Annotated in this window: 53 protein-coding genes, 1 tRNA gene and 1 pseudogene (2 of these 55 cut by a window edge); 15 read left to right on the top strand and 40 right to left on the bottom strand. The window is 60.8% G+C overall.

The genetic code is table 11. The annotated features are described in order from the left end of the window. The 6 genes from rsmB to RAN89_RS00565 form a co-directional block, all read left to right on the top strand. Window positions 1-1209: the 3' portion of a 16S rRNA (cytosine(967)-C(5))-methyltransferase RsmB gene (gene rsmB / locus RAN89_RS00590; protein WP_313867775.1), read on the top strand. Its footprint begins 117 nt before the window's first position; 1209 of the gene's 1326 nt are visible here — the last part of the coding sequence; the start codon falls outside the window, past its left edge; it ends in the stop codon at window positions 1207-1209. Beyond that, entirely contained in the window at window positions 1166-1798 is a 633-nt protein-coding gene (locus tag RAN89_RS00585; RefSeq protein WP_313867774.1) for a DUF4390 domain-containing protein, read from the top strand. The genes rsmB and RAN89_RS00585 overlap by 44 nt, the downstream gene beginning before the upstream one ends. Further along, a complete protein-coding gene (locus RAN89_RS00580) occupies window positions 1795-4086 on the top strand; it encodes a sensor histidine kinase (RefSeq protein WP_313867773.1) in 2292 nt (763 codons plus the stop codon). The genes RAN89_RS00585 and RAN89_RS00580 overlap by 4 nt, the downstream gene beginning before the upstream one ends. Before the next feature lie 37 nt (window positions 4087-4123). After that, window positions 4124-4795, top strand: a complete 672-nt coding sequence (locus RAN89_RS00575; protein WP_313867772.1) for a response regulator — start codon at window positions 4124-4126, stop codon at window positions 4793-4795. A gap of 25 nt (window positions 4796-4820) precedes the next feature. Then, a tRNA-Phe gene (locus tag RAN89_RS00570) sits at window positions 4821-4896 on the top strand. Window positions 4897-5456: 560 nt separating this feature from the next. Further along, entirely contained in the window at window positions 5457-6044 is a 588-nt protein-coding gene (locus RAN89_RS00565) for a hypothetical protein (RefSeq protein WP_313867771.1), read from the top strand. A 6-nt stretch (window positions 6045-6050) separates the two neighbouring features. Here the strand turns inward: RAN89_RS00565 and RAN89_RS00560 are convergent, their stop codons facing one another. Both RAN89_RS00560 and RAN89_RS00555 read right to left on the bottom strand, forming a co-directional pair. Beyond that, window positions 6051-7070, bottom strand: a complete 1020-nt coding sequence (locus RAN89_RS00560; protein ID WP_313867770.1) for a phospholipase A — start codon at window positions 7068-7070, stop codon at window positions 6051-6053. Next, window positions 7067-9196 carry an ATP-dependent helicase gene (locus RAN89_RS00555; RefSeq protein WP_313867769.1) on the bottom strand — a complete coding sequence of 710 codons (2130 nt, stop codon included), beginning with the start codon at window positions 9194-9196 and terminating at the stop codon, window positions 7067-7069. The genes RAN89_RS00560 and RAN89_RS00555 overlap by 4 nt, the downstream gene beginning before the upstream one ends. Window positions 9197-9442: 246 nt before the next feature. Here RAN89_RS00555 and RAN89_RS00550 point away from each other — a divergent pair, with 246 nt between their 5' ends. Together RAN89_RS00550 and RAN89_RS00545 are read left to right on the top strand one after the other, a co-directional pair. Then, complete coding sequence (locus RAN89_RS00550) at window positions 9443-10423, top strand: AEC family transporter (protein WP_313867768.1); 981 nt, start codon at window positions 9443-9445, stop codon at window positions 10421-10423. Window positions 10424-10554: 131 nt separating this feature from the next. Then, window positions 10555-10896, top strand: coding sequence for a hypothetical protein (locus RAN89_RS00545; protein ID WP_313867767.1), 342 nt, complete (start codon window positions 10555-10557; stop codon window positions 10894-10896). Window positions 10897-10958: 62 nt separating this feature from the next. Here RAN89_RS00545 and priA read toward each other — a convergent pair whose 3' ends face one another. From priA to RAN89_RS00525, 4 genes are all read right to left on the bottom strand, one after another. Beyond that, window positions 10959-13097, bottom strand: a complete 2139-nt coding sequence (gene priA, locus RAN89_RS00540; RefSeq protein ID WP_313867766.1) for a replication restart helicase PriA — start codon at window positions 13095-13097, stop codon at window positions 10959-10961. A 373-nt stretch (window positions 13098-13470) separates the two neighbouring features. Next, on the bottom strand, window positions 13471-14628 hold the full coding sequence (hemE, locus tag RAN89_RS00535) for a uroporphyrinogen decarboxylase (RefSeq protein WP_428984494.1): 1158 nt from the start codon (window positions 14626-14628) through the stop codon (window positions 13471-13473). Window positions 14629-14731: 103 nt separating this feature from the next. Next, a complete protein-coding gene (locus tag RAN89_RS00530; protein ID WP_313867764.1) occupies window positions 14732-15148 on the bottom strand; it encodes a CoA-binding protein in 417 nt (138 codons plus the stop codon). 92 nt (window positions 15149-15240) lie between these two features. Next, complete coding sequence (locus tag RAN89_RS00525) at window positions 15241-17508, bottom strand: protein-disulfide reductase DsbD family protein (protein WP_313867763.1); 2268 nt, start codon at window positions 17506-17508, stop codon at window positions 15241-15243. A gap of 223 nt (window positions 17509-17731) precedes the next feature. Here RAN89_RS00525 and RAN89_RS00520 point away from each other — a divergent pair, with 223 nt between their 5' ends. Together RAN89_RS00520 and RAN89_RS00515 are read left to right on the top strand one after the other, a co-directional pair. Further along, on the top strand, window positions 17732-19702 hold the full coding sequence (locus RAN89_RS00520; RefSeq protein WP_313867762.1) for an ATP-binding protein: 1971 nt from the start codon (window positions 17732-17734) through the stop codon (window positions 19700-19702). A 9-nt stretch (window positions 19703-19711) separates the two neighbouring features. After that, window positions 19712-20548: a creatininase family protein gene (locus RAN89_RS00515; protein ID WP_313867761.1), complete on the top strand. Its 837-nt coding sequence runs from the start codon at window positions 19712-19714 to the stop codon at window positions 20546-20548. Here the strand turns inward: RAN89_RS00515 and RAN89_RS00510 are convergent, their stop codons facing one another. From RAN89_RS00510 to RAN89_RS00425, 18 genes are all read right to left on the bottom strand, one after another. Next, window positions 20549-21544: a CapA family protein gene (locus RAN89_RS00510; RefSeq protein WP_313867760.1), complete on the bottom strand. Its 996-nt coding sequence runs from the start codon at window positions 21542-21544 to the stop codon at window positions 20549-20551. Continuing rightward, window positions 21541-21948, bottom strand: a complete 408-nt coding sequence (locus tag RAN89_RS00505; RefSeq protein ID WP_313867759.1) for a hypothetical protein — start codon at window positions 21946-21948, stop codon at window positions 21541-21543. The genes RAN89_RS00510 and RAN89_RS00505 overlap by 4 nt, the downstream gene beginning before the upstream one ends. Before the next feature lie 47 nt (window positions 21949-21995). After that, the gene (locus RAN89_RS00500) at window positions 21996-22349 is read right to left on the bottom strand and encodes a hypothetical protein (protein WP_313867758.1); all 354 of its coding nucleotides are present in this window, start codon (window positions 22347-22349) and stop codon (window positions 21996-21998) included. A 33-nt stretch (window positions 22350-22382) separates the two neighbouring features. Further along, entirely contained in the window at window positions 22383-23843 is a 1461-nt protein-coding gene (locus RAN89_RS00495) for an ammonium transporter (protein ID WP_428984470.1), read from the bottom strand. 94 nt (window positions 23844-23937) lie between these two features. Then, a complete protein-coding gene (locus tag RAN89_RS00490; protein ID WP_313867757.1) occupies window positions 23938-24606 on the bottom strand; it encodes a histidine phosphatase family protein in 669 nt (222 codons plus the stop codon). Window positions 24607-24701: 95 nt separating this feature from the next. Then, the gene (locus tag RAN89_RS00485) at window positions 24702-24911 is read right to left on the bottom strand and encodes a hypothetical protein (RefSeq protein ID WP_313867756.1); all 210 of its coding nucleotides are present in this window, start codon (window positions 24909-24911) and stop codon (window positions 24702-24704) included. 149 nt (window positions 24912-25060) lie between these two features. Then, the gene (groL, locus tag RAN89_RS00480; RefSeq protein WP_313867755.1) at window positions 25061-26683 is read right to left on the bottom strand and encodes a chaperonin GroEL; all 1623 of its coding nucleotides are present in this window, start codon (window positions 26681-26683) and stop codon (window positions 25061-25063) included. Between the two features lie 33 nt (window positions 26684-26716). Then, window positions 26717-27037, bottom strand: a complete 321-nt coding sequence (locus tag RAN89_RS00475) for a co-chaperone GroES (RefSeq protein WP_313867754.1) — start codon at window positions 27035-27037, stop codon at window positions 26717-26719. A 146-nt stretch (window positions 27038-27183) separates the two neighbouring features. Further along, window positions 27184-27825: a diguanylate cyclase gene (locus RAN89_RS00470; RefSeq protein ID WP_313867753.1), complete on the bottom strand. Its 642-nt coding sequence runs from the start codon at window positions 27823-27825 to the stop codon at window positions 27184-27186. A gap of 105 nt (window positions 27826-27930) precedes the next feature. Next, window positions 27931-28569, bottom strand: a complete 639-nt coding sequence (locus tag RAN89_RS00465; RefSeq protein ID WP_313867752.1) for a LysE family translocator — start codon at window positions 28567-28569, stop codon at window positions 27931-27933. A gap of 47 nt (window positions 28570-28616) precedes the next feature. Beyond that, window positions 28617-29588 carry a threonine dehydratase gene (locus RAN89_RS00460; RefSeq protein WP_313867751.1) on the bottom strand — a complete coding sequence of 324 codons (972 nt, stop codon included), beginning with the start codon at window positions 29586-29588 and terminating at the stop codon, window positions 28617-28619. A gap of 25 nt (window positions 29589-29613) precedes the next feature. After that, on the bottom strand, window positions 29614-30276 hold the full coding sequence (locus RAN89_RS00455; protein ID WP_313869313.1) for a LysE family translocator: 663 nt from the start codon (window positions 30274-30276) through the stop codon (window positions 29614-29616). Next, window positions 30276-31211 carry a PhzF family phenazine biosynthesis protein gene (locus RAN89_RS00450; RefSeq protein WP_313867750.1) on the bottom strand — a complete coding sequence of 312 codons (936 nt, stop codon included), beginning with the start codon at window positions 31209-31211 and terminating at the stop codon, window positions 30276-30278. Before RAN89_RS00450 ends, RAN89_RS00455 begins: the two co-directional genes overlap by 1 nt. A 16-nt stretch (window positions 31212-31227) precedes the next feature. Next, the gene (locus tag RAN89_RS00445; RefSeq protein WP_313867749.1) at window positions 31228-32100 is read right to left on the bottom strand and encodes a PhzF family phenazine biosynthesis protein; all 873 of its coding nucleotides are present in this window, start codon (window positions 32098-32100) and stop codon (window positions 31228-31230) included. Window positions 32101-32131: 31 nt separating this feature from the next. Continuing rightward, window positions 32132-32839, bottom strand: coding sequence for a glutathione S-transferase family protein (locus RAN89_RS00440; protein WP_313867748.1), 708 nt, complete (start codon window positions 32837-32839; stop codon window positions 32132-32134). Between the two features lie 2 nt (window positions 32840-32841). Continuing rightward, window positions 32842-34077, bottom strand: coding sequence for an aminotransferase-like domain-containing protein (locus RAN89_RS00435; RefSeq protein WP_313867747.1), 1236 nt, complete (start codon window positions 34075-34077; stop codon window positions 32842-32844). A 27-nt stretch (window positions 34078-34104) separates the two neighbouring features. Next, the gene (locus RAN89_RS00430; protein ID WP_313867746.1) at window positions 34105-34722 is read right to left on the bottom strand and encodes a LysE family translocator; all 618 of its coding nucleotides are present in this window, start codon (window positions 34720-34722) and stop codon (window positions 34105-34107) included. Next, a complete protein-coding gene (locus RAN89_RS00425) occupies window positions 34719-35645 on the bottom strand; it encodes a DMT family transporter (protein WP_313867745.1) in 927 nt (308 codons plus the stop codon). The genes RAN89_RS00430 and RAN89_RS00425 overlap by 4 nt, the downstream gene beginning before the upstream one ends. A gap of 110 nt (window positions 35646-35755) precedes the next feature. On the opposite strand from RAN89_RS00425, the gene RAN89_RS00420 reads away from it, so the two are divergent. Continuing rightward, window positions 35756-37216: an aminotransferase-like domain-containing protein gene (locus tag RAN89_RS00420; RefSeq protein WP_313867744.1), complete on the top strand. Its 1461-nt coding sequence runs from the start codon at window positions 35756-35758 to the stop codon at window positions 37214-37216. 115 nt (window positions 37217-37331) lie between these two features. Then, the gene (locus tag RAN89_RS00415) at window positions 37332-38960 is read left to right on the top strand and encodes a methyl-accepting chemotaxis protein (RefSeq protein WP_313867743.1); all 1629 of its coding nucleotides are present in this window, start codon (window positions 37332-37334) and stop codon (window positions 38958-38960) included. 61 nt (window positions 38961-39021) lie between these two features. Here RAN89_RS00415 and RAN89_RS00410 read toward each other — a convergent pair whose 3' ends face one another. The 12 genes from RAN89_RS00410 to flgB all read right to left on the bottom strand — a co-directional run bounded on the left by RAN89_RS00410 (window position 39022) and on the right by flgB (window position 50972). Then, a complete protein-coding gene (locus tag RAN89_RS00410) occupies window positions 39022-40242 on the bottom strand; it encodes an HDOD domain-containing protein (RefSeq protein WP_313867742.1) in 1221 nt (406 codons plus the stop codon). Window positions 40243-40246: 4 nt separating this feature from the next. Next, window positions 40247-41572, bottom strand: coding sequence for a flagellar hook-associated protein FlgL (gene flgL, locus RAN89_RS00405; RefSeq protein ID WP_313867741.1), 1326 nt, complete (start codon window positions 41570-41572; stop codon window positions 40247-40249). Between the two features lie 19 nt (window positions 41573-41591). Continuing rightward, on the bottom strand, window positions 41592-43577 hold the full coding sequence (flgK, locus tag RAN89_RS00400; RefSeq protein ID WP_313867740.1) for a flagellar hook-associated protein FlgK: 1986 nt from the start codon (window positions 43575-43577) through the stop codon (window positions 41592-41594). A gap of 18 nt (window positions 43578-43595) precedes the next feature. Next, window positions 43596-44549, bottom strand: a complete 954-nt coding sequence (gene flgJ / locus RAN89_RS00395; RefSeq protein WP_313867739.1) for a flagellar assembly peptidoglycan hydrolase FlgJ — start codon at window positions 44547-44549, stop codon at window positions 43596-43598. 1 nt (window position 44550) lies between these two features. Further along, window positions 44551-45696 (bottom strand): flagellar basal body P-ring protein FlgI, encoded by a 1146-nt coding sequence (locus RAN89_RS00390; protein ID WP_313867738.1) that lies wholly within the window; start codon window positions 45694-45696, stop codon window positions 44551-44553. A 66-nt stretch (window positions 45697-45762) separates the two neighbouring features. Continuing rightward, entirely contained in the window at window positions 45763-46410 is a 648-nt protein-coding gene (locus RAN89_RS00385; RefSeq protein ID WP_428983787.1) for a flagellar basal body L-ring protein FlgH, read from the bottom strand. 51 nt (window positions 46411-46461) lie between these two features. Continuing rightward, window positions 46462-47244, bottom strand: a complete 783-nt coding sequence (gene flgG / locus RAN89_RS00380) for a flagellar basal-body rod protein FlgG (RefSeq protein ID WP_087495242.1) — start codon at window positions 47242-47244, stop codon at window positions 46462-46464. A gap of 5 nt (window positions 47245-47249) precedes the next feature. Then, the gene (locus RAN89_RS00375) at window positions 47250-47990 is read right to left on the bottom strand and encodes a flagellar basal body rod protein FlgF (protein WP_313867736.1); all 741 of its coding nucleotides are present in this window, start codon (window positions 47988-47990) and stop codon (window positions 47250-47252) included. A 25-nt stretch (window positions 47991-48015) separates the two neighbouring features. Then, the gene (gene flgE / locus RAN89_RS00370; protein WP_313867735.1) at window positions 48016-49413 is read right to left on the bottom strand and encodes a flagellar hook protein FlgE; all 1398 of its coding nucleotides are present in this window, start codon (window positions 49411-49413) and stop codon (window positions 48016-48018) included. 27 nt (window positions 49414-49440) lie between these two features. After that, the gene (locus tag RAN89_RS00365) at window positions 49441-50082 is read right to left on the bottom strand and encodes a flagellar hook assembly protein FlgD (RefSeq protein ID WP_313867734.1); all 642 of its coding nucleotides are present in this window, start codon (window positions 50080-50082) and stop codon (window positions 49441-49443) included. Window positions 50083-50100: 18 nt separating this feature from the next. Continuing rightward, complete coding sequence (flgC, locus tag RAN89_RS00360; RefSeq protein ID WP_313867733.1) at window positions 50101-50505, bottom strand: flagellar basal body rod protein FlgC; 405 nt, start codon at window positions 50503-50505, stop codon at window positions 50101-50103. 26 nt (window positions 50506-50531) lie between these two features. Next, complete coding sequence (gene flgB, locus RAN89_RS00355) at window positions 50532-50972, bottom strand: flagellar basal body rod protein FlgB (protein ID WP_313867732.1); 441 nt, start codon at window positions 50970-50972, stop codon at window positions 50532-50534. 174 nt (window positions 50973-51146) lie between these two features. Between flgB and flgA the strand changes: the two genes are divergently transcribed. The 3 genes from flgA (at window position 51147) to RAN89_RS00340 (ending at window position 52729) form a co-directional block, all read left to right on the top strand. Then, window positions 51147-51884: a flagellar basal body P-ring formation chaperone FlgA gene (flgA, locus tag RAN89_RS00350; RefSeq protein ID WP_313867731.1), complete on the top strand. Its 738-nt coding sequence runs from the start codon at window positions 51147-51149 to the stop codon at window positions 51882-51884. A gap of 94 nt (window positions 51885-51978) precedes the next feature. Beyond that, complete coding sequence (gene flgM / locus RAN89_RS00345) at window positions 51979-52308, top strand: flagellar biosynthesis anti-sigma factor FlgM (RefSeq protein WP_313867730.1); 330 nt, start codon at window positions 51979-51981, stop codon at window positions 52306-52308. A gap of 43 nt (window positions 52309-52351) precedes the next feature. Further along, window positions 52352-52729 carry a hypothetical protein gene (locus RAN89_RS00340; RefSeq protein ID WP_313867729.1) on the top strand — a complete coding sequence of 126 codons (378 nt, stop codon included), beginning with the start codon at window positions 52352-52354 and terminating at the stop codon, window positions 52727-52729. Between the two features lie 64 nt (window positions 52730-52793). Here the strand turns inward: RAN89_RS00340 and RAN89_RS00335 are convergent, their stop codons facing one another. The 4 genes and pseudogenes from RAN89_RS00335 to flhA all read right to left on the bottom strand — a co-directional run. After that, window positions 52794-53510, bottom strand: a complete 717-nt coding sequence (locus RAN89_RS00335; protein ID WP_313867728.1) for an RNA polymerase sigma factor FliA — start codon at window positions 53508-53510, stop codon at window positions 52794-52796. After that, complete coding sequence (locus RAN89_RS00330) at window positions 53510-54301, bottom strand: hypothetical protein (protein WP_313867727.1); 792 nt, start codon at window positions 54299-54301, stop codon at window positions 53510-53512. The genes RAN89_RS00335 and RAN89_RS00330 overlap by 1 nt, the downstream gene beginning before the upstream one ends. Further along, window positions 54294-55760: a flagellar biosynthesis GTPase FlhF gene (gene flhF / locus RAN89_RS00325; RefSeq protein WP_313867726.1), complete on the bottom strand. Its 1467-nt coding sequence runs from the start codon at window positions 55758-55760 to the stop codon at window positions 54294-54296. Before flhF ends, RAN89_RS00330 begins: the two co-directional genes overlap by 8 nt. Next, window positions 55757-55887: pseudogene (gene flhA / locus RAN89_RS00320) on the bottom strand (flagellar biosynthesis protein FlhA); it runs 1815 nt beyond the window's last position. The gene flhF and the pseudogene flhA overlap by 4 nt, the downstream one beginning before the upstream one ends.

The raw sequence follows: 55887 nt of genomic DNA, 5'->3' as shown, positions 1-55887 counted from the left end.
CAACTCCGAGGTGGTGTACAGGCCTTGTCATTTCATGCGTGGCGGAATATGGGGCGCGCCAAGGCAATTCGGGCACTGCTTGCGAAAAGACCGCCGCCGGCCGATGTGGACGCGCTGCTTTGCTTGGTGTTAGCCCTGTTATGGGATCCGTCCCAAGTACTGTACGACGACTTTACACTTGTGAATCAAGCGGTAGAGAGCGCGAAGAAAACTCCAAATACAAGTGCCCAGGCCAGTTTCATCAATGCATGTTTGCGCCGGTTTCTCCGAGAGCGTGATGCACTGATAGCAGCCACCGAAGACAGACCAGAAGCTCGTTGGAACCATCCCGCATGGTGGATCAAACGTGTCAAGCAGGACCATCCACAACATTGGCAAGCTATTCTTCAAAATGCCAATCGTCATCCGCCGATGACCCTGCGCGTCAATGTGAGAAAGATCCAAGGGGCTGACTATGCTCAAAAGCTGAAAGACGCAGGCGTCGAGGTTGCAAGAACCAGCGGCTCACTGATAGAGCTGAGTCATCCGGTTCCAGTCACGGAATTGCCGGGCTTCGCGGATGGCTGGGTCTCTGTGCAGGATGGAGCTGCTCAATGGGCAGCTAAGCTATTGTTGGCAGGAGTGCCAGCCAATGCGCAAGCGAAAGTGCTGGATGCCTGTGCAGCTCCAGGCGGGAAAACTGCACATTTACTCGAAATAAGTGATGCTGAAGTGCTGGCGTTGGAAATAGACAGCCAACGTACCGAACGCATTTATCAAACGCTGAATCGTCTGGGACTGAGCGCAACGGTAAAAACGGCGGATGCTGCACATCCAGAAACCTGGTGGAACGGGAGCCTCTTTGACTATGTCCTTTTGGATGCACCCTGCACTGCATCGGGCATAGCGCGCCGCCATCCAGACATTCGATGGTTGCGTCGGGAGTCCGACGTATTGCAACTGGCGGCAGAACAACGGAAGCTACTTGTAGCCCTATGGCCCACGCTCAAGCCGGGTGGCAAACTGCTGTACTGCACGTGCTCTATTTTCCGGGCCGAAGGTTCGGAACAGGTGAAATCGTTTCTTGACAGCAACAGAGACGCGGTTCTGCTTCCTTCTCCCGGACATTTGCTGCCACAAAGTCGACTGTACGGGCAAGACGTCGCCGACAATTGGCAGGGAGACCATGACGGCTTTTTCTATGCACTTTTCGAAAAGAAACACTTTTGAAAGACTGCTGCGACGCCTATGTCTGATGCTTTTGATCTGTGCCGGGGTCCCGCTGCACGCGCAAGCGGCTGCGGAGTTGAGTCAATTCGATGTCGAACGCACCAGCGAAGAGCTCACACTGACAGCCCAATTGCAGTTTGAACTATCTCCTCCCGTGGAAGATGCGCTGCTCAAGGGCATTCCCGTGTATTTCAGGGTGGAAGCCGAAGTGCTGAAAGAACGTTGGTATTGGTACGACAAATCGCTTGCTTCGGTCACCCGTCAGTACAAACTGGCATTTCAGCCACTTACCCGCCGTTGGCGCTTGAGTGTGGGTACCGGAAGTGGAAGCAGTGCCGGTCAAGGGCTGGCACTGAGCCAGACTTATGACAGCCTCCCAGTGGCCATTGCGGCAATCAAGCGTATCGTTAAATGGCGCATTGCCGGTCCGGGGGAATTGGACCCTGCGGGCCGCTATCGTTTTGACTTCCGTTTTATGTTGGATGTAAGTCAACTTCCCAGGCCTTTTCAAATAGGCGTGTTGGGTCAGTCGGATTGGGACATCAGCGTTAACAGAACGGTCCCTGTGGGTCCGGAGGCCCCAAAATGAACGCTGATCCGGTGGTCGCTTCCCAGGAAGTGACCCGCATTCAGCACACTTCCCGCTCCATGCGGAGAGCCATCGCCATCGGTTCGGTGACCATGGTGCTCATCGGTCTAATGCTCCTGTTTTTGTTGACGCAGGCGACGAACAACCGGGAGCTGTATGAAAGCAATTACAACGTTTTGTTTGTCATCAACGTTGTGGTTGCCAGTTTGCTTGCCGCTGCAATCGCATGGGTCAGCTACCGCCTGTTCGTTCGTTTGCGTCAAGGGCGATTCGGCAGTCGTCTGCTTCTGAAGCTGGCCACCATTTTTGCACTGGTCGGCGTGATGCCCGGCTTGTTGATTTATGTTGTTTCTTATCAGTTTGTTTCCCGGTCCATAGAGACGTGGTTTGACGTGAAAGTCGAAGGGGCCTTGGAGGCTGGTTTGAGCCTCGGGCGGGTCACCTTGGACACCCTCACGGTCGATCTCGCGGTGAAATCCAAAGCGGCGGCCAACTTGATTTCTGAAAATCCTGAAAGTGCAGCTGGGGTTCTGGCCGAGAGGATGATGGACCAGTTGGGCGCGACAGACATTACCATTTGGAGTGGCGCGGGGAACTTGGTAGCCAGCGTTGGCCAGTCGAAGTTTCAGCTCAGTCCGGACAAGCCTACAACCAGCCAGTTCCGCACAGCACGGCAACAACGCTCACTGGCTTGGGTCGAGGGACTGGATGATGCGGTGACAGGCTCCTTGAGCAGTGCCCGTATCAAGGCGTTGGTACCTATCTCGGGTTCAGGGCTGGGCCTGAATGCAGATACCCGATACATGCTGGTCTCACGTGCCTTGCCCCAGGGCCTAGTAAGCAACGCTCTCGCAGTGGAAGCCGCAAACAGGGAATACCAAGAGCGTGCCCTCGGGCGGGAAGGCCTCAAACGCATGTACATTGGAACACTGACACTCAGTTTGTTTCTGGCAGTGTTTGGTGCGGTATTGTTGGCAGTCGTCTTGGGCAATCAGATTGCACGCCCCCTGCTTTTGCTGACCGAAGGCGTTAGTCAGGTCGCTGCCGGCGATTTGACCCCCAAGCTTGCTCTACAGGGGCGTGACGAGTTGGGCGGACTTACGCGGGCGTTTGCATCCATGACGCAGCAGCTTGCAGACGCACGCCAAGCCGTCGAGGTCAGCATGTCGCAGGTGGATGCTGCGCGTGCGAATTTGCAGACGATTCTGGACAACTTGACATCAGGCGTCATCGTCCTCGACCAAAGCGGACACATCAAAAGCTCCAATCCCGGAGCATCACGCATTCTCAAGCGCGAGTTGGCTCCGCACACGGGTGAACGCTTGGCGACCCTTTCGGGTCTGGAGGCATTCGGCACGGGAGCGCAGCGTCAGTTCGAAGAGCTGGCAGCGGGGCAGGGGGATCGTGGTGCCGATCATTGGCAACAGTCCTTTGAACTCGGTACCGGAAATGCGACCGGATATGGCCCATTTGAGGGCTCAATCACGCTGGTAGCCCGGGGTGCAGAGCTTCCTTCCGAGCTCCGGTTATTGGTGTTTGACGATATCTCTGAAATCGTCTCGGCGCAGCGGGCCCAAGCTTGGGGCGAGGTGGCGCGCAGATTGGCCCACGAAATCAAAAATCCACTCACGCCCATCCAGCTTTCAGCTGAACGGTTGGAGATGAAGTTGTCCGGAAAGTTGGAGAACCCGGAGCAGGCCATCTTGGTCAAGTCGGTCAAGACGATCGTGGACCAAGTGGATGCCATGAAGCGTCTAGTCAATGAGTTTCGTGACTATGCCCGTCTTCCCGCTGCTGAGCTCAAGCCTCTGCAAATCAACGCCTTGATCAAGGATGTCATGCACCTCTATGACCCAGAGGTCGCCAAAGTGCCGATTGAGTTGGAACTAGATGAAGCCTGCCCCTTGGTGATGGGCGACGCGCAACAGATCAGGCAAGTCATTCACAACCTGCTGCAGAACGCGCAAGACGCATGTACCAGCGCATCCACCCCCCGTGAAACGCCACGTACGGTGACACTGAGGACGCAATGGATGGCTGCCAGCAAGCGGGTACGGATGTCGGTGCTCGATGAGGGGGATGGGTTTCCTGAGAGCATTCTCAAACGCGCGTTCGAGCCCTATGTCACGACCAAAGCCCGCGGCACTGGCCTGGGACTTGCTGTTGTCAAAAAAATCTCCGATGAGCACGGTGCGCGCATCGATCTCGGGAACCGCCAGAAAGACGGTGCCGTGTTGGGGGCGCAAGTGTCGTTATCATTGACAGTTGCGCCTGGCGCACCGGTTTGAGGCTGGGTCAGGTTACATAAGGGATAGCGCAAGCGATATGGCGAATATATTGGTAGTGGACGATGAGCACGGTATCCGTGAACTACTGTCGGAAATCCTCAATGATGAAGGACACACGGTAGAGCTGGCGGAAAACGCTGCACAGGCGCGTGCTGCCAGACTGCGCGAAAGGCCGGATCTGGTGCTGCTCGACATATGGATGCCGGATACAGACGGAGTCACGCTGCTCAAGGAGTGGTCCTCAACAGGGGCCCTGACGATGCCTGTCATCATGATGAGCGGGCATGCAACCATCGACACTGCCGTAGAAGCCACCAAAATCGGCGCTTTGGCCTTTCTGGAAAAGCCTGTCACCTTGCAAAAGCTCTTGAAGGCCGTGGAGCAAGGCTTGGCCCGAGGCGCAATACGCAAACCTGCACCGCCCACCCAATTCGGAGTGGTGCAGACTGAGTCGGCTGCACTGGTAACGGCCGTATTGCCCGAGCCCGCCGAAACCGGCCCGCAAGCCCATCAGGATTTCGGACTCGACAAGCCACTGCGTGAGGCACGTGATGAATTTGAGAAGGCATATTTTGAATACCACCTTGCCAAAGAAAATGGCTCCATGACGCGCGTTGCCGAGAAGACGGGCTTGGAGCGCACTCATCTCTACCGCAAGCTGAAACAGCTTGGTGTCGATCTATCTCGAGGCAAAAGAAATAACGGCTAAATTTGATGCTATAATTCGAGGCTCAGGCCCGGTAGCTCAGTCGGTAGAGCAGAGGATTGAAAATCCTTGTGTCGGTGGTTCGATTCCGCCCCAGGCCACCAAATTAAAAGCCCTGTTCGTGAATGCGGACAGGGCTTTTTTCTCAGGCTCGTGGAGCTGCATGGCGGGTGTCATGTTTTCTGACTGGGCTTTATGCCCCTAAAGAGGCTTTCTTTACATTCCCTCCCCTATGTCTAAGCGCCAACATTGCGCCTCACTGTATCCACTATGCATGGCTTCCTCTAGGCATATCTGAATTGGGAATTCGGCGGGTTCGGTACTCGAGCTACCCCAGATTCCTCGCTTCGAAGCGAAGTGCAGACTCGCAGCAATATTCAGATGATTGATCTGATCGCTATGAAGGTGGTAACGCTCGTCCAGAATTAAAAAGGGACTGATCGCCTGCTTTGGTCGTGCATTGATCTTCATCTTGCCAAACGGGGATGCCGCTTCTTCGTTTCCGGTGAACGCTTAAAGATTCTGATTAGTACTTCCAGCCCCTTGCTACGAGGCGCACGAAGTATTAACCTCTTGTTACAGTTCGCAACACGAGCGCTGCTCCTTCATGGAGAAAGTTTCGGGTGTGAGCAGTGCAACACAAGTCATTTCAAGAAGGGATTACATGTTCGGCAGATTTCTAGGCAAAAGCAGTTCGGATGCTTCCAAGCGATTGGACGCTGCGGATTCGCGTGGCCTGGAAGTTGTGGAGGATGATCCCGAAACTTCTTGGAGTTTGTGGGACAGTGCCCTGGCGGAGCAGGACTCTCGGTACAGCGGGATGGCACCGACTACCAGCGCGGCTCCTCTGACTGTGAGCGCCAAGCCTGCACCGCGTAGCCGCACTGAATTGAAATCTGCAGAGGCCTTCCCGGATTTCGATGAAATCGCAACCCAGCCCATGGGGCTGGAAGACAAATCGCCGGCCCAACGAGCAGCGGATGCCTTGGAGACTGTCGAGTTGTTTCACCACCGGATCGCCACCACCATCCGCACCTTGTGGGGCTACAAGGAATGTAGCCTGTACATCAACAAGTTGATCATGAATGGCGGCGACGGCATGGGCCATGCCCGCGTGGGCTTTAACGCGGAAGCGGCACAAGCCATGCTGGTGCTTGCAGACCTGCATGACCAGATGTTCGGACCTGCGGAGCCCGACAAAAACAACCCGTTTTCCGACTCGTTTCACTCATCGTTTGATGGTCATCGGTGATCCGCATTACCAGTCCAGCAAAGTGAGCCCTACGCTGAACACCGTGCGTTTGCGGTTGTAGTCCATCAAAGAGTCCCCGTAGCCGCTGAACAGTTCGGTATGCAGGCGCAGGTTGCTTCGGTCTGAGTTGTCGGGTGCGTTGCCGATCTTGCGGAACCAGGCCAAACGCAGCGAGCCGCTGTCACTTGTTTGTAGTGAGTGGCGTACGGTGAAGACCAGTGAATTCTTGGCATCCACATTCCAGAAAGTGGACAGTTCCGCACGACCCACGCGGTCCACAATATCGGGGTTGTCGTCGCTTGCACTGTCTTCCGGTACGCGCTGCCAAAAAGCCGCTGCGATGGAAACCTGATTTCCCAGCTCTAAACCTGCGCGTCCGATGATGCGGTTCCAACTCCTGGACAGCGGCAGACTCTGGCCGTTGCTTTGGTGATTGATTCCAATGCCTCCGTAACGCAGGCGCCAGCCCGACGGGAGTGCCGACTCCAACGGGAAGATGTAAATCAATTCGGGCTCATGGTCGGTCGCCCGGAACGGGCGGGACAGATCGGCGTTGAACAACTGCCAGTACGACTGCTGGCTGTATGCAAACCAGAGTGAATCCAGACGATTGGGGTCTCCTGCCGTGAGCAAGCCTTGGGCGATTTTGGTGCGGACCGATAAATTGATCCGCGTCTCGCTGGTGGTGTAGGGTTGGAACGTACCCGTGTGGTCGGCGGCAGGCGATGTGGGGGCGGTGTTGACACTGTCTGAGCCAATCACCGCGAGGCTGATGGGCCGGTAGCCGCGCAAGCCGAAAGTGCCGCAATCACTGGCAGGCTCCAACTCCCAGAAGCGGGAAAGTTGGGTAGCCGCCGGATTCTTGCAACTTACCACCTCTACCGGGACCGGCGTGCTGGCTGCAGCATTGGCCTGGGTCACCGGGTAGTTGTTGGCATTCGCTGCAGTGCCTGTTTGTGCGTTGGCGCCCGTCCATATTGCGCAAGCAGCTATGAAAAACGTAGCGTAATGGGGCGGATGGGTCATGATTTAGCAGCAGCATTGGCTGCGGTAACGAGGGCTTTGGCGGCAAATTCTGCGCGAAGTGCCCGCAGTTTCTCGCGGGGGTCTTCTTTGGCGGTGGATTGATCGAGGCCCATCTCCGCAATGAAGCGGCTGGGGAGGGCTGCCACCATCTCGCGTCCTTTTTTGCGGCGGCGGGTCCAGCTCACGGCCAGACTGCGCTGGGCGCGGGTGATGCCCACGTACATCAGGCGGCGCTCCTCCTGCAGGCGCGCGGCAATGTCGTCGTTCGCTGACTCATGCTCTAGGGTGGAGCCACCCAGCGTGTCTGCACCGTCCCCGAGCTTGAAGGGCAGCATGCCCTCGGTCACGCCCACCAACATCACGTGGGGCCACTCCAAGCCCTTGGAGGCGTGGAGCGTGGAGAGGGTCACCACGTTCTGGTCCTTCTCCCGCTCGCTGATGGTGGAGAGCAGGGCGATGGTTTGTGACACTTCCAGCAGGTTTTTAACCTCGCGCGTGTTGGTCACGCCAGCGGCATCGTCAATCTGCCCGCCGCAGCGCTGCGCCATCCACTCGCAAAACTCCATCACGTTGCTCCATTTGGCAGAAGCCACGCCCTCGCTGTCTTCGCCGTCATAGAGGTGCTTTTCGTAGCCTATCTCTTTGAGCCAGTCCATGATGAATGCCATGGCCGCTTCAGCGCCCTCCGTGTGGCGCGCGCGAAACTCCAGGTCGTTGATGTAGCGGCCGAACTCATGCAGGCTACCGAGTGCCTTGGCGCTCAGCACACTGGCCAGTGAAGACGAAAACAGCGACTCAAACAGGCTCAGCTTGTACTGGGTGGCAAATGTGCCCAAGGTGCCCAGCGTGGTGTGGCCAATGCCCCGTTTGGGTGTGGTCACCGCGCGCAAAAAGGCCGGGTCATCGTCGTTGTTGCTCCACAGCCGGAACCAGGCACACAAGTCGCGGATCTCCGCCCGGTCAAAAAAGCTTTGCCCACCGGACACCTTGTACGGAATGCCCGCCTTGCGCAGCGCCTTTTCGAACGGTTTGGCCTGATGGTTGGCACGGTAGAGCACCGCAAAGTCGCGGAATTCTTTGTACTGCTTGCCTTGTGCGTCTGGTACGCCGTTCGCGCGCAGGCTCTGAATGCGGGCGACCACGCGCTCGGCCTCATGCTCTTCGTTGTCCGCATCCACAATGCGCACCGGCTCGCCCTCGCCCAGCTCGCTGAACAGGGTTTTGGGAAACAGCTTGGGGTTGGGGCCGATCACATTGTTCGCGGCCCGCAGGATGGCGCTGGTGGAGCGGTAGTTCTGCTCCAGCTTGATAACCTTGAGGGTGGGAAAGTCGACAGGCAGTTTTTTGAGGTTGTCCAGCGTGGCGCCGCGCCAGCCGTAGATGGACTGGTCATCGTCCCCCACGGCGGTAAAGCGGGCCTTCTCGCCCACCAGGTGTTTGAGCACCTCGTATTGGGTGGCATTCGTGTCCTGGTACTCGTCCACCAGCACATGGCCCAGCAGGGCTTGCCAGCGCTCGCGCACTTGCGGGTAATCACGTAACAGCTTGAGGGGCAGGCTGATCAGGTCATCAAAGTCCACACTTTGGTAGGCCACCAGGCGCTCTTCGTAGCGGGCCATGGCGGTGGCGATGATGCGCTCGTTGTCATCCGCTGCAGCGGCCAGCGCCTGCTCGCTGTTGAGGCCGGCACCCTTCCAGGCGCTGATGGTCCATTGCCACTGCCGCGCCGTGGCTGCGTCAATCGTGCCGCCCGCGTCCTTGATGATGCTGGTCACATCGTCCGCGTCCAGAATGCTGAACTGCGGCTTCAGGCCCAGCACCGCACCGTCTTCGCGCAGCATGCGCACCCCCAGAGCGTGGAAGGTGCACACCACCACATCTTTGGCGGCTTTGCCGATCAGGTGTTTGGCCCGCTCGCGCATTTCGGCTGCTGCCTTGTTGGTAAAGGTGATGGCCGCAATCCGGTTGGCCGGCATGCCCATCTGGATGAGGCGGGCGATTTTGTGCGTGATCACCCGTGTTTTGCCCGATCCTGCGCCGGCCAGCACCAGGCAGGGCCCGTGCAGGTAGTTCACCGCCTCTTGTTGGGCGGGGTTCATGCCGTGGTTGGCTTGGGGGGCGGACATAGGGGGGTGGGGGACCTGACGTGCGGGGAGCGGGCAATCTTAACGGGTTGCTGGTTTGCGGCTGCATTGCTGGTTCGTGCCCACTCCGCGGAGGGTGTGCACTGCGCCGTTCGTGTCCCCCGCCCGCTCCTGCGGGCTCCTCCTTGACCTCACTGTGCAATGCACCCCCTCCCCGGAGTTCCGGGTGTGAGGTGCGCACCAAGTCAACCAAGAATGCACCCCGCGCTTTCCCCGACAATTGCGACCATGCTGCAAATCCTGATCGTCACCTTCCCGTTCTTTGCACTGGTGCTTTGCGGCTATCTGGCTGCTCGGCGGGGCATGTTGCCGTTGGCGGCCATTCCCGGTTTGAATGGGTTTGTGCTTTTTTTCGCGCTGCCTTGCATGCTCTACCGCTTCGGCGCGAGTACGCCCATCGGTGAGTTGCTGGATGTGAGCCTTGCACTGACCTATCTGTTGTGTGCGCTGGTCATGGTGGCCTTCGTGGTGGCGGTGACGCTGCATGGTCGCATCGGCTGGAATGACGCGGCCTTTGGCGCGCTGGTGGGCACATTTCCGAATACCGGGTTCATGGGCGTACCGTTGCTGGTGGCCTTGCTGGGCGCCAAAGCGGCGGGGCCGGCCATCGTCACGATTCTGGTGGACATGGTGATTACCTCTTCGCTTTGCATCGCGCTGTCGCGCCTGGGTGGAAGCTCGGCGCCGGGAGGTGTATCCGCCGCTCAAGCAGCGAAAAGTGCACTCAAAGGTGTTGCGGCCAACCCCATGCCATGGTCCATCCTTCTGGGCGCGGTGTTCTCTGCCTTGCAGCTGGAGCTACCCAAGCCAGTGGCATCCACCGTGGGCCTGCTGGCGGATGCGGCTTCGCCCGTGGCGCTGTTCACCATAGGCGCGGTGCTGGCCCGCTCCCAAATGCTGGCCAGGGACGACAAGGCGCACGAAGTGCATTGGCAGGAATATGTGCCGGTCGCGCTGATCAAGCTGTTTTTGCACCCCTTGCTGGTACTGCTGGTCGGCGTGTCGGCGGTGAGCCTGGGCGTGCACATCGACAAATTTGCACTCACCGTGCTGGTGTTGCTGGCCGCCCTGCCGAGTGCCAGCAATGTGTCGCTGCTGGCCGAGCGCTTTGGTGCGGACAACGGGCGCATCGCCCGCATCATCTTGGTCTCCACCGCAGCCGCATTCTTCACCTTCTCGGGAGCCGTAGCCCTGATGGTGAGAATCTAGTTGCTATTGTTTTAGGAGCTGCTGGCGCATATTCCGTGTGCGCTATCGGCCAATCTGACTTGCAAATGCCTACGCCTTGGAGTTGCCGGTGGCTTTGAGGCACGTTGCACAATCCCTTTATGGACACTTTGATGAACCTTGTTTCCGCTATTTTTCGCTTCGCCCTCAAGCTGGTGCTCATCGCCGCCGCGGCGGTATTTGCGCTGAGTCTGATATTCGTGGCGTTGCTCAGCTTGGTTTGGGTGCTGCTCAAAGCGCTACTCACCGGCCGCAAGCCGGCGTTTGTGACCACCTTCCAGCGTTTCAATCAGGCTAGGCAGCAGTTCAAGCGCGGTGGTTTTGGTGCTGCCAGTCCCTCGGGAGTAGGTGGTTTTGGCTACAGCGCTTCTGCTGCCGATGTGGTGGATGTGCAGGCCCATGAGGTCCGTAACGACCAGGCTTTGCCTTACGGACCTAACACCGACAGGCACTGACCCCGCTATTTATTTTGTAGCGGCTTGCGCATGCTTGATGTGCGCCAAGCCCGCTTTTTGACTCAAATCGCCAACGGATCTACATCAATCGCCCAGCGTATCAGCCCTTTGCATTCGGGCTGGCTGCGGGTAGCGTGCAGCACGCTTTGCCAGGCGGTCAGGAACTGCTGGAGCGTGGTGCGTGAGGGGCACTCGATGAGCATCTGGGCGCGTTCTATATTGGCCACCCGCTGGATGGCCATGGGCACGGCGGGGTAGAGGAAGACTTGCTCCAGCGCCTCGGCCCAGCCGTCCCACGCGGCCATTTCGGTTTGGGCGAAGGTGCGGGCGGCGTTCAAAAAAGCTTGTGCAGCCTCCTGCGTCTTGGCCTCGGCGCGCACCAGGGCTTGGGCGCTGAAGGGCGGCATGTTGGCCTGCTCGCGTTCTTTGAGCTGCTGAGCGGCGAAGGCCGGGTAGTCGTGCTTCTTGAGGGCTGCGTACAGCCCGTGCTCGGGCTGGAAGGTTTGCAGCCACACCTCACTCTGCGCGCCCAGCGTCGCATCGCGCCCCGCGCGACCTGCGGCTTGCATCAGCAAACTGAACAGGCGCTCGGGCGCCCGGAAGTCGCTGCTGAACAAGGCGCCATCGGGGTTCACGGCGGCCACCAGCGTGATGCGGCGGAAGTCGTGGCCCTTGGCAATCATCTGCGTGCCCACCAGCACATCCACGTCGCCCGCATGCACGGCGGCCAGCTGCTCTTCGAGCTGGCCTTTGAGTTTGGTGCTGTCGGCATCAATCCGTGCAATACGCACATGCTCGCCATCGGGGTTCTCGGGTGTGACGGAGCCGTGACGGCGCACATCCACCAGCAGCTCGGCCAGGTGTTCTTCCAGCTGCTCTGTGCCGCGCCCGAAGGGGGCGATGTCCACATTGCCGCAGTCCGGGCAGGCGCGCGGCACGCGCTCGGTAAAGCCGCAGTGGTGGCAGCGCAGGGTGCGGTCGATTTTGTGGAACACGCGGAATGCGCTGCAGTGCGGGCATTCGCTCTTCCAGCCGCAGTCTTCGCAGGTCAGCACCGGGGCGTAGCCGCGCCGGTTCAAAAACACCATGACTTGCTCGCCACGCGCCACCCGCTCTTTGATGGCGGCGATCAGCGGGGTCGAGAAAATGGCGCGCCGGGGCTGGTGGTTCATGTCCACCCGCCGCACCAACGGTAACTTCGATGACTCGCCCACCCGGCTGGGCATGTGCAGGCGCAGGTAGCGCCCGCCTTCCTCGGCCGGCCGGCTGTGGTGCCAGCTTTCCAGCGAAGGCGTGGCCGAGCCGAGAATGACCTTGGCACCCTCCAACTTGCCCCGGTACACCGCGAGGTCGCGCGCCGAGTAGCGTGCGCCTTCGCCGCTTTTGTAGCTGGGGTCGTGTTCCTCGTCCACGACGATGAGCCGCAGTTTGGGCAGAGAAGCAAACACCGCCATGCGGGTACCTAGCACGATGCGGGCCGCACCGCCATGGGCGCTGAGCCAACTTTTGAGGCGCTGCGGGTTGGTCATGCCGCTGTGCAGGCTGACCACGGCCTGTTCGCCGTACAGCGGGGCAAAGCGTGCTTTGAAGCGCTCTTCCAGCTGCGGGGTGAGGTTAATCTCCGGCACCATGACCAGGGCTTGGGCATCCGGGTCGGCGGCCAGCAGCTTGTGCACGCAGTGCAGGTAAACCTCAGTTTTGCCGCTGCCCGTGGCGCCGAAGAGCAGATAAGGTCCGGGGTGCGCGTCAATCTGAGCAATCGCGGTGGCTTGCTCGGGGGTAAGGGCCGGTGCGGCCAGCACGGCGCCGCCGGCACCCGCATCCACTTTTTTGCGTTTGAGGCGGCGCGCCATCTGCTCGGGGTTCAATTCGCGCAGCTGCGGGGGCAGGGCGGCCAGCGCCACCTCGCCGGCCGAGCGCTGGTAGTAGGCCGCCGTAAAGCCCAGCAACTGCTGCCAGGCGCGGCTCAAGGGCGGTATGCCCTCCAGCACGCCGGCAATATCACGTACCTTGGCGGGGTCGAACTCGCCGGTGGCCTCTGCAGTGGCCGCATCCCACACCACCCCCAGGGTCTCGCGGTTGCCCAATGGCACCCTTACCAGAGTACCGGCGGGCAACAGGTGCTCGCTGCGGTAGGTGAGCACTGGCCCGAGCGCCGCGTGCGCCGGCGTGTGCACCAGAACGGGCAGCCAATGGCTCATGGGCGGGGTCCGACGGACATCGGACGTCTCGTGATGCGGAATGTCACTTGGGGCGTCTTGTTGAGGTGAACTTGCGGAATGCGGGCTAAGTGCTTGATTTACAAGTGCTTTACATGCGATTCAGGTTTTCTGTGGATAACTTTGTTGATATGTGCGTTTTGCGGGCTCCAAAGCCTTGTAAATCAAGGGTTTTCTTACGCTGCCCAGAAAAAAAGCAAAACACAGAATCCTTATAAATCAATCACTTACGACCGCTATTTCTTTTGTAGCGCTGCTCCCCCGAACGGGGGATAGGGTTAACCCCGCACCCCCATTTTTGTGCATAACTAAGTGTTGGAAACTTTGTTTTCGCGCAAAAAACGTGGTATGCCGATCAGGCACGCAGCTTTTTGGAGTGGCTGTGCACCGCAGCCACCAGTGCCGCCACATGGTCCGGCGGGGTGTACTGGCTGATGCCGTGACCCAGATTGAAGATGTGGGTGGGGCCGGTGCCACTGCCCTGAAAAGGCGTGCCAAAGCTGTCCAATACCTTGGCCACTTCGGTTTCGATAGCAGCCGGTGGCGCGAACAAGACGTTGGGGTCGATGTTGCCCTGCAATGCCTTGCCTGGGCCGTTCTCACTGCCTCCCACCAAAGCACGGGCTTTAGCAAGGTTGACCGTCCAGTCCAGACCCAGCACTTCGCAGTCCAGCGCCTGCATGTCTTGCAACCACAAGCCGCCGCCTTTGGTGAACACAATGCGTGGCACCACCTTGCCATCGGTGCCAAAACGCTTGAGCTGCTTCAGCACGCGTGCGGTGTAGGCCAGGCTGAATTCCTGGAAGGCGCCATCGGCCAGCACGCCGCCCCAGCTGTCAAACACCATCACCGCCTGGGCGCCGGCGTCGATCTGGGCATTCAGGTAGGCCGCAACCGAGTCGGCATTAATGGCCAGCATGCGGTGCATCAGGTCCGGGCGGCTGTACATCATGGTCTTGACCAAGCGGTAGTCGTCGCTACCCTTGCCTTCCACCATATAGCAGGCCAGCGTCCATGGGCTGCCCGAGAAGCCGATCAGGGGCACACGGCCTTTGCCGTCCACCGTGAGGGCCTTGCGAATGCTGCTGACCGCATCAAACACATATTGCAGCTTGGCCATGTCGGGCACTTCGAGCTTCGCCACGTCAGCCTCAGTCTTGATGGGGCTGGCAAAACGCGGGCCTTCGCCCTGGGCAAAGGACAGGCCCAGGCCCATGGCGTCCGGCACGGTCAGGATGTCGCTGAACAGAATGGCCGCATCCAGCGGGTAACGCTCCAACGGCTGCAAGGTGACTTCGGTGGCGTACTCGGTGTTGGTGGCCAGGCCCATGAAGCTGCCGGCCTTGGCACGCGTTGCCACATATTCCGGCAGGTAGCGGCCGGCCTGGCGCATCAGCCACAGCGGCGTGTGTGCGGTGGCCTGGCGCATGCAGGCTTGCAAAAAAGTGGGGTTGTGCAGGCCGTCGAAGGTGGTGGCCTGGGCCGGGAAGGCTGGAGAGGTGGCGGTGGACATGGCGGAGGTGTGGGTCATATCCGAATTGTCGCAGTTCAATCCACCCCCGCCTTTGTCTTGCCTCAAGTCAAGACGCGATGACCCGCAGCGGGACCGGGCGGTCTTATCGAGGGGCGCGGGCGTGCTCCACCAGCAGACATTTGTCTTGCACGCACTGCATGCCGGCCGCCTGCGCCTTGGCGATTGCAGCGTCGTTGCGGATGCCCAGCTGCAGCCAAATGGCGGGCGCACCGATGGCTAGCGCTTCCTCCACCACCGGCGGCACGTCCTCACTGTTGCGGAACACGTTCACCAGATCGATCTTCTCTGCGGCCGCAGCTTCGGTGAGGCTGGCGTACACCTTCTCGCCCAGAATCTCCATGGCGTTGGGGTTGATGGGCACGATGCGCCAGCCTTGGCGCTGCATGTACTGCGAGACTTTGAAGCTTTCGCGGTGGGCTTTGGGTGAGAGGCCGACCACCGCCACGGTACGTGGGTGGCTGACCAGGTCGGCAATGGTCTGGGCTTCTGTTGCAGGCATGGCGATGGGCAATAGGGATGAGGTGAAAAGGGCCGGCAATGGAGGGCTAAGGCGCGAAGAGAGCTGCCGGGTTGGTAGAAGCTTGTGCTGGCCTAGAGCTGCGCCACGGCTGCCAGCACTTCACCGGGCGTGAGGATTTCCGTCAGCACCACCGGCGGTTTGCCCGGCGCGTAGAGCACGTACACCGGCACTCCGCTGCGCCCCAGGGCTTGCAAGGCTTGGGTGATGGCGGGGTCGCGCCGTGTCCAGTCAGCGCGCAGCAAGCGCACCTGCTTGGCAGCAAAAGCGGCCTCGACTTCAGCTTTGGATAGGGTCGTTTTTTTGTTCACCTGGCAGGTGATGCACCAGGCGGCAGTGAAGTCCACAAACACGGGCTTGCGGTCTTGGAGGGCTGCTTGCACTGCCGGCTCCGACCACGCTTGCCATGCGCCCGTCTGCGCCGCAGACCCGCTGGCTGGCACGGCCGCGTTGGCATCAGCTTTCAAGCCGAATTGCCATGTGGCGCCCATGGAAAGTGTGCAAGCAGCTATGGAAATGATAGTAAAAATGGTTTTCGCCCGACCGCTTTGGCGCAGTGCCCACGCCAGCAAGCCCAGGGACAGCAGCAAGAGCAGCAGGCTGGCTGCGCCATCCACCCCGCTCAAATGGCCCAGCACCCACACCAGCCAGACCACGGTCGCCGCCATGGGGAAGGCCAGAAAGTGCTTGAGCGTTTCCATCCACGCGCCGGGTCGCGGCAGCCAGCTGCCTATTGCAGGCAGCCAGCTTGCCAGCAGGTAGGGCAGCGCTAACCCTAAGCCCAGTGCCGCAAACAGCACCAGGGATTGCAAGCCCGGTAGCGTGATCGCGTAGCCCAGCGACGCTCCCATGAACGGCGCGGTGCAGGGCGAGGCAATGGCCACGGCCAGCACCCCGGACAAAAATGCCTCCGCCACCGGATGGCGCAGCTGCATGCCAGCCAATCCGGCGGGCAGCAGGTTGCCGATGTGCAGCCAGCCCGCCAGGTTCATGGCCAGCAAGGTAAACAACACGGCCAGGCCGGTGATGACCGCGGGCGACTGCAGCTGGAAACCCCAGCCCAGCTGCTCCCCACCCGCCCGCAGTGCCAACAGCAAGCCGCCCAGCGCCATAAATGAAAGCACCACACCGGCGGTGTACGCCAAACCCTGCGCCCGCTGCTGGGCACGCGACTGGGTGCCCTGAGCGGCAAAGCCCAGCACTTTGATGGCCAGCACCGGGAACACGCAGGGCATCAGGTTCAAGATCAGGCCGCCCAGCAAAGCCGCTAGCACCATCCAGACCATGCCACCTGTCGGGGCGGGGGGCACGCTGGCGGCGCGGGCGTTGTTGTCCAGCGCGGCTTGGAGCGCCGGCGGTACTTTGGCGAACTCGGCTACGGCCGGCCAAGTGCCTGTGACCGTGGCCTCGCCGCGCAGGCTTTCCTTGCCAATGCTGAACACCCACGCCACTTGGCCGGGGGAGGTGCTGCGCTGCGCGGAGTACGGCACCAGCGCCTGCCAGGTAGCGCCGTCCCAGCCTTGTTGGCCTGCTTGCAGGCTGCCACCGGTCAGGGTGTCAGTGGTCGCGGGCAGGGCGGGGGTGTTCAGCAGCTCAGGTGTTTCCGGCAGGGCCTGAACAGCTTTCCCCACCCAGCCGGCGGGCAGCTTGCTCACGCGCAACAGCAGCCCGCGGGCGTCCGCAAGCGCTTCGACTTTGCCCTGGAATGCGACCGGTGCAGCCGCCTGGGCCGCAGCGAACTGCGCGGCATGCAGCGCCATGGAGCCCCGCACTGGAACGCTGATGCGGAAGCTGCCTTCCTGCGGGATGCACTCTTCGCGGCAGACCAGCCAACTCGCTTGGAGCTGAATCTCGGCGGTTTGCGCCAGACCTGCGGGGCGGAAGTTGCTGTCCACCTTGACCGGTACGGGCAGCAGAACTTCGCCCTCGTAGCCCAGGTTGGCCAGGGTGCCGATGGCAATTTTCCGGGGGACTGGCCAGGCGATGTCACCCGCTATCAGGCCGGCGGGCAGCGTCCACTGTAGCTGCGTGGGCAGGCCGGAGTCGCCCGGGTTCTTCCAGTAGGTGTGCCAGTGAGGTTGGTGCTGCAGCAACAAACCCAGCCACAGCGTTTTGCCAGGGGTGACTCCGTCCGGTGCATGCACCACCAGCTCAGCCACGACCTGGTCCGTCTTGACTTGTGACGCTGCCACCGAGCCAGTGGCAGGCGCTACCAGCGAGCTGTTTGATGGAGATAACTGGGCACTAGAGCCCGTCGGTAGTGCGCAGGCAGCTATCAAAAGCAGAGCGCTCAAGCTGCGAAACAGTGCAGACAAGCTTAGAGAGTGGGAGAAAGCATTCATCGGGTTGTCGGAGACCGCGCGCGGCCAGAAGTTCCTGCAAGTGGGGCACAAACGACAACGCCCGGTGCGTCGGCATTCGGTCTGTGCCTCTGTATACGGGTGGGTTATAACAGGCGGGTGATTGCAGCAACCGCATGTGCTTGACCCGCATCCACGGGCCCGCGATACTGCGCCGGTCCTGCATACACGCCCCTCACTTCTGCACCCGAAAGGCCCGTTCAGCGTGAAGATTCCCAGCCTGTCTCTCCGGCAAACCTTGATGGTGGGCGTGGCTGCGGGCATCTTGCTGCCAGCTTTGTTCTTTGCGGGCTTTCAAGTCACCAGCAAGCTGCGCACTGAACGTGCCTTGCGCGTGGAGGCGCCGCTCAAGCAATACGCCGATGTGCTCTCGCGCGGCATGGCGGTGGCGGTTTGGAATCTGGACCGGGGCGTAGCCATTGAGCTGGTCGAAGCCGTGATGCGCAACCCGGATGTAGTGAATGTTTCAGTGAGCGATGAGTTCGGAGAAACTTTTGTGCAGCGGGGTGAGGCCAGCAATGACTCTGCTCGTTTCCTGTCCGAAAAACGTGACATTACCTACAACGGTGCCCGGGTCGGTAGTTTGTCGGTGGTGATGTCCTCCGAACGCATAGAGCGGGAGGCTCGCTCTGAACTGTTGCGCTTTGTTGGTGCCTTGGCCTTGCAAGTGGCGCTGGCGTTTGCTTTCATTTGGCCTTTGTTCAACCGGCGTATCGTGTTACCCATCTTGCGCTTGCGAGAAGGCGCTTCGCGTTTGGCACGCGGCGAGCTGAATGAGTCCATGGCCAGCGACAAGAAAGACGAGGTAGGCCAGTTGTCCAATGCGCTGGACACCATGCGCCTGGACCTTGGCGCCTTGTTGACGGAGCGTGAGCAAAAAACAGAAGCCCTGCAACGTGAGCTGGAAGAACGCGCCCGCACAGAGGAAGCCCTGCGCGTGAGCCAGACCAAGTTCGCAGCGATTTTTGATGCGTCTCCCATCGCCATGTCAGTCTCATTGGTGGAGGGGGACGTTCGCACCATCGATGTCAACTCCGCATGGTCGCGGGTTTTCGGCATGGAGCGCGGGGTCGCCATGGGGACCAACGGTTTGCGCATGGGGATATGGGTAGACCCTGCCGAGCGAAGCCGTTGCCTGGAGATTGTGGAGCGCACGGGCGAGATTTCCAACTTCAAGGCCTGGATGCGCCGAGGCGCCCATGGCGCGGAGATTTATTGCGATATTTCCGGCCGCATGGTCGCGCTGGGCGGCGAGCGCGTGCTCATCATGGCGTTTGATGACATCACCGAGAAACACCGCTATGAAGAAAACATCCTGCAGCTCAACGCCACGCTCGAACACCGCGTGCAGGAACGCACCCGGGAGCTGACCGACGCCATGGGGCAGTTACGTGCGGCACAGTCAGAGCTGGTACGCACTGAAAAAATGTCGGCGCTCGGCTCCTTGGTGGCAGGCATCGCCCATGAGCTGAACACGCCCATCGGGAACAGCCTGACTGTCGCCAGCACCTTGCAGGACCACGCTGCCAGTTTTGCGGACAGCATGGGCAAGGGACTGACCCGTAGCCGCCTCGACGAGTTTGTGACGAATACGCAGCAGGGCGCAGGCATTCTGATGCGCGGCCTGCAACATGCGGCCGAGCTGGTTTCCAGCTTCAAGCAGGTGGCTGTCGATCAGACCAGCCTGAACCGCCGTACCTTTGACCTGCAAAGCACCGTGACGGAAATTCTGCTCACTCTGGGGCCCAGCATTCGCAAGTCGGCGCATGCGGTGGTGAGCGACATCCCCGCGGATATCGTGATGGACAGCTTCCCCGGCCCACTGGGGCAGGTGCTTACCAATTTGATCAATAACGCCTTGCTTCATGCCTTTGAAGGGCGGGCGCATGGCACAGTGAGCATACGCGCCGTCTTGGAAGGTGCCGACCGCATCCATCTGCTGGTAAGTGATGACGGTTGTGGCATTGCCCAAGCACACCTTGCGCGGGTATTTGATCCTTTCTTTACTACCAAGCTGGGTCAGGGCGGCAGTGGATTGGGCCTCAACATTGTGTACAACCTTGTCACCAAAACACTGGGCGGCACCATCCACGTGGCCAGCAATCCAGGTGAGGGGGCGACCTTCAGCATGAGCCTGCCGCGCAAAGCACCGGTGATCAGTCCTGACGCCGTCTAAGATGCAGCCATGCACACATCTTCCCGCTTCTGGGCTGACTGGACCAGCCTGCAATTTGACCAAACCCGCGCTGCGGGTACGCTGGATCGCCTGATCGCCGTGCTGCCCGTGGCAGCGACCGAGCAACACGGCCCGCACTTGCCCTTGCAGGTGGACAGTGCCTTGGTGGATGGTGTGATTGCGCACGCAATGCCGCACATCCCGCCTGAAGTTCCCGCCTTGTTTTTGCCGACCCAGGCCGTGGGCTTCAGCCCTGAGCATGCGCAGTTTTCCGGCACGCTCACCTTGAAAGCAGAAACAGTCATTCGCCTGTGGACCGAGATCGGCGAATGCGTGGCTGCCAGCGGTGTGAAGCGCCTTGTGCTGTTCAACAGCCATGGCGGACAGGTGGGCTTGTTGGATGTGGTGGCGCGTGATTTGCGCGCCCGTTTGGGAATGTTGGTCTACAGCGTGAACTGGTTCGGCTTGCCCTTGACGGCAGCCGACGGCAGCGATGTGAATGCCCTGTTCAGCGCACACGAACACCGCTTCGGCATCCACGCCGGCGATATTGAAACGTCCATGATGCTGGCCCTGCGCCCTGATTTGGTGGACATGGGCCGGGCGGACAACTTTGCCTCCACGTCAGAAGACCGCGCCAAAGCGTTCCCCATTTTGGGCAATGGCAAAAGCGCCAAGCTCGGCTGGCAGATGCAGGACTACAACCCGGCTGGTGCCGTCGGTAACGCGGCTGCGGCCACCCCCGACAAGGGGCAGGCGGTGCTCGCTGCAGCAGGGCTGGCGTTAGCCCGCTTGCTGGGTGAGATCCACGCATTGCCCGGCGACACCCTGAAGCAGCGCAGCTAGTCAGTCGGCAGGTATGCACAGCCCCGGCGTGGTCTGGCCGCGATTCCAGCACGGTGTGGCGCGTGCCATGTCCGGTGTGGGAATGCCCTGCATGTCGATTTGCACGGCACGCGTGTCAAACGCCTGCACACCCTGCTTGTCCAGCCGCAGCCGCAGTATCCATGCACGGCGCTGGTTGTCATTGTCGGTTTCCTTCATCACGAAGTTGCCCACGCTGTAAACGATGGGCTTGCCTTTGTAGTGCTCAATGTCCTGCGTCACATGCGGGTGGCCGCCAATGACAGCATCCGCACCGGCTTCCACCATCAGGCGCGCCAGTTGTCGCTGGCGGCCGTTGGCCACCAGTTCGTTTTCCCATCCCCAGTGCATCACCGGTATCACGAGGTCTGCGTGGTGCACGCTGCGCGCGGCGCGGATGTCGGCTACCACCTGCTCGTCTTCGCTCCAGGCGCTGCCAGGCGCATCAAAGTCGGCTTCAAAGCTGCGCGGCATAAATTCGTTGTAGCCCAGCAATGCAATGCGCAGGCCCTTGCGCTCAATGATCAAAGGCGCGTGCGCCTCTTTCAGGTTACGGCCACCCCCGAAGTACTGCAATCCGGCGGCGGGCAGCAGGGTGAGCATTTCGGCAAAGGCCTCACGCCCGTAGTCGCCCGAATGGTTGTTGGCCAGCGCCAACGCGTCGAAGTGGCGCTTTAGCACGGGCAGCGTGCGCGGGTGGGCACGGAAGGTGTAGTTTTTGTCGCCTGCTGAGCCGGTGGTGGCTACCACGCATTCCAGATTCCCGATGCGGATGTCAGCCTTGTGGAAGTAGTTGCCGAATGCTGCGAAAGGATCTTCTCCGCGCTCAATCATGTCGCCGGCCACATCGTCCAGCACGATGTCGCCGGCGAACACCAGCGTGACGGGTGTGGATTGGGCGAGAGCCATAGAGGCACCGGTGGCCATCGCAAAAGCTATCAGCACACCGCTCAGGGCTCGTTGGATGCGGCGCTTCATGGCTTTACCCCCTGGAGCACACATTCGTATTGCAGCTCACGCTCCACAGGCCCGGCATACACAAACTGCTTACCGGTCAGGCGTTGGCCCTTGGGACTTGGGGTAAAGGGCGGGTAGTAGCTGGCTTGCTGCACCAGCACGGGCTGCGTTCGTGTTTCGAGATACGCGTAGGTCTTGATGTAGTCCGGCTGGGCACCGCGCCCCACCATCACTGCCTTGAAGCGGAAGCGCCCACCCACGTCGACTGAAGGCGCCGGGTACGGGTCATCCACCGGCGTGACATGGAGTGTCTGGGTGGCGCCGGCATAAGTCATCTCGCAATGGAGTGTGGGGCCGGCATGGCTGATAGTGGCGCTGCACCACAGCGCAGCCAACAAGAAAACGGAAGAGCTAAGACGAACCATGCACCGATTGTGACGGCCGTGCGGGCCGGCACAGGCGGGGGTTTTCCTCAACGGATGCCACGTATGTAGCGGTGCGCTTCGCTTTCGCTTGCGCCCATCAGAGAGTCGGATGCGCCGGGTAAAGGCGCAGGCCGCGAATTTCCGCCCAGCACGCCAAACAGCTTTTCGCGGCTGGTGGCGCGGGGTGGGGTGTGGGGCTCCATGGCCAGCTCCAGTTTGGCGGCCCACTCACCCAATTCTGCATGCCCGTCGTCCTTGGCGGCAGCGCGTGCAAAGCGGATGATCTCGGCTGCGTATTCGGTGTTGGCGGCCATCCACTCCGTGTCGGTGACCCGGCCGGTTTTACGGCGCAGCAACACGTGCAAATGGGCGGCAATCGCCAGTTTTTCGCTGTTCAACATGGATTCCTCCTGGGTCTCCCCCTAAGTCGCTCTTCAGCCGGCAATGTGCTCCCGGTGCTGGGACACATCCAGACCCACCAGTTCCGAGTTGTCGTCCACGCGCAGGCCGACGATCAGTTTGGTCACCCACAGCAGGGCGGCGCTCATCACCCCGCTGTACGCAATCACTACCAATGCGCCCAGCGCTTGCATGGCGACACTACCGGTCACGCCCGAAATGCTTTTGCTTGCAAAAAATCCGGTCATCAGTGAGCCGACGATGCCGCCTATGCCATGCACGCCAAACACGTCCAGCGAATCATCGGCATTGAGCATGCGTTTCAAGCCCGTAGCGCCCCAATAGCAAGCCAGACCAGCCACCAGACCAAAGACCAGGGCCGCCTGCGGTGTCACAAAACCGGCTGCAGGCGTAATGGCTACCAAGCCTGCCACCAGGCCGGAGCACAGGCCCAGCAAGGAAGGCCGCCCCCGCACCACCCACTCGCCCAACATCCAGCTCATGGCACCGGCTGCGGCGGCAATGTGTGTCACCGCCATCGCCAGACCTGCGCGGCCATCTGCTGCCACGGCAGAGCCTGCGTTGAAACCGAACCAGCCCACCCACAGCAAACCGGCGCCCGCCATGGTGAGGCCGAGGTTGAAGGGCTCAAACGGCTCTTTGCCATAGCCCTTGCGCGCGCCCAGCATGTAGGCACACACCAGACCCGAGACGCCGGCATTGATGTGCACCACCGCGCCGCCTGCAAAGTCCAACACGCCCATTTGCACCAGCCAACCGCTGGGCTCCCATACCCAGTGGGCGATCGGGGCGTACACGACCACCGACCACATGCCGATGAACCACAGCATGGCCGAGAAGCGCATGCGCTCCACCAGCGCGCCCACAATCAGCGCCCCGGTAATGATGAAAAAGGTCAGCTGGAACATGGCGTACACCGACTCGGGCACATTCGGCGCCACATGGCTTACGGCGACCAAGCCGGCTTCTTTCAGGTAGTTCAGCCCGCTGAACCACATGCGGTCCGTGCCGCCCAGCCACGCCGTGCCGGGCGTAAAGGCCAGCGAATAACCCACCGCAAACCACAGCAGGCTGAGCAGGCCGGCAATGGCTACGACGCTTGCCATGGTGTTGATCACGCTTTTCTTGCGCACCATGCCGGCATAAAACAAGGCGATGCCGGGTAAGGTCATCAGCAACACCAGTGCAGTGCTGGTCATCATCCAGGCGGTATCCGTCGAGTTGATGGTGTCCTGCTTGGCCATGAAAGGTTTGGTAGGTGCCGGTGCGGGCGCAGGAGCTTCAGCCGCCGCTGCAGGGGCAGCCGGTGCGGGTGCAACGGCGGTCGGAGTGGGGTCAGAGGCCGCAAGGGTGGCCGCGGGCGCTGCTTCGGTGACGGTGCCGGAAGCCGCGGTTTGGGCTTGCGTGCTTAACGACCAGCTTAAAGCGACGATGCCCGCCAACAGTGCAAGGAAGGGCATACCTTTTTGGTGCATTGTGATCCTCTGTGTGTTCCAACACAAAGCACAAAGCACGAGCTATGCCAATCGCGTCACCCCTTGTTACAAAAGCGAAGCCGGGGCGACAAGGCTAGGAGTACGTCACCCAATCGGTGTAGGCCGCGTCGTCCAAATGGGGCAGGGTGTTGTAGGTCACCAGCATGTGCCGCTTGGGCGTGTAGGCCAGCTCGGTGACTGAGCTGTTGCGGATGCGCAGGTTCAGCTCGATGGTGGTCTCGGGGGTGGTGCCCAAGATATGTCCCACGGCAGTCGAGATGGGCCCGCCACTGCTCACGATCAGCACATTGCCAGCATGCGACTTGCGCACATGGTCGAGCGCGCTGGTCACACCGTGCACAAAGTCGTTGTAGGCGGGCATGCCCTGGGGCGTGACCACCCCGTTCATCCACTGCGTGAGGCCATCGCGCAACAGGCGGAAGTGGTGGCGGACCATCTCGGGCGTATCGGGCTTCTCCAATGGGGCGGGGTGGATGGCTTTGATCACCGCCTCACTGTCGTACTCATTCAAGCCCGGCCATTCCAGCGCCTGGTGCGTGAGAGCCGCGCCTTGGGCAATGCCGGCCCAGGTCTGGGCGTGGCGCTTGAGCGTGCCGGTGATCACCGCCTCAAACTGCAGCCCCTTGCCCGCAAAGTATTCCCCCAGCCGTACGCTCTGCCGGTGGCCGAGCTCGCTCAGGTTGTCGTAATCCGCAGCCCCGAAAGAGGCCTGCCCGTGCCGCACCAGATAGAGATTTCCCATGGGCAGGATTTAAGCCCAATCGACACTTGGCGCTTGTTAAATGTGCGACAGTAGCTATGAAATTAGGAGCGCATTGCCCCCCGTTCCAAAGGGGTTCAGTGCTCAGGGAGCAACTGGTAACCCATGTGTGGCCAGTTTCCAGGGCCGGTGGCCAAAGCCTTGATGGCGGCAACAAACTCCTGTCGGTGCCGAGCCAGCCGGCCGGACTCCACGGCGCGCTCCAACAGGGCGTGCGCTTCGGAGCGGCTCAAAGCGAGCTTGCCTTCGAACCAGTCAGACAGCCGTGCCATATCGGCATCGGCCATGAGAGCGTTAGAAGTGGGGCCCTGCGAGAGGCCCAAAGAAGTTCGCGGGGTGGGGGAGCTTGTGGGGGTACTACGCATATGCGGGGACACGGTGCAAAACGCCTGAAAAGGCTCCGGGGCCTAACCCCGGAGCCTTTATGGACCGATGTTTAGTAGTCCATGTCAGCACTGGCAGGTGCCGGTGCTTTTTCTTCCTTGGGCGCCTCCGCCACGCTGGCGTCTGTGGTCAGGATCAAGCCGGCCACCGATGCCGCGTTTTGCAGCGCAGTGCGGGTGACCTTGGTGGGGTCGATGACGCCCATCTCGATGAGGTCGCCGTACTGCGAGGTGCCCGCGTTGTAGCCCCAAGCGCCTTTGCCAGCGAGGACCTTGTCGATCACCACCGATGCCTCGTCGCCCGCATTGAATGCGATGGCGCGCAGGGGTTCCTCGATGGCGCGCAGCACGATCTTGATGCCCGCGTCCTGGTCTTCATTGGCGCCTTTGAGGTCCTTGATGGCTGCCCGTGCACGCAGCAGGGCCACACCACCGCCGGGCACGATGCCTTCCTCCACCGCAGCGCGGGTGGCGTGCAGGGCATCGTCGACACGGTCTTTCTTCTCCTTCATCTCGACTTCGGTGGCCGCGCCGATTTTGATGACGGCCACACCACCCGCGAGTTTGGCGATGCGCTCCTGCAGCTTTTCCTTGTCGTAGTCGGAGGTGCTGTTTTCAATCTCGGCACGCAAGGTGGCAACGCGGGCCTTGATGGCACTTTGGTCGCCGGCACCGTCGATGATGGTGGTGGTGTCCTTGTGGATTTCCACCCGCTTGGCCCGGCCCAGATCTGCCAGCGTGGTCTTGTCCAGCTGCTTGCCCACTTCCTCGGCAATGACGGTGCCGCCGGTGAGGATGGCGATGTCTTCCAGCATAGCCTTGCGGCGGTCGCCGAAGCCGGGAGCCTTGACGGCCGCGACCTTGAGGATGCCGCGCATGCTGTTGACCACGAGAGTCGCCAGCGCTTCGCCTTCCAAGTCTTCCGCAATGATCAGCAGGGGGCGGCCGGCCTTGGCCACCTCTTCCAGCACGGGCAGCAGATCGCGGATGTTGGAGATCTTCTTGTCATGCAAGAGGACCAGCGGTTCGTCCAGCACGCAGGTCTGCTTGTCGGGGTTGTTGACAAAGTAGGGGCTGATGAAGCCGCGGTCGAACTGCATGCCCTCGACCACGTCGAGCTCGTTGTCCAGGCTCTTGCCATCTTCCACGGTGATCACGCCTTCCTTGCCCACCTTTTCCATGGCCTTGGCAATGATGTCGCCAATCGCGCTGTCCGAGTTGGCTGACAGGGCTGCGACCTGGGCAATTTCCTTGTTGGTGCTGCAGGGCTTGGACAAGGCCTTCAGTTCCGCCACCACGGCTTCGGTGGCCTTGTCGATGCCGCGCTTGAGGTCCATGGGGTTCATGCCTGCAGTCACATACTTCATGCCTTCCTTCACGATGGCTTGGGCCAACACCGTTGCGGTGGTGGTGCCGTCGCCCGCCACATCGGCGGTCTTGGAGGCGACTTGCTTGACCATCTGGGCGCCCATGTTCTCGAACTTGTCCTTGAGCTCGATCTCCTTGGCCACACTCACGCCGTCCTTGGTGATCACGGGCGAGCCAAAGCTTTTCTCAATCACCACATTACGCCCCTTGGGCCCTAGCGTGACCTTGACCGCATCGGCCAGGACGTTGACACCTTTGAGAATGCGGGTGCGCGCACCGTCATGAAACTTGACTTCTTTTGCTGCCATTTTTCAATCTCCTTGAATGCTGGATACAGATGCTTAAGCAACTTTTTTGAGGGATGCAGAGGGGCTGGCTTCGATGATGCCCAGCACGTCTTCCTCCTTCAGGACCAGCAGCTCCTGGTCGTCGACTTTCACCGTTTGCCCGGCGTACTTGCCGAAGAGCACCCGGTCACCCTTGGCCACCTGCAGGGGGCGGATGGCGCCGTCGTGCAATAGACGGCCGGTGCCCACGGCAATCACATCGCCTTGTTCGGGCTTCTCCTTGGCCGAATCGGGAATGACGATACCGGAGGCGGTCTGTCGCTGTTGATCGATCCGCTTAACGATAATCCGGTCGTAAAGGGGACGAATTTCCATCACGAAATCTCCTATTCAAAATCAGATTAAGGGTAAGTTCGCCCCGCCTGGAAGGCGGGACTGACTGACTCAAAGAATCAGCGATGTTGGAAATAGGGATTCAGAAAAATTTTTCAAGCCCCTTCTTTGCAGGATCTGCATCCGGCCTACAACAGCACAATGCGGCTGCTGTGCCCCAGGTGGTAGCGGGTCAGTCCTTGGCGCACACCTACCGCCGGTCGGGCCGCCACAGGACAAGGGGGCTCCCGGCTCCCGTCGGCCTGCAGGGTGTCGTCCGTGGCGGTCTCCTGCCACAAGCCGTTTTTCACCGGCCGGAAAAGCCAGCGTATGTAGCCCACCCGTGCGCCCAGGTGCATGAGTTCTTCCCGGTCCGGGGCCTCGGTCAGCATGTAATCGTCGGGGTCTTCCCCGAAAGGGTGGTCTGCGAACGCCTGCCGGCACTCCAGTGCTTCTTGCTCCGAGGCGCCTGCCGTGTTGCAGCCACGCCGCTCTTCCCGCACCAAATCCCAGGCCCCCAGTCGCCAGGCGGCGCCGAGCATGGCCTCGTCGAGGTGCGACATGCGCGACCACGCTTCGCTGATTTGCATGGCCGATCCCGGAATGCTGGCCAGCGTGTCCTGCGGCGGGTCAGTGGGCTGGGAGCGGGGCGTGTCGCGCTTGGCAAAACCGTGCCAGTGCACAGCAAGCAAAACCGGTGTGTTGGCGCGCGGCACTGCGGTGAGGGACACCGCGACAACGGGCAAGCCCACCGACTGAATTTGCGCTAAGACCTTGTCAAAGATTTGCATCCATTACAACCTCCTCGGCAGAAAAAATTCTGCATAAACAGACGGGCTTTTGCAAGCGCAGGCAAATAGCCGGCCGTTTGGCTGCTTCTGCGATGGGCGCCGGCTTCAGGTTGCGCCGCGCTGCTGTGACAGCAGCTTGAGAGCCAGTGCCCCCAACACCAATCCCATGACATAGCGCTGCACGGCCAGCCACAGGCGATGCTGTGCGAACCAGCTGGCCATGGCCGCTGCCGACAGCGTGACCATCAGGTTGACGCTGGAGCCGATGAAGACCTGCGTGGAGCCCAGCATCAGGCTTTGCACCAGCACCGAGCCGGAGTCGGGGGTAATGAACTGCGGCAAAACCGATAGATAAAAAATCGCGACTTTCGGATTGAGGACACTGGTGAGCAAGCCCATGACAAACAACGTGTGGGGCGGCTCGGGCGGAAGCTCTTTGGCCTCAAAGGGGGACCGAGCGCCCGGGCGCACCGCTTGCCAGGCCAGCCAGATCAGATACAGCGCCCCCGCGAACTTCAGCAGTTCGTAGCCCATGGGCACCGCCATAAATAGCGCGGTGAGGCCGACGGAGGCACACAGCATGTGCACCGAAAAGCCCAGGACCACGCCACACCACGACATGACACCGGCCCTGCGCCCCTGGCACAAAGAGCGCGAAATCAGGTAAATCATGTTGGGTCCGGGTGTCACCGCCATCAACAAGGCGGCCGCAGCAAAGATCAGGAACTGTTGTGTGGAGATCATGGTGCAACAAACGGAGTGAAATAAAAAGTGACAGCGGCGCGGGAAATCTAGCCTTGGAGCACCCTGGCAAACACCGTCGAGTCCACATTCCCCCCGCACAAGGTAATCCCCACCGTCTGCCCCTGCAGGCTCGCGCGCTCTTGAGTGGCCGCAGCAAAGCTGGCAGCGCCCGCGCCTTCGGCCACGTTGTGGGTGCAGGCGAAGATGTCGCGCATGGCTTGGGCGACTTCGGTGTCGGTCACTTGCACCAGGTGGTCGATCGCGCCCATCAATATCTCCAGCGCCTCGGGGTCGGCGACGCGGCAGGCCATGCCGTCGGCCAGTTGGGTGGTCACAGGCGCCTCGACCACTTTGCCGGCTGCGAATGAATCGGCATAGGTGGTGGCGTGCGCGCTCACCACGCCGACGATGCGGGCACTGTGGCCCAGCGCGCGTTTTGCAGCCACGGCGCTGCAGGCACCTGAACCCTGGCCTATGGGCACATAGATCACATCCAACTCCGGCGCGGCCTTGAGCAGTTCCCACCAATACGTAGCCACGCCGCGCAGCAGGTCGGGGTGGAAGCTGGGCACCATGTGGGCGCCACGGTCTTGGGCCAGTTGAATGGCGAACTCGCGGCTCTCTTGAAAGTCGGTGCCATGCTCGATGAGGTTGACGCCCAGTGCGCGCATGGCGGCGTTCTTTTCCACCGAGTTGCCGTGCGGGACCACGATGGTGCAGGGCACGCCGTGTGCCCGTGCGGCCCAGCCCACGCTTTGGCCGTGGTTGCCGCGCGTCGCCCCCACCACTTCGGAGGGCATGGCGCCGCGCTGGGCCAACTGGTCAAAGTAGGTCAGGCCGCCGCGGATTTTGAAAGCGCCCACCGGCGTGTGGTTTTCGTGCTTGACCCAGCAGGTCGCGCCAAGCAGGCTGGAGAGCTGGCCCCAGCGGTACTGCGGTGTGGGGCCGAATTCGCGGTACACCACCTGGGCCGCAGCTTCGATGTCTTGCAGGGTGGGGAGCAGGGCGTTGGCAGTCATGGCGGGTCCTGAAGCAGTGTGAAATTCAATGTGCGTGGGTGCTGGTGCGCAGCAGCTGCAGCCCGGCCATGCCGAACACGGCGGCCAGCAAGCCCTCCAGCCCGCGGCGGGCGCGGGCATAGACGCGGCGCGCGGCAGGGGTAGAAAACGCCAGCGCGTAGCCGCCGAAGATGCCCATTCCCATGACCATGCAGCCGCCCACCACCACCCATGCTAGGTGGGGCGAGGCGCCGGCAGGAATGCCCACCGTGACCGTGGCCAGCCAGCTCAAAACGGCTTTGGGGTTGGTGAGGTGCATGGCCAAACCACGCACATACAGGCTGCGCGCATCCACCGCTTGCGGTGTGGCCGATGTCACAGAGGCCTGGGGCTGCAAGGCCGAGCGGCCCGACTTGAAGGCCAGCCACAGCAAATACAAACCGCACAACACCTTCATGACGATCAGCCCGGCGCCGAAGCTGGCCAGCAGCTGCGAAATGCCCAGTGCCGCCAGCACGCCCCAGAACCAGGAGCCGCTCAAAATGCCCAGGGTCAGCCACAGTGCGGGGCGGCGCCCGGCGTTCATGGCCATGCCCATGATGGCCATGTTGCTGGGGCCGGGGCTGGCGGTGCCTATCAAATAGGTCGTCCACGCCAGCGCGAGTTGCGCGGCCATGGGGGCGTGGAGCCAAGCGTCCAGCGGCGCCATCACAGGGTGACCTTTCCTTCAATACAAGTGACCGAATCGCCACCCACCCACACCTGGCCCTGCGCGTCTTGCTCAATAAACACGCGGCCGGCACGGCCAATGCAGGTGCCTTGGGCGGCCACGTAGCTGGCGGGGGCGATGCCATCGGCAATCAGCCACTGGGCGAGGCTGGCGTTGAAGCTGCCGGTGACCGGGTCTTCGGTCACGCCGATATCGTCCGCAAAGAAGCGGACCTCGATGGACGGGGTGTCGTCTAGTGTGGCGGCGCTTGAGCTGCTGCTGCCAAACGCGCGTGCTTCACGGTTGCTGCGTACTATTAAATCAGGAGCTGCTGGCGCAACATCCATGCCGGCTACACCGATGCCGCGTGCCAAACCTTTAAGGGCGGAGTGGTCCGGGCGCAAGTCCAGCACGGTGTCCATGCTGTCAATCAGCAGGCCCAGCCAGACTGGCCCGTTGTCCAGCCACTGCGCTGCGCGAACTTGCTCTGTGCGCAGCCCCAAGCCAGCTGCCACACGGGCGATCAGTGCCGCATCGGGCGTGCTGCGCTGCAGGCTGGGCGCGGCAAAGGCCAGGCGGGTGCCGTCGCGCTTGAGTTGGACCAAGCCTTTGGCGCACTCTTGCACGATGGCGCCAGCCGCCTTGGGCGCGCCGCCCGCCTGCAGCCAGGCGTGGCAGCTACCCAGCGTGGGGTGGCCGGCAAACGGCAGCTCATCAGCGGGGGTGAAGATGCGCACCCGGTAGTCCGCACCTTGGGCCGCCGCTGCGGGGCTGGGGGGCAGTAAAAAAGTGGTTTCGCTCAGGTTCGTCCAGCGGGCGAAAGCCTGCATCTCTTCATCGCTGAGGCCGCTGCCGTCCATCACCACGCCCAAGGCGTTGCCCAAGTAGGGGATGCGGGTGAAGACGTCGACTTGTTGGTAGGCGCGTGGTGTCATGGGCTGTCTCGTCGGGTTACAGAGTGGCGCTGCCGCGGATGCAGGTGACCGAGTCCCCGCCCACCCAGACCTGGCCGCTGGCGTCCTGGCGGATGTGGATGCGGCCTTCGCGCTGGATGCAGGTGCCCTGGTGCACCACGTAGCTGGGGGGCATGTATTCGTCCGCAATCAGCCACTGGGCCAGGCTGGCGTTGAGGCTGCCGGTGACCGGGTCTTCGTTGATGCCGTTGAGCGCGGCAAAGGCGCGCACCTCCAGTTTGGCTGCTATGGAATCAGGAGCTGCTCGCGCACTGTCCACGGCGGCTACGCCCACTTTCACGCCTAAATTCTTGAGTGCAGGATGGTCAGGCTGCAGTTGCAGCACGGACTGCATGTCGTCCACCAGCACGCCCAGCCACTCGGTGCCGTTGCTCAGGTGCTGTGCGGAGATGATTTGCTTGGCGGTCAGGCCCAGCGCGTGCGCCACCTGCGCCAGCAATCCAGGGCTGGGGTTTTTGCGCTGGAACGAGGGGGCCGCAAAGGCCAGGCGGCTGCCATCGCGGCAGATCTGCACCAGCCCTTTGGCGCACTCTTGCACGATGCGGTCTTTGGCTCGGGGTGCGCCACCGGCCTCCAGCCACGCGTGGCAGCTGCCCAGCGTGGGGTGGCCCGCAAAGGGCAGCTCGCCGCCGGGGGTGAAGATGCGCACCCGGTAATCCGCACCCTGCGCCGCTCCCTCGGGGGTGGGTGGCAGCAAAAAGGTGGTTTCGCTCAAGTTGGTCCATCGTGCAAAGCCCTGCATCTGCGCATCGTTCAGACTACTGCCGTCGAGCACGACGGCGAGCGGGTTGCCCAGATACGGCTGGGCAGTGAACACATCGACTTGGGCGAAGGGGCGAAGCTGGGGCACGAGGAGCCTTTCTGTGTGAAACGTATAAAGCCTATGAAAGAGGAAGATCCAAAACACCGCGAGTGGCCGGGCGCGCCAGGATGGCGGCAAACCAGCGCTCCAGGTGGGGCCAAGCAGGCCGGGGCTGCGGCAGGGCGAACCAGCGGTGCACATCGCAGGCCACCGGAATGTCGGCCATGCTGAAGTGCTCGCCGCACATCCAGGTGCGGGTGGCCAAATGGTCGTTAAGCTGGGCCATGGCCGGTTCGGTCGCGGCGGTGGAGCGGGCAATCACGGCCGGGTCGCGCTTGTCGGCCGGCGTGCGGAACCACTGCACAAACGCGCCACCACTCTCGCGGTTCAGGGTGGTTTGCTGCCAGTCCATCCAGCGCTCGGCGTCAAAGCGTTGCGCCAGGTCTCGGGGGTAGAGGTGGTTGTTGCCCGCCGCCGTGCCGGGCCGCCCCAAGCCAGGCGACGCCCCCTCGGGGGGCAGCGAGGACACGCTAGTGCCGAGCGTGGGGGCTCCATATTTTGCGCAGAGGTAGCGCACGATGGCGTTGCTCTCCCAGAGCGTAAAGTCGCCATCTTGCAGCGTGGGCACCAGCGCATTGGGGTTCATGGCCAGGTACTCGGGGGTTTTGACCACCCCGAAGGCCATGCCCGCATCGCTGCGGGTAAAGGCGACGCCGGTTTCTTGCGCGGCCCACACCACTTTGCGTACGTTGAGCGAACTCAGGCGCCCCCAGATATGGACCGTCATGTTCAGCTCCTTTGGGCGTGGATGGCTTCTGCCAGTGCGGCCACACCGCGGTGGATTTCTTCCACGCTGGGGGTCACAAAGCTCAGGCGCATGGCGCGGGCGTCCGCATTGCCGGCGTAGAACGGGGCGCCGGGCACAAAGGCTACGCCCTTGTCCACCGCGTGGGGCAGCAGGTCCACGGCGTTCATGCCGGCAGGCAGGCGCGCCCACAAGAACATGCCACCGGCCGGGGTGTTCCAGGTGAAGGTGCTGTCGGCATTGGCAGAGTCCGGTCCGTCCGACTCGGGGAAATGTTGGGCCAAGGCTTCCAGCATCGCGTCGCGTTGCGCTTTGTACAGGCTGCGGATGGTGGGCACATGGCGGTCCAGGAAACCGTTTTGCATCACTTCAAAAATCAGTCGCTGGTTGAAGCCGGGGCTGTGCAGGTCGGCCGCTTGCTTGGCTTGCAAGAGCTTGGGGTACACCGCCTTGGGCGCCACGATAAAGCCCATGCGCAAACCCGGCGCCAGCACCTTGGAGAACGAGCCAAGGTAAATGCCGCCTTCGGGGTTGCGCGCGGTCAGGGGCGCGGGGGGCGCCTGGTCGAACCACAGGTCGCCATAGGGGTTGTCTTCCATGAGGGGCAGACCGCTGCGGGCGGCTTCAGCGCTGAGTGCTGCGCGGCGTGCTTCGGTCATGCTGCGGCCGGTGGGGTTCTGGAAGTTGGGCAGCACATACAGAAAGCGGGCGTCTTTTGATTTGTCCCGCAAGTCCGCGATGTCCACGCCTTCAGCGTCGCTGGCCACGCTCACCACGTTGGGCTCCATGGGGGTGAATGCCATCACCGCGCCCAAATAGGTGGGGGACTCGACCAGTACCTTGCTGTCTTTGTCGATCAAGATTTTGGCGACCAGGTCCAGGCCCTGCTGCGAGCCGGTGGTGATGAGCACTTGGGCGGGGTCCACATTCCAGGTCACGCCGGCGGCGGCGCTTTGGGCTTTGAGCTGGGCGGCAACGAGTTCGCGCAGCGGGCCGTAGCCTTCAGAGGCGGCGTACTGCAGGGCGCCTGCGGGGTCGTCTTTGAGCACCTTGGCGCAGGCAGCTTCAAACTCGGCCACGGGGAAGGTTTTGCTGCTGGGCAGGCCGCCGGCAAAGCTGATGATGCCGGGCTTCTCGGTCACTTTGAGGATCTCGCGGATCACCGAGGGGTTCATCTTGGCGGCACGTTCGGCCAGGGTCCAGTGGGTAGAGTTCGTCATGGTTATCGTCTCTTGAAAAATGCGGTTTCAGCTCGTGAGCATAGGGTAGAGCGAGGCCACCAGGGCCAGCGCCATCGTGACGTTGAAGATGCGCAGGCGCATCGGGTCTTGCAGCAGGCCGCGCATGGCTTGGCCAAAGCCCACCCAGAACGCGGAGCAGGGTGCGCCCAGCACCATAAACAGGCCTGCCAGCAGCGCCACTTGCGCCATGCCGGCGTTGGCCGGCAGGTAGGCGCTCATGCAGGTCACCGCCATCACCCAGGCTTTGGGGTTGACCCACTGGAAAGCGGCCGCCGCCCAGAAGCCCATGGGTTGGATGGTGGGTGGCGTGTTGCCGTCATCATGGTCTGCAGCAGGTGCCGGCCGGGCGTTGGCTAGCTTCCAGGCGATCCAAAGCATGTAGGCTGAGCCCGCGTAGCGCAGCAAGTCGTAGAACTGCGGAAAGCGGTCCAGCACCGAGTGAAGCCCCAAGCCCACGCACAAGACCATGAAAGTGAAACCGAGGTTCACGCCCCACAGGTGCGGCTGCGCACGGCGGAAGCCGAAGTTCACGCCAGATGCCATGAGCATGGTGTTGTTGGGCCCGGGCGTGACGGAGCTCACTACCGCGAACAAGCCGGCGGCGAACAGGGTGTCGGTGTTCATGGCGTCTTTCCTTGCGGCATAGGTGGGGCGCCCGATGCAAAGCGTTTGCCGATGAACACCGTAGCCACCACCGCAAGCGCGAAGCCCACCGTCACCAGATCGAGCGACTCACCCAGGAGAGGGATGGCCGCCAGAATGCTCAAGAACGGTTGCAGCAGTTGTATCTGGCTGACCTTGAGCGTGCCGCCCAATGCGAGGCCGCGGTACCAGGCAAAGAAGCCCGCCCACATGGAGAAAACCCCCACGTAGCCCAGCGCCCACCAGGAGCTGGCGCGGATGCTGTGCTCCGGCCAGGTCAGCAAAGCCCCCGGCAGGGTCACGGGGAGCGCCAGCACGCACACCCAGCAAATGACCTGCTCCGCACCCAGCGTGGGCGTGACCTTGGCGCCATACACATAACCCAGTGCCGCGGACGCCACGGCACCCAGCATCAGCACATCGCCCCACTCCAGGGCCATGCCAGCGCTGTGCTGCATGGCACGGTAGAGCGAAAAACCCACCACCAGCGCAGCGCCTATGCAAGCACTCAGCCAGAAGCCCAACCGTGCCCGTTGATGCATGACGATGGCGGCTACCACGGCCGTCGCCAGCGGCAGCAAGGCAATGATGACGGCGGCATGGCTGGCGCTGATGGTGCGCAGTGCGTAGCCGATGAGCACGGGAAAACCGAGTGCATTGCCCAGCGTGGCAATGCTCAAGGGGCGCCACTCGCCCGGTGTGGGCCAGCGGGAACGGCTGGCGAGCAAAAACACGATCGACAAACCTCCGGCCAGCGCCGCGCGACCCAGCGTCACAAACCAGGGCGAGAGCTGGGGGGCGTCGGCGGTGCCGGTGGCCAGGCGGGTCATGGGCAGGGTGATGGCAAAGATCGCCACGCCCAGCAGGCCCAGCCAGAGGCCGCGTGTTTCGTTTTTGGAGTTCATGCGATTCACTGTACTTTGAAAAACAGCACAGTTGCAGTACAGTTTTTCTAAACAGCCTGCAATCTGTATTGCTGGCACCACCGTTACAGCCTTGCCCGGAGAGTCCGCCCATGTTGATGAAAACCGCCGCACAGACCCTGGCTGAGCAGCTCTGCGCTGTGTTCGCCCAGCGCATCCGCGACCGCTTGCTGGCGCCCGGTGCGCGCCTGCCCTCGGTGCGCCTGTGTGCCCAGCAACAAAAGGTGAGCCCGTCCACCGTGGTGACCGCCTATGACCAGCTGCTGGCCCAAGGCCTGATCGAGGCGCGCCGCAACCGGGGCTTTTATGTAAGAGATGTGCCCTTGGCGCCCATGGATAGTGCGCGAGAAGCTATGATTTCAGGAGCAAATGAGGCCGGCGCAGACGGTGGCAGCTTGATGCTGACCATGCCCCGCCAGCGTGCGCCGCTCAATGCGACGGCCTTGATTCGCGGCATGTTCCACGGGGTGAGCAATAAGCCCCAGCCCGGCATGGGCGTGCTGCCCAAGGAGTGGCTGGAGACTACCTTTTTGGCCACCGCGGTGCGCCGCAGTTGCAGCGTGGAAGCGCTGAACGCCTTCTCCCTGCAATACGGCGAGCCGGCCGGCGACATCGGGTTGCGCCGGGCGCTGTCCACCAAGCTGGCGGGGCTGGCAGTGCATGCCGCGCCGGAGCAGATCATCACCACCATGGGCGCCACCCATGCGCTGGACGTGGTGAGCCGCACCCTGCTGCGCGCGGGTGACTATGTGATGGTCGAAGAACCCGGCTGGGCGGTGGAGTTTGCGCGGCTGGACGCCTTGGGCATGCGCATCCTGCCGGTACCGCGCCGGGCCGACGGGCCGGACCTGGAGGTCATGGCCAAGTACTGTGAGGTGCACAAGCCCAAGCTGTTTGTGAGCGTGAGTGTGTTCCACAACCCCACCGGCTTTTGCCTCTCGCCCAGCAGCGCGTACCGAATCCTGCAGTTGGCGAATCAGCACGATTTCCATATCGTCGAAGACGACACCTATAGCCACTTCGCCCCGGACCATGCCACCCGCCTGTGCGCGCTGGACGGGTTGCAGCGCACTATCTATGTGGCCGGCTTTGCCAAGATCCTCGCGCCCAACTGGCGCGTGGGCTACATGGCCGCTCCCAAAGACTTGGCTGAGCGCTTGCTGGACACCAAGCTGCTTTCCACCCTGACCACGCCTGCGCTATTGGAAAAGGCCATGGCTTGGTGCATAGACCAGGGCCAGCTGCGCCGGCACGCCGAGCGCATACGCACCCAACTCGATGCTGCCCGCGCCCGCAGCGTGAAGCTGGCGCTGGCCCACGGCTGCACGTTTGCATCGGACCCGGTGGGCCTGTTCGGCTGGGTGGAGACCGGGGTGGACACCGATGCTCTCAGCCAGCGCATGCTGGACGAGGGCTACCTGCTCGCACCCGGGGCCCTGTTTCACGCCCGGCGCACGCCCAGCAGCCTCATGCGCATCAACTTTGCATCCACCCAGGAGGCGCAGTTCTGGAAGACGTTTGCGCGGCTGCGGGATGAGCAGCTTCGTTTGTGAGCAAAGGACGTAACGCATTCTCAAAAATCATGATGACTATTTTGTTGTTAACAAATATTTGACATATTTATTCTTTTTGTTATAAATTCGAATCACCAACCGTAAAGGTGATTCCATGTTCACTCGTCTGACAATTCGCGCCCAACTCAGCATGGCCTTCGGCCTGATGATCGGCTTTCTGGTGCTCACCTCCTGGATGGGCTACCGCTCCACCAAAGCCATGCACGCGGACATGGCCGCTTTTGTGCAAGGGAGCAATGCACGATCCACGCTGGCAGAGGAATTACAGGCGGCGGTATTCAAGCGTGCGGTGCATGCGAGAAACCTGGTCATTGCGGCCAACGCCAATGACAAAGACCAGGAATTCGCCTTGGTGGTGGCGGCCAACCAGCAGGTAGGCGCCAAACTCGCAGCCTTGACCCAGCGCATGCAGGACGCCGACGAGACGGCGCGCGGGCGCGCCTTGGTCGATGAGATTGCCAAAGTGGAAGCGAAGTATTTACCAGTCGCGCTGGCCGTGGTGGACTTGGGGATGAAGGGGCTTCGCGAGCAGGCCATTGAAAAAATCAACCTCGAATGCCGCCCGCTGTTGGTGGCTATGGTGGCGAAGTCAGAGGAATACGCCGCCTATGCCACCCAGCGTTCGCAGAGCATGCTGAGTGAGGCTGACGCGTCTTTTCACCGCAACCTTCAGCTCCTGGCGGGCATTGCCCTGGTGGCCTTGTTGTCGGCCTTTCTGATGGCAGCGGCCATGATCCGCTACTTGGGCAAGGCCTTGGGGGCAGAGCCTTCAGAACTGCGCGCCACGGCCGAGAGCGTGGCCCATGGCGACTTGACTTACAAAGAGCAGTTTGCCCGCGCGCCGGAGGGCAGCGTGTTGGCCTACATGGCCGCCATGCGGGGTAGCCTGGTGCAAATTGTGGGGCGGGTCCGGTCGGCTACTGAGAATCTGGCAACCGGTGTTCAGCAAGTTGCCGCTGGCGGTTTGGACCTGAGCCAGCGTACCGAAGAGCAAGCCAGTGCCCTGGAGGAAACGGCAGCCACCATGGAAGAGCTCAACGGAGCAGCCCGCAAGAGTACAGAAGGTGCACGGGCTGCCAACGCGCTAGCAAGCAATGCCAGCGTGGTGGCGGAGCGGGGCGGCGCGCAAGTGGCGCAGGTGGTGCTGACCATGCAAGGGATCAACGCAAGTTCACGCCGGATCGGTGAGATCACCAGTGTGATAGACGGCATCGCATTTCAGACCAATATTCTGGCTCTCAATGCAGCGGTGGAAGCCGCCCGCGCAGGAGAGCACGGCCGCGGCTTTGCCGTGGTGGCAAGTGAAGTGCGCCAACTCGCACAGCGCAGCGCTGAGGCTGCCAGAGAAATCAAGCAGTTGATTCAGGACAGCGTATTGCAAGTGAGTTCCGGCACAGAGCTGGTGACCGAGGCGGGGTCCACCATTCGCGATATGGTGGATGTAGTGCAGCGGGTGGGGCATATGGTGGAAGAAATCAGCCACGCGAGCGAGGAGCAGGAGCGAGCGATAGCCCAAATCGGTGAAGCGGTCACCCAGCTGGATCAGACCACGCAGCAGAACGCAGCATTGGTGGAAGAAAGCGCCACTGCGTCCCAGAACCTGCAGCAGCAAACACAAGAGCTGGTGGATACCGTGGCACTATTCAAACTGGACGGACAAACGGGCCTGAAGCACATCAGCGCGCCCCGTGCAATTCCCAGCTTGCGCTTGGCGATGGCCTGATTCTGCTATCAATTCAGGAGCTGGGTGCGCAGGTTTCACAGGCGCTATGGCCTGATTTGATTCATTGCTGGGCCAGGGAGCGCAATAGGGCCCGATTGACTTCGTCGGAGGCGATCTGGTGGGCCCGGCACACGTCGCGGATGACCTTGGTATTGTGGCCCTCCAACGCGGAGGCTACTTCCAGCCAAGGTGCATACGGTCCGGTGTGCCCCACTACCGCGGACGAGACCCGTCCCGGCAAAGGCAAGCGGTGCAAGGCCGCGCCCAGGTTTTCGCCGAGCAGCAAGTCCACCTGGGAAAAAACGCCGCACAAAAAAACTTCGCGCCGCAGGTCATCCTCCACGCCCGCATCAGCAAGGCGCTCCATGATCCGTGCACGCAGGACCATGGTGTGGCGTATGGGGTCGAGGTTGGTGTCTGCGCTGGCGTGGGGCAGCTGTTCCATCAGCCAGGCGCGCAGGCGGCTGTAACCGAGGGTCATCAAGCCTTGGCGCAGGCTGGTGACTTCGCTGCGCAAGCTCAGTGATGCGGAGTTGGCGTAGCGCAAGAAGCGGTAGCACAGCAGGGGTTCATTGCCCATGGTGTGTTCCAGCGCTTCCAGCGACTCATCGGCATCTATGGCATGCACCAAGTCCAACAGGGCCTGGCGGGCCGGCTGGATCTGGCGGTAACGGTAGGCGTACAGCATCTCCTCGGTGGGCCAGCCCGCCACGCCACGCACATGTTGTTGGTCCAGCGCATGTTCCACCAGAGCCTGACTGGCGAGCGATTCGTACAGTTGTCCGGACAGCACCGGACTGTCCGTGTGGCGGCTGCCATGGCTGCCGCCGTCGTGGCTTTTTCGCAGCGCTGCGCGCAGCGCACCCAGGGCGTCCTGGGCGGTCAGCGACAACATGGCCGAGTGGAACCAGCCGGCGGATGCCTCGGCTGGGCGCTCCCCGGGTTCGCCGGCCCACACCAGTTTGACGCCGCGCTGCTGGGCTTTGCGCACGCGACCGGCCAACAACGCGTTGCCCAGCCACGCCTGCGGAATTTCCAACCAGATGTTGCTTGCATTGCAATGTTCCAGCAGGTCCGCCAGCAAGCCGGGTGCCTGGGCATGGAGCAGACAGACTTCGCGCGATGCAGGCCACAGTTCTTGCAAGGCCAGAATGAGGTGGTTGGCGTCCACCGCACTGCTGCTTTCAGGGTCCAGCCAGAGGCGTACCCCGATGCGCTTGCGCCATTGATCCCACACCGGTTCATAGCCGATGGTGACGCTGCCGAGTACCGAGCTGCTCATGGCATCAACTGATGAAGTTGAAGAGCGACAGTTTTTGTACCTGCGCGTAGGATTGCAGCGCGGCTTGGTAGGCGGTTTGCTGGTTCTGGAAGTCCGCCACGCCCTTGATCATGTCCAGGTCTTCGGCGCGGGATCGGTCCGCTTCCAACTGGATGCTCTTGCTCTCCTGGTTGGAGGTAATGCGGTCGGCCCGGTTCAGCAGGTCGCCTGCCTGGCCGCGAATCGCAGAAACCCGGTTCATGCCAATGTCCAAGTTGTGCAGAGCCTGGCCCACGGCTTGGGTGGCGGCATTTGCGTTGGCGGCTCCACCAATGTCGCGGATGGCGTCGTCCATCACGCTGAAGATGCTGGGGTTGGGGTCCACGGTCACCACATCGCCAGCAGCCGGTGTGCCGGTAATGGTGAGTGACAGACCCGGCATGCCGGTGATGGCAGGAGGGCCTGCTTGGTCGGCAATCAAGACCGATACCGGTTTGGAAGACGGGTAGTCCGGGACGGTAAACGGACCGACCTGGTAAGGCGGCCCCGGGAAGGTCGGCAGGTCGCCGGTCGCGGGGATTTCTTCAATGGTGTAGCTCGTCGAGCTGGTGCCTGCCGTAGCGCCTGCAACGACAGGACCGAATGTGATCTTGTAAGTGGCCCGGGTGACCAGGCTGGCATCCGTCACAGACACATTGCCGGTGGTAAGCGCCCGCCCGTTGCTGATGCTGCCTGTGGTCAGGTTGCCGACACTGACGTTGTAAACACCATCGCGCGAGGGCTGGTGCATGAACGCGCTTTCGCCATCCAGTGCGCTTGCAATCGAGGTGTTGCTGGTTGCGGTCTGGCCCGGCAAGCCGTTGTAGGTGTAGTCCGGTGCTGTCGCACTGGGGCCGCTGAACGGTTCGGCCGCGCTGGCCAGGGCTCCGAACAGAGGTTGGCCATTGGTGTCCTTGCGATTGGCGTAGCCCAGGATTTGCTCACGCAAGCCTTGGAGCTGGTTGGCGATGGTAGTCCGCTCCGCGGGTGTGTGGCTGCCGTTGCCGGCACTCACCACCAGCTCGCGGAACTGTTGCAGGGCATCTACCACGTCACCCAGCGTGCTCTCGGCATTGGCAATGGTGTTGCGTTGTGCTTCCAGGGCGCGTTGATCGGTGGCAATGCGGGAGAGGCGGGTCAGTGCGCGCTCGGCTTGGGCTGCGCCGGTGGGATCGTCGCTGGCTCGCACTACGCGCTTGCCGGAGGTGAGGTTTTCCTGTAGGTTGGAAAGTGCGGTCTGTCGCTTGGACAGATTGCTCAGTGCGTTGTCATAGGTGTTCGCAGAAGCGAGGCGGGAGAGATTGACAGCCATGGTGAGACTCCTTCAGGCCTTAGCGGCCCAGCCCCTGGATCAGGGTATCGAAGATGTTTTGGGCAATCTGAATCATTTTGGCGGACGCTTGGTAGGCTTGTTGGAACTGGATCAATTTGGCGGCCTCTTCGTCCAGATTCACGCCAGACACCGCGCTGCGGTCTTTCTCGAGGTTGGCCGCAATCGAACTTGAAACCGTGGCCGCGTAGCTTGCGCTTTGGGTGCGAATGCCGATTTGCGAGATGGCGCTGGCGTAGCCATCGGTCATGGCTGCACCGTCAAACATGGCTTTGTCCCGCAGGTTCATCATGGCCGTGGCGTTTCCGCCATTCAGTTTGAGGTCCAGTTTGTAGGCCGGGTCCTTGATGTCCACAACCGTGAATGTATCTCCGGCCTTGGGCGTACCAGTGAGCTTGAGGCTCCAATTGGCCAAAGGGTCCACTGCGGTAATTGCAGTATTGGGGTCAAAAGTGTAGACGGTCGTGTCCGGTGTCGGCAGTTCGTCGCTGCGGGTGTACGTAGTCGCGCTGGTAAAGGTGAGCTTGACCGGCGCATGTGGCGTCGCAGTTTGGTTGTTGCTCAATGCCGTCAGGGAAACTTGCTGAAGACTCCCTTTGTTGGTGGTGCCCATCGCCCCGGCGATGGGGCTGGCAACGGCCAGCTGGCGTGGCGTCGAGAAAACCCGTGCGACATTGCTGGCGGAAGTGGAGAAGGGTTTGATCAGAAAACGGTCGCCCACCGTCGGTACTTGGGGGGTAGCAAGCGCTGCGCTGGGCATGTCAAACGTGATGCCATCCACAGTAGCCAAAGTGGTGGAGGGCAAGGTCTGCGTGAAGTTGGTCACCTTGCCATCGGACAGACGGGTGATGGTACCGCTGGTAGCCGAGTTGAAGTTGATGGTGTAGTCCGACGCAGCCAGCTGGGTGGTGTCGGTCACGGTCATCGTGATTTGCACCAAGGGGTTGGAGTTGACTTTGGCCGGAGCCTCTGGCGCACGGATATTGGCTGTCGTGTTCAGATCGATAGTGGTGAAGAGGTCGCCGCCGGCGTTACCGTCCAGATCGAGCCCCAGCTTGTGCTGGGCATTCATTTCCATGGTGATGGCCAAGGTCAGGCGCCCGAGCAGGTTGCGTCCTTCTGCCAGATCGTTGTTTTGAAAACGCAGCAACCCGGAGACTTCACCACCCCCCAATGCATTTTCGTCCAACAGAATCTGCTGTCCGTCACGGGTGATTGCGAGTTTGCTCTTGAGGGGGTCGCCGAATTCGTCACTGACGATAGACACCGGGGACACCGTAGTTCCCAGCACCAGCGGTTGGCTGCCCGCCAAGAAAATTCCGACCGTTCCGTCGTCCGCAGGAATGGACGTGGTTTGCACATATTGGTTGAGTTCGCGCACCAGTTGGTCGCGACGGTCCAACAGATCGTTGGGTGGCTGGCCGGACCCCTGTGCCCGGGCGATTTCCTCATTCACGTCAGCGATGTTGCGTGCCAATGTGTTGATGGCATCCGCCTTTTGCGATAGCTCCTGCTGCACGCCCGTTTGCAGATCATCCAATGCCTGGGAGGCAGTGCGGAAACGACCTGCCGTTTCATCCACCCGAGTCAGTGCGACGGTGCGCGCTGTCAGGTCGGTGGGCGCACTGGCGACATCAGAGAACGCATTCATCATGTCGCTGACTGCTGCTCCCAGCCCAGTGCTGCCGCCTGAAAAAATGTCTTGCAACTGGTTGAGTTTGTTGGAGCGAGCCAGATCGGCATTTTGGGTGGCGCTGGCCAGTGTGGCCTGGCGTGTCAAAAATGTGCTGAAGTTGCGCTGTATGGTTTGTACATCGACCCCTTTGCCGACATAGCCACCACCACTGAACTGTCCTGCGACTGCAGTCAGCACCACGCTCTGGCGGGAATAGCCGGGCGTGTTGACGTTGGCAATGTTGTTGCCTGCCGTTTGCAGGGCAATCTGGTTGGCTTGCAGGGCGCGGGTGCCGATGTTGAGAACGCTCATGGTCCGTCGCTTCTAGTGTTAGACCTGTACTTGCGCCCGGCGCAGTTGCAGGGTGGTGTTGATGGCGCGGCTCAGCTTGGCTGCGTACTCGGGGTCCGTGGCATACCCGGCTTTTTGCAGGCCACTGGCAAATGCGGTGACAGACTTGGTTTGTTCCCTGGCCTTGGCGTAGCGCGGGCTGTCCGAGATCAAACGGGCGTAGTCCTTGAAAGAGTCTTCAAATGAGGCGTAGGCACGGAATTTGGCGACTTTCTTTTGTGCCACACCATTCACATATTCCGTGGTGGTGATCTCGGCCACTTTGCCAGTCCAACTGGCGCCAGCCTTGATGCCGAACAGGTTGAAAGAGTTGCTGCCGTCTTTGTTCCTGATCTGCTGCCGACCCCAGCCGGTTTCATGGCCCGCTTGCCCCAGCATGAAGCTGGCAGGTATGCCGGTGGCCTTTTCAATTTTGTTGGCGGTCTCGGAGTGCTTGGCGACAAATTCCGCTTGGGCGGCGGTCGGCGCCTTTTTGGTTTTCACGGGCGCGAGTACCGCATCAGAAGCCGTCAATTTATCTGTACCGGTCTTGCTGCTCAGACTCTCCGGGGCATTGACCGCCATAGGTGGGCGCTCAATGTTGTCGCCATGGCCCGGCATTTCAACGCCCATCTGACGGGCCAGCTGTTGTGAAATCAGGTCGGACAGACCGCCTGGCTGGCCTGACATCGCGACAGAGAACTGTTGATCCAGCAAGTCCGTTCCCAGGTCGCTACCGGGGTTGTCCAGCATGCCGGACTTCATGGTGGCCTCACGCATGCTTTTGATGAGCTCACGCATGAAAAGTGACTCAAATTGCTTGGCGGTTGCGCGAATGGTTTCCGGAGTCGCCTTGTCAGCACCCGCTTTCAGTGCGCCCAAGGAGCGCGCATCTGCAGCCAGGTCTTGCATGCTGGGCGCCATGGAGACGCCGTTGAATGAACCGTAACCCATGTCAAATCACCTCCAACTCCGCATTCAGTGCGCCTGCGGACTTGATGGCCTGCAAGATGGCCAGCAAGTCTTGTGGCGTGGCACCCAGGGAGTTCAGTGCCCTTACAACATCGGTCAGTTGCGCGGCCTGGGGAAGCTGGATGAGTTTGCCGGCCTCCTGTTTGATTTCGATGTTGGCTTTTTCGCCCACGACGGTCTGTCCGCCCGAGAGCGGGTTGGGTTGGCTGATGACGGGGCTCGACGAAACGCTGACGGACAGGTTGCCATGGGCAATGGCACAGGCGCCCAGTGTCACAGCCTGGTTCATCACGATCGAGCCGGTGCGCGAATTGATGATGATCTTGGCGGCGGCAACAGAGCTGTCGATGGGCAGCTCTTCCATGTCGGCTATAAAGCTGACCCGATCATTCGGGTTGGTCGGGGCTTTGACCTGCACGGTGCGGCCGTCCAGGGCCTGGGCCATTCCGTCGCCAAAACGTTTGTTCACGGCTTGGGCTACTTTGCGCGCGGTTTGGAAGTCCGAGGCGTTCAAGCTCAGGTTGATAGTGGGGCCGTCTTGCAAGCTGGTCGGCACGGCTCTTTCCACTTGGGCGCCGTCCGGAATGCGGCCGGCACTCAGGTGATTCACTTGTACTTTGCTACCACCGGCGGATGCACCAGCGCCGGCCACAATCAGGTTGCCCTGCGCCATGGCGTACACCTCTCCGTCTGCGCCCTTGAGGGGGGTCGCGATCAAGGTGCCCCCCTTCAGCGACTTGGCGTTACCCAGGGACGATACGTTGATGTCCAGCATCTGGCCGGGCCGTGCAAAAGCGGGAAGTTGGGCCGTTACGAGAACTGCTGCCACGTTTTTCATTTGCAGCTGCGTCAAGGAAGCGGGCGTGAGCGTCAGGCCCAGTTGTTCCATGTAGTTCTTGAGGCCCTGGGTGGTGTAGGGCATCTGGGTGGTCTGGTCGCCTGTGCCATCCAGACCGATCACCAAGCCGAAGCCAGTCAGCTGGTTGCTGCGCACGCCTTCAATGGCAGCGACTTCTTTGATGCGGGTTGCGCTGTGAGCCAATGGCGCAAAGGCCATGCTGAGCGCCACGCACAAGCTGGCCCATCGCCGCAGGCGGAGGGTGTTTGTAAGCAGTTTCCAGTGTGTCATGTGCCGAGTTGGTTAACGGGGCGATCCGACTGGATCTGTTACCCCTCGGCACTATTCTGGATTTCTTTAGAAGGGCTGAAAACTCAAAAAGAACCGTGATAACCAGCCAACTGTTTGCGCTTCGCCCTGGGCGCCGCGTCCTCGGGACTCGACGCGGACATTCGCTACCTGCGTGGAGCTGATGACGCTGCCGGGCTGCAGCATGCGCGGGTCTATGGTGCCGGAGAAGCGCAGGACATCCACGTTCTGGTTCACACCGATCTGCTTTTCCCCGGTGACCACCAGATGGCCGTTGGGCAAGGTTTCAATAACGGTGGCGGTGATGGATCCCGAGAACGTATTTGCGCTCTCGGTACCGCCTTTGCCAGAGAAATTGTTGTTGGTGCTCGCGCCGACATTGAGCTTGCCCAAGCCGGCCAAGGTCTGGTCGGGCAAGGCCGTGATGGCGGAGTCAATCGAGGTGTTTCGATTCACCGTCGAAGTGGACTTCTGGCTCGCGGTGACGTTTTCCACGATCTGGATGGTCACCGCATCGCCGACCAATCGCGCCCGACGGTCCTCAAACGCAGGGCGGAAAGCCGCCTGTTGATAGATGCTGCCGTTAGCGGGCTTGGACACCACGGATGCGATCGGTGCCGCAGGTACCCGAGGTTCCACAAAGTCCACGGTGACTTTTTGCGGCATTTGCTGGCAACCTGCGGCCAGCACCACCATGGCAGCAGCGGAAGCGACGCGGGTGAAGATGGGGGGTAACACGTCAGCTCCTTACAGTTGGCCGAGCTTTTGCAGCATCTGGTCAGAAGTCTGAATGGCTTTGGAGTTCATCTCATAGGCGCGTTGGGTCTGGATCATGGTGACCAGCTCTTGCACCACGTTGACGTTGGAGGTTTCTACAAAGCCTTGGGCCAAGGTGCCCAGGCCGTTCGCACCCGCCGTGCCCGCATTGGGCTGGCCGGAGGCGGTGCTTTCCGCGTAAATATTTTGCCCTTTGGGCTCCAGGCCGGCCGGGTTGATGAAACTGGCCAGCGTGATGGTGCCAATGGGTTGGGGGGCTACGTTGCCCGGAACCATGGCGGTGACCGCACCGTCCTGCGCAATAGCCACACTGGTGGCGTTGGCAGGGATGTTGATACCGTTCAGGATGGGTAAACCGTTGGAGGTGACCAGGCGTCCCGCGTTGTCAATCTGGAAAGCGCCGTCTCGGGTGTAGCCGGTCGTTCCGTCTGGCATGGTCACTTGGAAGAAACCGTTGCCCTGAATGGCGACATCCAGATTGTTGCTGGACTGTTGCAGGTTGCCCTGGGAGAACGACCGGCTGGTGGCCACGGTGCGCACACCCAAACCCAATTGCAAACCGGTGGGCAGTGTGGATTGTTCCGAGGTGTTGGAGCCAACCTGTCGCAGGTTCTGGTACATCAAGTCTTCAAACACCGCATGCGATTTTTTGAAGCCATTGGTGGACACGTTGGCGAGGTTGTTGGAGATCACGTCCAACTGCATTTGTTGGGCTTCCATGCCCGTTTTGGAGATCCAGAGCGAGTTAATCATGGTGTTTATCCTTGCAGGTTGAGGAGCTGGCCAGCAGCGCGGTCATTGGATTCGGCGGTTTGCATGAGCCGGGTCTGGGCTTCAAACTGGCGTGCGGTCTGGATCATTCCGACCATGGCCTCAATGGCATTCACATTGGAGCCCTCGAGCATGCCTGCCTGGACCCGTGCTGTGTCTTCAGAATTGAGTGGGTCGCCGGAAAGTGTTCGGAATAATCCATCACCACCACGTTTGAGCGGGTCTTCTGCAGTGGGCACTACCAGCTTGAGCCTGCCGATGACATTGGCAGGCTGGTTCCCCACTTTGGCGCTGACATTCCCGTCTGGCTGGATCGTGAGCTCGGCGCCTGCAGGTGAGGTGATGGGGGAGCCGTCACTGGACAATACTTGCAGGCCATTTCCGGTGGTCAGCGTGCCGTCCGTCGCGACTTCAATATGACCATTGCGGGTATAGGCCTCCGTACCATCCGATCCTTGCACCGTGAACCACGCGTCGCCTTTGGCCATGACGTCCAGACTGCGGTCTGTGCGCATGGCTGGGCCGGGCGTATTGAGGTGTCCTGCCGTAGCCTCCAGGGCAAAGACGCGCGTAGTGGCGCCCTCGCCGCGCAGCGGTACCGCGCGGTAAGTGGCCAACTGGGCGCGAAAACCGTTGGTCGAAACGTTGGCCAGGTTGTTGGCCAGGACCGACTGGCGGCTCGCAGCCGCATTGGCGCCGGTCATCGCGGTATATATCAGGCGGTCCATGGTGATTCAGCTCCGGAAGTACGGCTTAACGCAGGTTGACCAGCGTCGACATGATCTGATCTTGCGTTTTGATGGTTTGGGCGTTGGCCTGGTAATTCCGCTGGGCCGTCATCATGTTGACCAACTCGCCGGTCAGGTCGACGTTGGAGTCCTCCAGTGAGCCGGATCGCAGCCCCCCGAATTTACCCAAACCTGGGTTGCCAAGCATGGGCTGACCAGAGGCGTAGGATTCAATCCAGTTGCCTCCGCCGATTTGTGTCAAACCCTGGACATTGCGGAAGTCTGCCAACAGCAATTGACCGCGGGCTTGTGTTTCGCCATTGGAGTAGCGGGTGGTGATCACACCACTCTCGTCAATCGTGATGCCGGTGAGGTCACCCGCCGTGTATCCGTCTTGTGTGAGGTTAGATACGGCAAAAGCTGTTCCGTATTGTGTGGTTTTGGAGAGATCCAAGCTGGCCGTAAAGGTGCCGATCGCGGTGTTGGGCGAGGTTAGGGTCAAGGTTTGCGTTGCCAATGGCGAAGTCAACTTACCATTGACGTCGTAATTGAGCTGAAAGAGCGCGCCCGTTGCTCCCAGTGCCAGCTGGGGGTCCGCCGCATAGATGCCTGTGCCGGCAGCTGAAAAAGTTGCTTTCTGGTCTGGACCGGGGTTTGCCGTATTCCACGCTGCATTGGCCTTGTGTGTGGCATAAATTGCTGCGTTTGCATTCAACGCCGTGGTGCCTGCCGTTACATTGGTGGAGTCGAAAACATCCCAGGTATCTACAGTGACGGCAGGATTGGCAGTGGTATCCGGGCCGGTTTTTACGAAGTACAAGCTGACGGGTACTTCGTTTCCTTGGGAATCGAAGGCGGTCATCGTCGTGCCGTAGGTGGAAATGGGCGTGGGCGGCGTGCTCTGGGCAGCAGGTTTGGTGCGTGCATCCAGGTTGAATTCCGCTGTTATTGCCGTGGTGGCTTGTGCAGGGATCGGCGCATTGGTGGGAATCACCATGTTCTGCGGTGTGATGCTGGTGCGATTGCCCAAGAGGTCTGTGGGGTACCCCATGACATTGGCGCCTCCATTGGTGACCAAGTTGCCGCTCGAATCCAACTTGAACTGGCCATCCCGTGTGTAGGCGGTTGACTGATCCGGCAGGGTAATTTGGAAGAAGCCACCGCCGTTGATCGCGACGTCCAGGTTGTTCCCGGTGATGCTAATGTTGCCTTGGGTAAATTGTTGTGCGATGGTCCCTACCGCCACACCGATGCCCGGACCTGCTCCACCGCCGGCGGCCCCCAATTGAGAAGCAACCAGGGCAGAGAACTCGGTTCGCGAATACTTCATGCCTACGGTGTTTGCGTTGGCGATGTTGTTGCCGATAACGTCCAGACTTTTGCTGGCGCCGTTGAGGCCGGAGAGTCCTGTTTGAAAGCTCATGGTGGTTTCCTCAAAAATGGTTCAGGATCAGAGAATGGATTTCACTGCGCTGTAGGCCACTGCACTGCGACCCTTGAGCTGTAGGGACATCGCCCCGTTGTCAGTACCGACGGCGGTGACCGTGTCCTGTGCCAGACTGGTCGTCTTGACGGCTTGTCCGCCTTGGGTTGCAGTGACTTTGAAAGTAACGTTGGTCAGGCCGCTGTATTTGGATGCATCCCATTGAAAGCTGGTTTGCCCCGCTGGCAAGGATCCCAGATTCACCGTGTCGAGCAACTGTCCCCCAGCCGTCTTGATGTCGATCGTGACCTTGTCGGCCTTGCTGGCGAGGTTGACAGCACCTTTGGCTACACCGCTATCGATGGACAGCGTGCCCGATTCCACCAAGACACCATGTCCCACCATGCTGGCACCTTGCAGCACCTGCATGGAAGTGAATTGCGCCGCCATGCTTTTCATGGTTTCGTTCAGTTCCTGGATGCCCGAAACCGTGTTGATCTGGGCGATCTGACTGGTCATTTGGGCGTTGTCCATGGGGTTCATCGGATCCTGGTTGTTGAGCTGTGCAACCAGAAGTTTCATGAACCGGTCGGTCTGCTCTTGCGCGCTGACTGCGCCGGTACTGGACGTTGCGGTAGTGGCTGTGCTGCTGCTGATGGCGGTAGTCATGTCATTTCATCCTTGCGCTTATTGACCCATCTGCAGCGTTTTGAGCAGCAGACTTTTGGCGGTGTTCATGACTTCCACGTTGTTCTGGTAAGACCGCGATGCTGAGATCATGTTGACCATTTCCTCGACCGGGTTGACGTTGGATTGGGTGACGTAGCCCTCTGCATCCGCAGAGGGGTGCAAGGGGTTGTGTACCTTGCGTAGCGGCTCGTTGCTCTCCTTGATAGAGCTGACTTTGACGCCCGAGGAAGCCTCTGACCCCATGTGAACGGTCTCGAACACCACCTGGCGGCTCTTGTAGCCTTGGCCGTCTGGTCCTGCCACCGCATCGGCGTTGGCCAGATTACTGGCGACAACGTTCAAGCGCTGCGACTGGGCACTCACGGCGCTGCCGCTGACGTTAAAGATGGAAAACATGGACATGGTGTGTCTCCGGTGCTAATTGGCGCTTACTGACCTTGAATAGCGCTCAAGATTGTTCGGGACGAGCCGTTAATGAAACGAAGCGTTGCTTCATAGCGGACCGAGTTGTCCACGAAGTTGGCCCGTTCACGATCCAGATCCACACTGTTGCCATCCATGGCGGGTTGGGTCTGAATGGTGTAGCCCAACTTGCTGTTGTCGCCGATGGAGGAGCCTTCGATGGGAGTTAAAGGTATGTGGCGGCTATTGGTGGTTCCATCTGCCGGAGTGCCACTGGAGGGTGGGGCCAGAGCAATGGTCGGGCCCGAGGTCGCCTCGGCCATGGCTTTTTTGAAGTCAAAGTCGCGCCCGGAATAACCGGGGGTATCGGCGTTGGCGATGTTGCTGGCAATGACCCGCTGCCGCTCGGCGCGCAGCACCAATCCCTTCGATTGGAAGTCCAAAGCGTTGGTTAGATTGGAAAACATGGGCACCTCGACAGTTGTCAATCGCTCCCGGCAGGGGCCAAGGCTGGCGATGTGAGGCAATTATGGGAAAAGCTTTAATTTTTGAGCCTTGGAATAAGGCGTCGAATACTACGCATTTGCGGGCTTCTTGGAGCCCGTGCGTTCCTATAGTGAAGGCCTCCCTAGGAGTCATTCATGCCTTCATTCTTTTGTACTTCCGTTCAACGCCCGCTGACTCGCGCGATGCTGATTGCCGGGCTATTTCTGTCGACGACAGCTAATGCCCAAGAACAAACGGGAACGGTGCTACAGGCCATGGCCCAAAGCTGGGCCAAAGATGCGGTGTTGAAAGCTCAGCGTGCCGAAGGCTCCAACCTCCGGATGGAGGTGACCGTAGGCGCGTTGGACAGCCGGGTCAAACTGGCAGCATGCGGGAACATCGAAGCCTATGTGCCGCCAGGTTCCCGTTTATGGGGGCGCAGCCGCATCGGCATGCGCTGTGTAGACGGGATCAGCCGCTGGAATGTGACCTTGCCAGTAACCGTCAGGGCTATGGGCGAAGCGTGGGTTGTCAGGAATCAGGTCAATTCGGGAGCCAATATTTCCGAGTCAGATGTCACGCGTGGCGAAGTCGACTGGGCCGAGGAGCAGAGTCCTGTTCTCGCCGACAAGACGGCGTGGTTGGGGCAGACAGCCAGTCGCACCCTCACAACCGGTCAAGCCATGCGGCAAGGCATGGTTCGGCCGGCACAGGTTTTCCAAGCGGGTGCCTCGGTCAAGATCGTGGCACAGGGGCCCGGATTCCAGATATCGAGCGAGGCGCAAGCGCTCTCTGCGGGTGTCATCGGGCAGCAAGCGCGCGTGCGGATGGACAACGGCAGGGTCGCTTCGGGCACGGTACTGGATATGCGAACAGTAAAAATAGACCTTTAAGGGCGGTTTTTTATGCAAAAAACCCTAAAGTTCGCCATGATTGGACCGATAACTCTCGTACGAGGCTACGCTTACCGTAGTTTTGGAGAACGCGATGAAAATTGGTCAACCTTCAGATATTCCCGCTTCCGTAACGTCTACGGTGTCCGGTGCTGCCCAAAAAGCGGCACAGAGCAGCAATGCGGCGGCCAACGCGAACACCAACGCAGCCCAAAGCACACGTTCAGCTGGAGTGGCTGTCACGGTTTCTACTGCGGCGCGGGCCCTGGAAAAGCCGGAACGCAACGAAGCCGATGTGGACACCGCGAAAGTTGCTTCGGTAAAGGCTGCCATTCAGGATGGCACATACACCGTCAATGCCGAAGCGATTGCGGACAAACTACTTTCCAACGCGCAGGAGATGCTGGATCGCACAACGCGATAACTGCTGTAGGCCTGCGCATCCCATTTGATGCAAAGGCCTGGACATGAACCTCACAACGCCTGATTCATATTTCGACGCACTGGAAGCGCATTTCAATCAATTGGCGGTTGCTGTAGCCGCAGGTGACATCGAAGTTTTGCCTTCTTTGTCAGAACAGGTGCAACAACTTTCAGTGAATTTGTCTGAAGTTTGGCAACAATGGCAGCGCCAAGGGCTGGCCCATGGTGTCGTGACCCAACGTGTAAAGGCATTGGCGGAAGGGTTGCAGGTCGTAAGGGCCAATCTCTTGCGACGAGCCATGTTGGTTGAGCAAGCATTGAACTTGGTGGTACCTGCAACTGTGGAGCCTACCTACGCTAGTAGCGGTACTTACGGCTCGGGCCCGAGGGCATCCGGGCGGCTACCTACATTCGCGGCGTGATCTTCTTCCTTTGCCGACAATGACTAAGGGCCCTCGCGGGCCCTTAGTCATTGTCGGCTGGCATTCAGTGAGATCGCATTTTGGCGCGCAGCCGCGCAATCGATTGACTGTGAAGTTGGCAGACACGGGACTCGGTAACGTCCAAGACCGCTGCAATCTCTTTGAGGTTCATGTCCTGTTCGTAGTACATGCTCATGATGTACTGCTCCCGCTCAGGCAGGCATTTGATAGCCTCAACCAAGGATTGGCGCAGGCGCTGGTCGCGCAACATGTTGAGCGGGTCTGCGTCCTGATCGGCCACATGACGGTCCAGATAGGTGTCATCGTCCTCGTTGCGGCGTGCCATATCCTCCAAATAGACCAGCTGGGTTCCGCGCACCTTACCCAACAGCGATTGGTAGTCCGCTAATGACATACCCAGTTCGGCAGCAATCTCGGATTCTGCCGGGCTGCGTCCGAGCTTGTGCTCGAGTTTGCGCAATGCGGTTTCTATTTCCTTTTGGCTCTTTCGAGACCCGCGGGACATCCAGTCGTTTTCGCGGAGCTCGTCCAGCATGGCGCCTCGAATGCGCTGCGTGGCGAAAGTTTCAAACTGCACGCCCTGTGAGGCTTCGTAGCGGGACAGTGCATCGGACAAGCCAATCAATCCGACCTGGATCAGGTCGTCCACTTCCACGCTCGGGGGCAGCTTTGCCATCATGTGATGCGCCAGCCGACGCACCAAGGGTTGGTACTGTTTGATCAGTGCAGAGCGGTCAAGTTGCCCTTTGGCGGTGTACATCAGTGTCTCCCTGCGGGCATTGCGGTGCTGAAAGATTGTCTGTTACGTTGAGGAGCATAGGCCCATCCCGCCTCAAGCGGCATGGCGGTTTCCAGCAGACCCAATGAAAGCCGCTCTATGCTGGCAGAGGGGCGTTCATCGCCAATGGGTGCTGGTATGTGCAGCGGATTGACTTCGTAATTCAGAAAATACTTCGCACAATCGCTCAGGCTGGTTGGCGATGCGGCGCTTGATCTCTCCATACGGGTTGTATCCACCATATTCACGATGGTAGGCTCAACCTTTGCTTTGAGCAACAAGCGCTTGAGAGCCAGATACGTAGTCAAGAGAGAGGTTTTGGCCGCAGACATGGCGAGCAATGGTCTAACCTGGCTTCCTCTCAGTAGGGGCGTCAAGCTGTGGGCATTGGCGTAAACGATCACGATGCTTTCATGGGCAAAGAACGAACCGCAGTCCCCAATGCCAGGTCCGCCATGGCGGTGGGCTGCAGACAGACTTTGCAGGCCAATCCCGGCAGGCAGGATGCTCCATCCGGGCGCATCATCGTGGGTGGGGGCTGGGAGCGTGAAGTTCAGCAGTTGCTCAAGCCCCGGGTTTTCCGGGGTTTCAAGCACTGATCCGTCCAGCACGGTCACGGTGTAGCCAAAGCCTACCAAGGCAGCGCACACACGGAGCAGGAGCGGGAGCTCTGCTTGCTCATCGCCATGGCTCACCATGGCCAGGAGTTTCGGGGTTTGAGGCACAGCAAAGTCCATCAAGCCCGCGGCTTGGTTCGGCGGTCTGTCATGCATCCATGCGCCCCTTGTGTGCTGTGGTGTTGGCTGGTTGGCTGAAGAAGAAGCCGAGGTCGCTGGTCTTCGGGTCATAGGCCGAGACACCTGTGCTGCGCATGGAACTGCGCACCAACTTGGCGGCTACAGCGGGTTCCCAGTCTTCTGGTACGCGTTGTCCGGTCGTTGTCCCGCGCAGCAGCAACTGGTGGCGTATGCAGGCATCAATGGCCGGCCCCAATTTAACGGCTTCATCTGTTTTGGAAAGGATGACTTGTTGGGAACTGGTGCCTTTGAAACAGCCGACGGCTTCATCCAGAGTGTCGCCATGTCCGCCGGCATTCAACACCAGCAGGCGTTTGATTTCCGGCAGGTCCAGCAACTCCAGGAGTTCACGTTTGCGGGGGTCACGCGGCGCGATGCCGGTGGTGTCAATCAACACCATTTTCTTGTTGGAGAGGAGTCCCAGCAAATCCTGGAGCGCGGCCTTGTCGTGTGCCAGATGTGCTACTACTCCCAGCATCTTGCCGTAAGCGCGCAATTGCTCGTGAGCCCCAATGCGGTACGTGTCCAGGGTGATCAGGCCCACGCTGCCGGGGCCATAGGTGCGGGCGCACAGCCCGGCAAGTTTGGCCGCCGTTGTGGTCTTGCCTACACCGGTCGCGCCAATGAGGGCAAACACGCCACCTTCTTCATGGAGGGAGGGCAAGTCTGCGTCCGTGCGCAGGTTGCGCTCCAAGACATCCATTACCCAGCGCACGGATTCAGACGCATCCATTTCTTCTGGCAAACGTTCCAGAATGGCGCGAGACAGGGTCGGTGAGTAGCCGGCCCGGATCATCTTCAACATCATGTTGGACTGAATCGGGTTTTGCTTGGCTTGGCCCAACCAAGTGAGGGTGTTGAAGCGGTCTTCAATCAGCTCCTTCATCGCGTGCAATTCGTCCATGACGATTTTGTTGACAGCAGGTGCTTGTGGTGTAGCTTGTGCTTTGCGCTGTGTGGATGGACGCTGGGGCTGAGCCTCGATGTCCATGGCAATACGTTGCGTCAAAGTGGGGCGTGGGCGTTCGGCTTGCACCGGTTCAGCAGAGACAGGCATGGGCGCAGGCATAGCTGTAGGAGCTGGTTTTTGCACTTGCGCAGCCTCGGCGCGCCGGCGCAACATGCGTTCACGGACATAGTCTTGGAAAGACAGCGTGCTCATCGCGAGTTGCTCGGCGTCCTCTTCCACTTTGCTGGCGACTTCGCGGTAGCTGGGCTGTGCCTGTGGTTGACGCTGTGGCGTGTTGCCGGAGCGGGAGCCAGCAGCGCTGACAGCGGACTCCAGGGTCGCGAGGCTGTCTTCCGCTGTTGCAACGACTTCCACACCGTTTGCCGTGGGGCGGTTGGAAAGAATCAGAGTTCCCTCTCCGAAGGCTTGTCGTGCTTTGGCAAGTGCTTCGCGGGAAGTGGCTGCGGTAAAGCGTTGGACGTTCATGATGTGGCGCCTCTCAAGATCGGACCGATACGGATCGTGTGGGTTTCAGGGATTTCACTGTGAGCAAGGACTTGCAAGCGGGGTGCGACCCGGCGAACCAAGCGCGAGATCGCACCGCGTATCTGGT

The organism is Rhodoferax mekongensis (assembly GCF_032191775.1).
Classification (GTDB): Bacteria; Pseudomonadota; Gammaproteobacteria; order Burkholderiales; family Burkholderiaceae_C; genus Allorhodoferax; species Allorhodoferax mekongensis.
Note: the sequence above shows the minus strand (reverse complement) of the source record. Positions and strands in the feature narration are given on the sequence as shown.

What these genes read in the sequence shown, in the direction of transcription:
- RAN89_RS00555 (WP_313867769.1), bottom strand. Translation starts at nt 9,196, where the DNA reads ATGTCCGCCCCCCAAGCCAACCACGGCATGAACCCCGCCCAACAAGAG.
- RAN89_RS00440 (WP_313867748.1), bottom strand. Translation starts at nt 32,839, where the DNA reads ATGACGGTCCATATCTGGGGGCGCCTGAGTTCGCTCAACGTACGCAAA.
- RAN89_RS00550 (WP_313867768.1), top strand. Translation starts at nt 9,443, where the DNA reads ATGCTGCAAATCCTGATCGTCACCTTCCCGTTCTTTGCACTGGTGCTT.
- RAN89_RS00515 (WP_313867761.1), top strand. Translation starts at nt 19,712, where the DNA reads ATGCACACATCTTCCCGCTTCTGGGCTGACTGGACCAGCCTGCAATTT.
- flgA (WP_313867731.1), top strand. Translation starts at nt 51,147, where the DNA reads ATGCCTTCATTCTTTTGTACTTCCGTTCAACGCCCGCTGACTCGCGCG.
- flgL (WP_313867741.1), bottom strand. Translation starts at nt 41,572, where the DNA reads ATGGCTGTCAATCTCTCCCGCCTCGCTTCTGCGAACACCTATGACAAC.
- RAN89_RS00475 (WP_313867754.1), bottom strand. Translation starts at nt 27,037, where the DNA reads ATGGAAATTCGTCCCCTTTACGACCGGATTATCGTTAAGCGGATCGAT.
- hemE (WP_428984494.1), bottom strand. Translation starts at nt 14,628, where the DNA reads ATGTCCACCGCCACCTCTCCAGCCTTCCCGGCCCAGGCCACCACCTTC.
- RAN89_RS00365 (WP_313867734.1), bottom strand. Translation starts at nt 50,082, where the DNA reads ATGACTACCGCCATCAGCAGCAGCACAGCCACTACCGCAACGTCCAGT.
- RAN89_RS00490 (WP_313867757.1), bottom strand. Translation starts at nt 24,606, where the DNA reads ATGGGAAATCTCTATCTGGTGCGGCACGGGCAGGCCTCTTTCGGGGCT.
- RAN89_RS00545 (WP_313867767.1), top strand. Translation starts at nt 10,555, where the DNA reads ATGAACCTTGTTTCCGCTATTTTTCGCTTCGCCCTCAAGCTGGTGCTC.
- flgE (WP_313867735.1), bottom strand. Translation starts at nt 49,413, where the DNA reads ATGAGCTTTCAAACAGGACTCTCCGGCCTCAACGGCGCCAGCAAAAGT.
- RAN89_RS00560 (WP_313867770.1), bottom strand. Translation starts at nt 7,070, where the DNA reads ATGACCCATCCGCCCCATTACGCTACGTTTTTCATAGCTGCTTGCGCA.
- RAN89_RS00420 (WP_313867744.1), top strand. Translation starts at nt 35,756, where the DNA reads ATGTTGATGAAAACCGCCGCACAGACCCTGGCTGAGCAGCTCTGCGCT.
- RAN89_RS00505 (WP_313867759.1), bottom strand. Translation starts at nt 21,948, where the DNA reads ATGGTTCGTCTTAGCTCTTCCGTTTTCTTGTTGGCTGCGCTGTGGTGC.
- flgB (WP_313867732.1), bottom strand. Translation starts at nt 50,972, where the DNA reads ATGTTTTCCAATCTAACCAACGCTTTGGACTTCCAATCGAAGGGATTG.
- RAN89_RS00465 (WP_313867752.1), bottom strand. Translation starts at nt 28,569, where the DNA reads ATGATCTCCACACAACAGTTCCTGATCTTTGCTGCGGCCGCCTTGTTG.
- RAN89_RS00575 (WP_313867772.1), top strand. Translation starts at nt 4,124, where the DNA reads ATGGCGAATATATTGGTAGTGGACGATGAGCACGGTATCCGTGAACTA.
- RAN89_RS00485 (WP_313867756.1), bottom strand. Translation starts at nt 24,911, where the DNA reads ATGGCCGATGCCGATATGGCACGGCTGTCTGACTGGTTCGAAGGCAAG.
- RAN89_RS00330 (WP_313867727.1), bottom strand. Translation starts at nt 54,301, where the DNA reads ATGCATGACAGACCGCCGAACCAAGCCGCGGGCTTGATGGACTTTGCT.
- RAN89_RS00510 (WP_313867760.1), bottom strand. Translation starts at nt 21,544, where the DNA reads ATGAAGCGCCGCATCCAACGAGCCCTGAGCGGTGTGCTGATAGCTTTT.
- RAN89_RS00410 (WP_313867742.1), bottom strand. Translation starts at nt 40,242, where the DNA reads ATGAGCAGCTCGGTACTCGGCAGCGTCACCATCGGCTATGAACCGGTG.
- RAN89_RS00565 (WP_313867771.1), top strand. Translation starts at nt 5,457, where the DNA reads ATGTTCGGCAGATTTCTAGGCAAAAGCAGTTCGGATGCTTCCAAGCGA.
- flgK (WP_313867740.1), bottom strand. Translation starts at nt 43,577, where the DNA reads ATGAGCGTTCTCAACATCGGCACCCGCGCCCTGCAAGCCAACCAGATT.
- flgC (WP_313867733.1), bottom strand. Translation starts at nt 50,505, where the DNA reads ATGTCCATGTTTTCCATCTTTAACGTCAGCGGCAGCGCCGTGAGTGCC.
- RAN89_RS00470 (WP_313867753.1), bottom strand. Translation starts at nt 27,825, where the DNA reads ATGCAAATCTTTGACAAGGTCTTAGCGCAAATTCAGTCGGTGGGCTTG.
- RAN89_RS00525 (WP_313867763.1), bottom strand. Translation starts at nt 17,508, where the DNA reads ATGAATGCTTTCTCCCACTCTCTAAGCTTGTCTGCACTGTTTCGCAGC.
- flgG (WP_087495242.1), bottom strand. Translation starts at nt 47,244, where the DNA reads ATGATTAACTCGCTCTGGATCTCCAAAACGGGCATGGAAGCCCAACAA.
- RAN89_RS00390 (WP_313867738.1), bottom strand. Translation starts at nt 45,696, where the DNA reads ATGACACACTGGAAACTGCTTACAAACACCCTCCGCCTGCGGCGATGG.
- RAN89_RS00335 (WP_313867728.1), bottom strand. Translation starts at nt 53,510, where the DNA reads ATGTACACCGCCAAAGGGCAACTTGACCGCTCTGCACTGATCAAACAG.
- RAN89_RS00530 (WP_313867764.1), bottom strand. Translation starts at nt 15,148, where the DNA reads ATGCCTGCAACAGAAGCCCAGACCATTGCCGACCTGGTCAGCCACCCA.
- RAN89_RS00450 (WP_313867750.1), bottom strand. Translation starts at nt 31,211, where the DNA reads ATGACACCACGCGCCTACCAACAAGTCGACGTCTTCACCCGCATCCCC.
- RAN89_RS00375 (WP_313867736.1), bottom strand. Translation starts at nt 47,990, where the DNA reads ATGGACCGCCTGATATATACCGCGATGACCGGCGCCAATGCGGCTGCG.
- RAN89_RS00435 (WP_313867747.1), bottom strand. Translation starts at nt 34,077, where the DNA reads ATGACGAACTCTACCCACTGGACCCTGGCCGAACGTGCCGCCAAGATG.
- RAN89_RS00425 (WP_313867745.1), bottom strand. Translation starts at nt 35,645, where the DNA reads ATGAACTCCAAAAACGAAACACGCGGCCTCTGGCTGGGCCTGCTGGGC.
- groL (WP_313867755.1), bottom strand. Translation starts at nt 26,683, where the DNA reads ATGGCAGCAAAAGAAGTCAAGTTTCATGACGGTGCGCGCACCCGCATT.
- RAN89_RS00385 (WP_428983787.1), bottom strand. Translation starts at nt 46,410, where the DNA reads ATGGTGGTGCTGGCCGCAGGTTGCCAGCAAATGCCGCAAAAAGTCACC.
- RAN89_RS00430 (WP_313867746.1), bottom strand. Translation starts at nt 34,722, where the DNA reads ATGAACACCGACACCCTGTTCGCCGCCGGCTTGTTCGCGGTAGTGAGC.
- flgJ (WP_313867739.1), bottom strand. Translation starts at nt 44,549, where the DNA reads ATGGGTTACGGTTCATTCAACGGCGTCTCCATGGCGCCCAGCATGCAA.
- priA (WP_313867766.1), bottom strand. Translation starts at nt 13,097, where the DNA reads ATGAGCCATTGGCTGCCCGTTCTGGTGCACACGCCGGCGCACGCGGCG.
- flgM (WP_313867730.1), top strand. Translation starts at nt 51,979, where the DNA reads ATGAAAATTGGTCAACCTTCAGATATTCCCGCTTCCGTAACGTCTACG.
- RAN89_RS00455 (WP_313869313.1), bottom strand. Translation starts at nt 30,276, where the DNA reads ATGGCGCCGCTGGACGCTTGGCTCCACGCCCCCATGGCCGCGCAACTC.
- RAN89_RS00500 (WP_313867758.1), bottom strand. Translation starts at nt 22,349, where the DNA reads ATGTTGAACAGCGAAAAACTGGCGATTGCCGCCCATTTGCACGTGTTG.
- RAN89_RS00340 (WP_313867729.1), top strand. Translation starts at nt 52,352, where the DNA reads ATGAACCTCACAACGCCTGATTCATATTTCGACGCACTGGAAGCGCAT.
- flhF (WP_313867726.1), bottom strand. Translation starts at nt 55,760, where the DNA reads ATGAACGTCCAACGCTTTACCGCAGCCACTTCCCGCGAAGCACTTGCC.
- RAN89_RS00585 (WP_313867774.1), top strand. Translation starts at nt 1,166, where the DNA reads ATGACGGCTTTTTCTATGCACTTTTCGAAAAGAAACACTTTTGAAAGA.
- RAN89_RS00460 (WP_313867751.1), bottom strand. Translation starts at nt 29,588, where the DNA reads ATGACTGCCAACGCCCTGCTCCCCACCCTGCAAGACATCGAAGCTGCG.
- RAN89_RS00495 (WP_428984470.1), bottom strand. Translation starts at nt 23,843, where the DNA reads ATGCACCAAAAAGGTATGCCCTTCCTTGCACTGTTGGCGGGCATCGTC.
- RAN89_RS00580 (WP_313867773.1), top strand. Translation starts at nt 1,795, where the DNA reads ATGAACGCTGATCCGGTGGTCGCTTCCCAGGAAGTGACCCGCATTCAG.
- RAN89_RS00415 (WP_313867743.1), top strand. Translation starts at nt 37,332, where the DNA reads ATGTTCACTCGTCTGACAATTCGCGCCCAACTCAGCATGGCCTTCGGC.